Annotated in this window: 51 protein-coding genes (2 of these 51 cut by a window edge); 25 read left to right on the top strand and 26 right to left on the bottom strand. The window is 40.2% G+C overall.

All coding sequences use genetic code 11. The features are described from left to right. Positions 1 to 378 carry the 3' portion of a flavoprotein gene (locus FTU80_RS09180; protein WP_180084823.1) on the top strand. 195 nt of this gene lie to the left of the window's left edge, so the window shows 378 of its 573 coding nt (coding positions 196–573); its start codon lies beyond the left edge, outside the window; it ends in the stop codon at positions 376 to 378. Positions 379 to 1,378: 1,000 nt separating this feature from the next. Here the strand turns inward: FTU80_RS09180 and FTU80_RS09175 are convergent. Then, positions 1,379 to 2,215, bottom strand: a complete 837-nt coding sequence (locus FTU80_RS09175; protein ID WP_078193964.1) for a pyruvate, water dikinase regulatory protein — start codon at positions 2,213 to 2,215, stop codon at positions 1,379 to 1,381. Positions 2,216 to 2,368: 153 nt separating this feature from the next. Between FTU80_RS09175 and ppsA the strand changes: the two genes are divergently transcribed. The 12 genes from ppsA to alr all read left to right on the top strand — a co-directional run bounded on the left by ppsA (position 2,369) and on the right by alr (position 15,214). Next, complete coding sequence (gene ppsA, locus FTU80_RS09170; protein WP_111884281.1) at positions 2,369 to 4,747, top strand: phosphoenolpyruvate synthase; 2,379 nt, start codon at positions 2,369 to 2,371, stop codon at positions 4,745 to 4,747. An 82-nt stretch (positions 4,748 to 4,829) separates the two neighbouring features. Further along, the gene (locus FTU80_RS09165) at positions 4,830 to 5,612 is read left to right on the top strand and encodes an RDD family protein (protein WP_078193966.1); all 783 of its coding nucleotides are present in this window, start codon (positions 4,830 to 4,832) and stop codon (positions 5,610 to 5,612) included. A gap of 301 nt (positions 5,613 to 5,913) precedes the next feature. Then, positions 5,914 to 6,981: a ubiquinol oxidase subunit II gene (gene cyoA, locus FTU80_RS09160; RefSeq protein WP_180084822.1), complete on the top strand. Its 1,068-nt coding sequence runs from the start codon at positions 5,914 to 5,916 to the stop codon at positions 6,979 to 6,981. A 3-nt stretch (positions 6,982 to 6,984) separates the two neighbouring features. Continuing rightward, positions 6,985 to 8,973 carry a cytochrome o ubiquinol oxidase subunit I gene (cyoB, locus tag FTU80_RS09155; RefSeq protein ID WP_078193968.1) on the top strand — a complete coding sequence of 663 codons (1,989 nt, stop codon included), beginning with the start codon at positions 6,985 to 6,987 and terminating at the stop codon, positions 8,971 to 8,973. 4 nt (positions 8,974 to 8,977) lie between these two features. Beyond that, the gene (cyoC, locus tag FTU80_RS09150) at positions 8,978 to 9,598 is read left to right on the top strand and encodes a cytochrome o ubiquinol oxidase subunit III (RefSeq protein ID WP_078188581.1); all 621 of its coding nucleotides are present in this window, start codon (positions 8,978 to 8,980) and stop codon (positions 9,596 to 9,598) included. Beyond that, positions 9,598 to 9,924 carry a cytochrome o ubiquinol oxidase subunit IV gene (locus FTU80_RS09145; protein WP_078188582.1) on the top strand — a complete coding sequence of 109 codons (327 nt, stop codon included), beginning with the start codon at positions 9,598 to 9,600 and terminating at the stop codon, positions 9,922 to 9,924. The genes cyoC and FTU80_RS09145 overlap by 1 nt, the downstream gene beginning before the upstream one ends. 10 nt (positions 9,925 to 9,934) lie before the next feature. Continuing rightward, positions 9,935 to 10,813, top strand: coding sequence for a heme o synthase (gene cyoE, locus FTU80_RS09140; protein ID WP_180084821.1), 879 nt, complete (start codon positions 9,935 to 9,937; stop codon positions 10,811 to 10,813). A gap of 519 nt (positions 10,814 to 11,332) precedes the next feature. Beyond that, positions 11,333 to 11,719, top strand: coding sequence for a 30S ribosomal protein S6 (gene rpsF / locus FTU80_RS09135; protein WP_004696436.1), 387 nt, complete (start codon positions 11,333 to 11,335; stop codon positions 11,717 to 11,719). Positions 11,720 to 11,731: 12 nt separating this feature from the next. Continuing rightward, entirely contained in the window at positions 11,732 to 11,959 is a 228-nt protein-coding gene (gene rpsR / locus FTU80_RS09130) for a 30S ribosomal protein S18 (protein ID WP_004278792.1), read from the top strand. Positions 11,960 to 11,968: 9 nt separating this feature from the next. Continuing rightward, entirely contained in the window at positions 11,969 to 12,415 is a 447-nt protein-coding gene (gene rplI / locus FTU80_RS09125) for a 50S ribosomal protein L9 (RefSeq protein WP_078188585.1), read from the top strand. Positions 12,416 to 12,652: 237 nt separating this feature from the next. Next, on the top strand, positions 12,653 to 14,092 hold the full coding sequence (gene dnaB, locus FTU80_RS09120) for a replicative DNA helicase (RefSeq protein ID WP_111884293.1): 1,440 nt from the start codon (positions 12,653 to 12,655) through the stop codon (positions 14,090 to 14,092). Between the two features lie 48 nt (positions 14,093 to 14,140). After that, positions 14,141 to 15,214 carry an alanine racemase gene (gene alr / locus FTU80_RS09115; protein ID WP_180084820.1) on the top strand — a complete coding sequence of 358 codons (1,074 nt, stop codon included), beginning with the start codon at positions 14,141 to 14,143 and terminating at the stop codon, positions 15,212 to 15,214. 94 nt (positions 15,215 to 15,308) lie between these two features. Here the strand turns inward: alr and FTU80_RS09110 are convergent, their stop codons facing one another. The 4 genes from FTU80_RS09110 to FTU80_RS09095 are packed head-to-tail and all read right to left on the bottom strand — an operon-like array spanning position 15,309 to position 19,009. Further along, positions 15,309 to 16,043 carry a proteasome-type protease gene (locus tag FTU80_RS09110; RefSeq protein WP_180023501.1) on the bottom strand — a complete coding sequence of 245 codons (735 nt, stop codon included), beginning with the start codon at positions 16,041 to 16,043 and terminating at the stop codon, positions 15,309 to 15,311. A gap of 17 nt (positions 16,044 to 16,060) precedes the next feature. Next, the gene (locus FTU80_RS09105) at positions 16,061 to 16,840 is read right to left on the bottom strand and encodes a transglutaminase family protein (RefSeq protein WP_180084819.1); all 780 of its coding nucleotides are present in this window, start codon (positions 16,838 to 16,840) and stop codon (positions 16,061 to 16,063) included. After that, positions 16,837 to 17,439, bottom strand: coding sequence for an alpha-E domain-containing protein (locus FTU80_RS09100; RefSeq protein ID WP_180084818.1), 603 nt, complete (start codon positions 17,437 to 17,439; stop codon positions 16,837 to 16,839). Before FTU80_RS09100 ends, FTU80_RS09105 begins: the two co-directional genes overlap by 4 nt. Positions 17,440 to 17,461: 22 nt before the next feature. Further along, positions 17,462 to 19,009 (bottom strand): circularly permuted type 2 ATP-grasp protein, encoded by a 1,548-nt coding sequence (locus tag FTU80_RS09095; RefSeq protein WP_180084817.1) that lies wholly within the window; start codon positions 19,007 to 19,009, stop codon positions 17,462 to 17,464. Positions 19,010 to 19,269: 260 nt separating this feature from the next. On the opposite strand from FTU80_RS09095, the gene FTU80_RS09090 reads away from it, so the two are divergent. Beyond that, positions 19,270 to 20,268, top strand: a complete 999-nt coding sequence (locus FTU80_RS09090) for a YafY family protein (RefSeq protein WP_180035277.1) — start codon at positions 19,270 to 19,272, stop codon at positions 20,266 to 20,268. Between the two features lie 577 nt (positions 20,269 to 20,845). Continuing rightward, entirely contained in the window at positions 20,846 to 22,516 is a 1,671-nt protein-coding gene (locus tag FTU80_RS09085; protein ID WP_078188593.1) for an FMN-binding glutamate synthase family protein, read from the top strand. Positions 22,517 to 22,965: 449 nt separating this feature from the next. Here FTU80_RS09085 and FTU80_RS09080 read toward each other — a convergent pair whose 3' ends face one another. From FTU80_RS09080 to FTU80_RS09065, 4 genes are read right to left on the bottom strand one after another with little or no spacing between them, the layout of a single operon-like run. Then, on the bottom strand, positions 22,966 to 24,009 hold the full coding sequence (locus FTU80_RS09080) for an alpha/beta hydrolase (RefSeq protein ID WP_180007903.1): 1,044 nt from the start codon (positions 24,007 to 24,009) through the stop codon (positions 22,966 to 22,968). After that, positions 24,009 to 25,148 (bottom strand): YdcF family protein, encoded by a 1,140-nt coding sequence (locus tag FTU80_RS09075; RefSeq protein WP_180084816.1) that lies wholly within the window; start codon positions 25,146 to 25,148, stop codon positions 24,009 to 24,011. The genes FTU80_RS09080 and FTU80_RS09075 overlap by 1 nt, the downstream gene beginning before the upstream one ends. 21 nt (positions 25,149 to 25,169) lie before the next feature. Then, positions 25,170 to 26,207: a UDP-N-acetylmuramate dehydrogenase gene (murB, locus tag FTU80_RS09070; RefSeq protein WP_180084815.1), complete on the bottom strand. Its 1,038-nt coding sequence runs from the start codon at positions 26,205 to 26,207 to the stop codon at positions 25,170 to 25,172. A 9-nt stretch (positions 26,208 to 26,216) separates the two neighbouring features. Continuing rightward, positions 26,217 to 26,732, bottom strand: a complete 516-nt coding sequence (locus FTU80_RS09065; RefSeq protein WP_180084814.1) for a low molecular weight protein-tyrosine-phosphatase — start codon at positions 26,730 to 26,732, stop codon at positions 26,217 to 26,219. Between the two features lie 118 nt (positions 26,733 to 26,850). Here FTU80_RS09065 and FTU80_RS09060 point away from each other — a divergent pair, with 118 nt between their 5' ends. Both FTU80_RS09060 and FTU80_RS09055 read left to right on the top strand, forming a co-directional pair. After that, complete coding sequence (locus tag FTU80_RS09060) at positions 26,851 to 28,011, top strand: iron-containing alcohol dehydrogenase (RefSeq protein ID WP_180084813.1); 1,161 nt, start codon at positions 26,851 to 26,853, stop codon at positions 28,009 to 28,011. A gap of 35 nt (positions 28,012 to 28,046) precedes the next feature. Beyond that, positions 28,047 to 28,478, top strand: a complete 432-nt coding sequence (locus FTU80_RS09055; RefSeq protein ID WP_180084812.1) for a thioesterase family protein — start codon at positions 28,047 to 28,049, stop codon at positions 28,476 to 28,478. Positions 28,479 to 28,499: 21 nt separating this feature from the next. Here the strand turns inward: FTU80_RS09055 and dnaX are convergent, their stop codons facing one another. The 5 genes from dnaX to FTU80_RS09030 all read right to left on the bottom strand — a co-directional run bounded on the left by dnaX (position 28,500) and on the right by FTU80_RS09030 (position 35,129). Continuing rightward, complete coding sequence (dnaX, locus tag FTU80_RS09050; protein ID WP_180084811.1) at positions 28,500 to 30,719, bottom strand: DNA polymerase III subunit gamma/tau; 2,220 nt, start codon at positions 30,717 to 30,719, stop codon at positions 28,500 to 28,502. Between the two features lie 134 nt (positions 30,720 to 30,853). Continuing rightward, positions 30,854 to 31,303: a copper resistance protein NlpE N-terminal domain-containing protein gene (locus FTU80_RS09045; protein ID WP_180084810.1), complete on the bottom strand. Its 450-nt coding sequence runs from the start codon at positions 31,301 to 31,303 to the stop codon at positions 30,854 to 30,856. Between the two features lie 84 nt (positions 31,304 to 31,387). Then, the gene (locus FTU80_RS09040) at positions 31,388 to 32,674 is read right to left on the bottom strand and encodes a serine hydrolase (RefSeq protein ID WP_180084809.1); all 1,287 of its coding nucleotides are present in this window, start codon (positions 32,672 to 32,674) and stop codon (positions 31,388 to 31,390) included. Positions 32,675 to 32,749: 75 nt separating this feature from the next. Then, positions 32,750 to 33,604 (bottom strand): MaoC/PaaZ C-terminal domain-containing protein, encoded by an 855-nt coding sequence (locus tag FTU80_RS09035; RefSeq protein WP_078188603.1) that lies wholly within the window; start codon positions 33,602 to 33,604, stop codon positions 32,750 to 32,752. Positions 33,605 to 33,737: 133 nt separating this feature from the next. Next, the gene (locus tag FTU80_RS09030; protein WP_180007894.1) at positions 33,738 to 35,129 is read right to left on the bottom strand and encodes a 3-oxoacyl-ACP reductase; all 1,392 of its coding nucleotides are present in this window, start codon (positions 35,127 to 35,129) and stop codon (positions 33,738 to 33,740) included. A 241-nt stretch (positions 35,130 to 35,370) separates the two neighbouring features. On the opposite strand from FTU80_RS09030, the gene FTU80_RS09025 reads away from it, so the two are divergent. Beyond that, complete coding sequence (locus FTU80_RS09025; RefSeq protein WP_180084808.1) at positions 35,371 to 36,891, top strand: acetyl-CoA C-acetyltransferase; 1,521 nt, start codon at positions 35,371 to 35,373, stop codon at positions 36,889 to 36,891. A 63-nt stretch (positions 36,892 to 36,954) separates the two neighbouring features. Here FTU80_RS09025 and FTU80_RS09020 read toward each other — a convergent pair whose 3' ends face one another. The 3 genes from FTU80_RS09020 to aceI all read right to left on the bottom strand — a co-directional run bounded on the left by FTU80_RS09020 (position 36,955) and on the right by aceI (position 41,314). Next, positions 36,955 to 39,138 (bottom strand): hypothetical protein, encoded by a 2,184-nt coding sequence (locus FTU80_RS09020; protein ID WP_180084807.1) that lies wholly within the window; start codon positions 39,136 to 39,138, stop codon positions 36,955 to 36,957. Between the two features lie 445 nt (positions 39,139 to 39,583). Further along, positions 39,584 to 40,684, bottom strand: a complete 1,101-nt coding sequence (locus FTU80_RS09015; protein WP_180084806.1) for an OmpW family protein — start codon at positions 40,682 to 40,684, stop codon at positions 39,584 to 39,586. A gap of 204 nt (positions 40,685 to 40,888) precedes the next feature. Beyond that, complete coding sequence (gene aceI / locus FTU80_RS09010; RefSeq protein WP_168377760.1) at positions 40,889 to 41,314, bottom strand: chlorhexidine efflux PACE transporter AceI; 426 nt, start codon at positions 41,312 to 41,314, stop codon at positions 40,889 to 40,891. Between the two features lie 117 nt (positions 41,315 to 41,431). Here aceI and FTU80_RS09005 point away from each other — a divergent pair, with 117 nt between their 5' ends. From FTU80_RS09005 to FTU80_RS08990, 4 genes are all read left to right on the top strand, one after another. After that, the gene (locus tag FTU80_RS09005; RefSeq protein ID WP_180007891.1) at positions 41,432 to 42,322 is read left to right on the top strand and encodes a LysR family transcriptional regulator; all 891 of its coding nucleotides are present in this window, start codon (positions 41,432 to 41,434) and stop codon (positions 42,320 to 42,322) included. A gap of 89 nt (positions 42,323 to 42,411) precedes the next feature. Next, positions 42,412 to 43,401, top strand: coding sequence for a transaldolase (gene tal, locus FTU80_RS09000; protein WP_078191801.1), 990 nt, complete (start codon positions 42,412 to 42,414; stop codon positions 43,399 to 43,401). A 73-nt stretch (positions 43,402 to 43,474) separates the two neighbouring features. After that, the gene (gene leuE / locus FTU80_RS08995; protein WP_180026435.1) at positions 43,475 to 44,125 is read left to right on the top strand and encodes a leucine efflux protein LeuE; all 651 of its coding nucleotides are present in this window, start codon (positions 43,475 to 43,477) and stop codon (positions 44,123 to 44,125) included. A 254-nt stretch (positions 44,126 to 44,379) separates the two neighbouring features. Continuing rightward, positions 44,380 to 45,549: a benzoate/H(+) symporter BenE family transporter gene (locus FTU80_RS08990; protein ID WP_180084805.1), complete on the top strand. Its 1,170-nt coding sequence runs from the start codon at positions 44,380 to 44,382 to the stop codon at positions 45,547 to 45,549. Positions 45,550 to 45,895: 346 nt separating this feature from the next. On the opposite strand, the gene FTU80_RS08985 is transcribed toward FTU80_RS08990, so the two are convergent. The 3 genes from FTU80_RS08985 to FTU80_RS08975 all read right to left on the bottom strand — a co-directional run bounded on the left by FTU80_RS08985 (position 45,896) and on the right by FTU80_RS08975 (position 47,891). Beyond that, entirely contained in the window at positions 45,896 to 46,456 is a 561-nt protein-coding gene (locus tag FTU80_RS08985; RefSeq protein ID WP_180084804.1) for a TetR/AcrR family transcriptional regulator, read from the bottom strand. Position 46,457: 1 nt separating this feature from the next. Next, entirely contained in the window at positions 46,458 to 46,802 is a 345-nt protein-coding gene (locus tag FTU80_RS08980; RefSeq protein ID WP_078188613.1) for an SMR family transporter, read from the bottom strand. Between the two features lie 81 nt (positions 46,803 to 46,883). Then, positions 46,884 to 47,891 (bottom strand): alpha/beta hydrolase, encoded by a 1,008-nt coding sequence (locus FTU80_RS08975; protein ID WP_180084803.1) that lies wholly within the window; start codon positions 47,889 to 47,891, stop codon positions 46,884 to 46,886. A 311-nt stretch (positions 47,892 to 48,202) separates the two neighbouring features. On the opposite strand from FTU80_RS08975, the gene FTU80_RS08970 reads away from it, so the two are divergent. Beyond that, positions 48,203 to 48,646 carry a universal stress protein gene (locus FTU80_RS08970; protein WP_078191806.1) on the top strand — a complete coding sequence of 148 codons (444 nt, stop codon included), beginning with the start codon at positions 48,203 to 48,205 and terminating at the stop codon, positions 48,644 to 48,646. 142 nt (positions 48,647 to 48,788) lie between these two features. Beyond that, entirely contained in the window at positions 48,789 to 49,235 is a 447-nt protein-coding gene (locus FTU80_RS08965) for a universal stress protein (RefSeq protein WP_078188616.1), read from the top strand. Positions 49,236 to 49,284: 49 nt separating this feature from the next. Here the strand turns inward: FTU80_RS08965 and FTU80_RS08960 are convergent, their stop codons facing one another. From FTU80_RS08960 to FTU80_RS08940, 5 genes are all read right to left on the bottom strand, one after another. Then, positions 49,285 to 50,313 (bottom strand): DUF1311 domain-containing protein, encoded by a 1,029-nt coding sequence (locus tag FTU80_RS08960; RefSeq protein ID WP_180084802.1) that lies wholly within the window; start codon positions 50,311 to 50,313, stop codon positions 49,285 to 49,287. 121 nt (positions 50,314 to 50,434) lie between these two features. Continuing rightward, positions 50,435 to 51,910, bottom strand: a complete 1,476-nt coding sequence (locus FTU80_RS08955) for an OmpA family protein (RefSeq protein ID WP_180084801.1) — start codon at positions 51,908 to 51,910, stop codon at positions 50,435 to 50,437. Between the two features lie 221 nt (positions 51,911 to 52,131). Next, entirely contained in the window at positions 52,132 to 53,367 is a 1,236-nt protein-coding gene (locus tag FTU80_RS08950; RefSeq protein WP_180084800.1) for a dihydroorotase, read from the bottom strand. A gap of 9 nt (positions 53,368 to 53,376) precedes the next feature. Next, complete coding sequence (locus FTU80_RS08945) at positions 53,377 to 54,393, bottom strand: aspartate carbamoyltransferase catalytic subunit (protein WP_180084799.1); 1,017 nt, start codon at positions 54,391 to 54,393, stop codon at positions 53,377 to 53,379. Positions 54,394 to 54,763: 370 nt separating this feature from the next. Beyond that, entirely contained in the window at positions 54,764 to 55,120 is a 357-nt protein-coding gene (locus FTU80_RS08940; protein WP_180023478.1) for a hypothetical protein, read from the bottom strand. 221 nt (positions 55,121 to 55,341) lie between these two features. Between FTU80_RS08940 and rlmKL the strand changes: the two genes are divergently transcribed. Further along, entirely contained in the window at positions 55,342 to 57,546 is a 2,205-nt protein-coding gene (rlmKL, locus tag FTU80_RS08935) for a bifunctional 23S rRNA (guanine(2069)-N(7))-methyltransferase RlmK/23S rRNA (guanine(2445)-N(2))-methyltransferase RlmL (RefSeq protein WP_180084798.1), read from the top strand. Positions 57,547 to 57,587: 41 nt separating this feature from the next. Here the strand turns inward: rlmKL and FTU80_RS08930 are convergent, their stop codons facing one another. Then, positions 57,588 to 57,671 carry the end of a hypothetical protein gene (locus FTU80_RS08930; RefSeq protein ID WP_180084797.1) on the bottom strand. 384 nt of this gene lie beyond the right edge of the window, so 84 of the gene's 468 nt are visible here — the last part of the coding sequence; the start codon falls outside the window, past its right edge; it ends in the stop codon at positions 57,588 to 57,590.

The raw sequence follows: 57,671 nt of genomic DNA, 5'->3' as shown, positions 1-57,671 counted from the left end.
ATGGTCTATCAAATCAAACCGCAATTTGTCTTACCACGCACCGAACGTCTACTGAATAAATTAATCCAGCACCCACTGATTGCAAAAAATCGACGTTTATTTAGCAATCGTATTAAGAGTATTTTGGCGATTCGGTTTTTAGAAGATCAAGTGCCGAACCATTGGTTAAGACATTTACTCAGTCCAAATACCGCAATTCAGAACAAAACCTTCCTAAAATCTGATCATTATTATGCAGCATTACAGCAGCCAAACTGCATCTTAAACACTTGGCCAATTGCAAAAATTCAGAGTAATTCAATCACGGCTTTAGATGAGCATACGTTTGAGTGTGATGTCATTGTGCGCAGCGAATCTAACCAGCCTAAAGAAAAGTAATTACAATGAAATGATTTTCACATAACATTTACTATAATTTATCCGATTAATCAAAAATCACAATATCAAAAGCCATCTCTGGCGGCTTTTGGTAGCTCCCCTACTATATTGGATACTTTCATTCGATAAGGCTAAGGATTCTTAAAAATCCATAAATGAAAATAGCTTTAATCGTGCTACATGCTTTTTCAGCTCTCAGACTTAAATCATGCTTCCGACCTGCACCAGCAGCTACAGCGAGTTTATAGACGTGCAATTTTGAATAGTTATGATCAATTCTTCATGAAAATTTTATTTCAAACTAATAAATTTTCAGTCGCTTAATTTTGTCTTACACAACTCTTTTAATCCCTAACTATAAGTTGGAAAATTTATACCGATGCTCATGTTCAGCCAACATTTACTTATGCTCTAATCTATATTCAATAGGAAAATAACAGCTAAAAATCCAATTTTAATATTACTTCATATCAGCTTTTAAAGCCTAAATGTTATCAATTTGAATATTTTTCACTCACATCAATTAAATAAATGGTGCCATTTCTTTATATTTAGCACCCAAAAGCAACTGTTTGATTATTTTTTATTCTATTTTCTGCCTATTTTTTTAGCATTTAAATCAGTATTTTTGAAAAATTGATTAAATATTAAACCATATCAGCTAAATCTTGTATTTACACAACTCATATCAAGTGGATTATTCAGGCTTAATTCATAGATAAAAATACAGCAAAACACAGATTTTTATAAAAGATTTGTGCTGTCAATTTGGCCATATTTTATAAATTTTTAGGCAAAGAAATTTATCGAATTGGTACACAAATGAATGCAAAAATTGCTTAAAAATTTAAGTCTAAATATTGAGGAAAATTTTCATCAATATCTTAAATATTTATCATTCATTAAAAGTATAACAAACCAGAAATTAATACTATTTTTATATAATTTATACGGTAATTTATTATTATCAGAAGAGCCACCAAAGTGGCTCAATTTACACTTAACCAATGCGACGCTTCAGTCCGGTCATTTGTAAAACACGTGTTGAAATTTCTTCAATCGACATTTCAGACACGTTTAAGTATTTGATTCCTTCAGAAATATAAATACCTTCAATCGCACGTAGTTCCATCTGGCACTGACTAAAACTTGCATAACGACTATTGGCCTTACGCTCTGAACGAATTGCTACAAGGCGCTCTGCATCAATCATCAAGCCAAACAACTTATGTTTGTGCTCACGTAAAACTGCAGGTAAACGGTTGTCATCCAAATCTTCTTCTGTCAAAGGATAATTAGCTACACGAATACCAAATTGCAAAGAGAGGTAGATGGAAGTTGGTGTTTTACCCGAACGTGATACCCCGATTAAAATCAAATCAGCTTTATCATAATGACGAGTACGTGCCCCATCATCGTTATCTAAAGCAAAATGCACCGCATCAATACGTGCTTTATAAGACTCAGAATCTGTTACTGCATGGGTCTGACCGACTAAAGTCGTAGGAGCTGTACCCAACTCGTCCGACAATTTACTAATAAGCCCTTCAAAAACATCAAGATTTATTGCATTTGCAGTATTAATAATATCACGTACATACGGGTCTACAAGGGTATCAAACACCAAAGGCTTTTGACCGTCTTGCTGCGCTCTAAGATTGATCTCTGCAACCACATTTGTAGCTGCTTCTTCAGAGGTAATATATGGAATAATATGAATGTCAAAATCTACATGAGGGAACTGGGCTAACAGTGAGTGTCCAAGGGTTTCTGCAGTAATCGCGGTACCATCCGAAACAAAGAAAACACTACGCTGAATCTGTTTACCTTCTGACATTAAAATTCTCCTCCAAAATTTGTCTTAGTGCTATATAATCTTTATAGTAAACCATCTTACATGACTGTCACTTAGTAAATTTAGAATGCTAAGTAATTTGTTATAATTTCATGCCAAGATAGTGATTAATACTGCAAAAGTGGAGTAACAACTTTGGAAGCGCGCGTAATTGGTCTAGAAAAATTAGGGAAACACGACGTAGAACTCGTGGGTGGTAAAAACTCATCATTAGGTGAAATGATCAGCCATCTAGCAAATGCTGGTGTATCTGTTCCTGGTGGTTTTGCTACTACAGCTCAAGCATATCGTGAATTCCTCGAGCAAAGTGGCCTAAACGCTAAAATTAACGCTGAACTTGCTGCACTCAATGTTGACGATGTAAATGCACTTGCTGAAACTGGTGCAAAAATCCGTCAATGGATTGTAGACACTCCGCTTACAGCTGAACTTGAAACAGAAATTCGTGAGGCTTTCACAGCTCTTTCAAACGGCAACCCTGATATCGCGGTTGCCGTTCGCTCATCTGCAACAGCAGAAGACTTACCAGATGCTTCATTTGCTGGCCAACAAGAAACTTTCTTGAACATCCGTGGTATCGACAACGTCCTTATTGCGATTAAAGAAGTATTTGCTTCACTTTATAACGACCGCGCAATTTCTTACCGTGTACACCAAAACTTCGCACATGACGTCGTTGCGTTATCTGCAGGTGTTCAACGCATGGTTCGCTCTGAAACAGGTGCAGCTGGTGTAATGTTTACACTAGATACAGAATCTGGTTTCCGCGACGCAGTTTTCATCACAGCTTCTTATGGCTTGGGTGAAATGGTTGTACAAGGTGCTGTAAACCCTGACGAATTCTATGTATCTAAACCACTTTTAAATGCAGGCAAACACGCTGTATTACGTCGTAACCTTGGTTCTAAACACCAAAAAATGATTTATGGTGAAGAAGGTGCTGCAGGTAAGTCAGTGGTTGTTGTAGACGTTGAAAAAGCAGATCGTCAACAATTCGCTTTAAATGACCACGAACTTCAAGAACTTGCTAAACAAGCATTGATCATTGAAAACCATTACGGTTCAGCAATGGACATCGAATGGGCGAAAGATGGCGATGATGGCCAAATCTATATCGTTCAAGCACGTCCTGAAACTGTGAAGAGCCGCCAAAACGTGGGCACAATGGAGCGTTACCTGCTTAAGCAAAAAGGTAATGTGATTTGTGAAGGTCGTTCAATCGGTCAACGTATTGGTTCTGGTCGCGTTCGTATCGTGACTTCGATCAAAGAAATGGACAAAGTTCAAGACGGCGACGTACTTGTATCTGACATGACTGACCCAGATTGGGAACCAGTAATGAAACGTGCAGCTGCGATTGTCACTAACCGTGGTGGCCGTACTTGTCACGCTGCGATTATTGCACGCGAGCTTGGTGTTCCTGCAATCGTAGGTTGTGGTAATGCGACTGAAGTATTGACTGACGGTCAAGAAGTGACTGTTTCTTGTGCTGAAGGTGACACAGGCTTTATTTACGAAGGTGCTTTGGACTTTGAAATCCAACGCAATTCTATCGAATCTATGCCTAAACTTCCGTTCAAAATTATGATGAACGTAGGTAACCCTGACCGCGCATTTGACTTTGCTCAAATTCCTAACGAAGGTGTTGGTCTTGCTCGTCTTGAGTTCATCATCAACCGTATGATCGGCGTGCATCCTAAAGCATTGCTTAATATTGACAGCCTACCACGTGAAACTCGTGCTGCTGTAATGTCACGTACTGCGGGTTATGCATCTCCTATCGAATTCTATGTTGAAAAACTAGTTGAAGGTATTTCTACACTTGCTGCAGCGTTTGCTGACAAACCAGTGATTGTTCGTATGTCTGACTTTAAGTCAAACGAATATGCAAACTTAATCGGTGGTAAGTTATACGAACCTGAAGAAGAAAACCCAATGCTTGGCTTCCGTGGTGCAAGCCGTTATGTGTCTGACAATTTCCGTGACTGCTTCGAACTTGAATGCCGCGCACTGAAAAAAGCACGTGACGAAATGGGCTTAACTAACATTCAAATCATGATTCCTTTCGTACGTACTGTTGCTGAAGCGAAACGTGTTATTGAATTGTTAGCGCTTAACGGTCTTAAACGTGGTGAAAACGGTCTTAAAGTGATCATGATGTGTGAACTTCCAACTAACGCATTATTGGCTGAACAGTTCCTTGAACACTTCGACGGTTTCTCTATCGGTTCTAACGACTTAACTCAGTTAACACTCGGTCTAGACCGTGACTCTGGTATCGTTTCTCACCTATTTGATGAACGTGATCCAGCCGTTAAAGCACTTCTTTCTATGGCAATCCATGCTTGTCGTAAAGCTGGCAAATACGTAGGTATTTGTGGTCAAGGCCCTTCAGATCACCCTGACCTAGCTAAATGGTTAATGGAACAAGGTATTGAGTCTGTTTCGCTTAACCCAGACTCAGTATTAGACACTTGGTTCTTCCTTTCTGAAGAAAAAGCTCAACAAGCTTAATAAACTGTGTTAAAAAAAGACCCACATGTGGGTCTTTTTTTTTATTTATACTTTTACAGACGTTTTTTGAGATTTTAGTTTTATGCAGATTTACTTGGCACGAAATAACCAACAAGCTGGTCCCTATACCTTAGAACAACTTAACCAAATGCTCGCGAGCCAACAAGTGTTACTCACGGACTTGGTTTGGCACCAAGGTATGACCGAATGGAAAGCTTTGGGTGAACTCACTCAAGGTCAGTTGGTTTATATGCCTGCAGGTTATATAGCACCGACAGCATTCGAATCAAATCAAACTACAACTACGCCATCAAATACCTACACACAACCTCAGGCTGTACAATTGCAAACTAGCCTAGCAAGTATTCCTAAACGTGTTTTGGCTAAGATCGTTGATTTACTGCTTTGGATACCGGCAACTTTTATCTTAACGGCATTTTTTAATCCAAGTGAAAAGACACAATTTGCCAATCTAAATGAACAGTTTATGCAAGCTGTGATGACCCCAAATGCTGACCCTAATGTTTTACAAGCACTACAAACACAAATGGTTGAGATGTTTCCCAACCAAGCTTGGATTGCAATGTTTGCTTACCTCTTCATTATGCTTTTCATTCAAGCGTATTTGATTGCTAAATCTGGTCAAAGTATTGGTAAAAAAATCACCAAAATTAAAATCGTAGATGCCGAAACCAGCCAACCTGTAAACCTCATGCGTGGCTTCACTTTACGTAGTGTTTTATTTATTTTTTTGAACTTTTTATCGATGCCTTTAAGCGCAATCATTGATTCCGTTTTTATTTTCGGTAAAAAGCGTCAAACTTTGCATGACAAGTTAGCAAAAACCAAGGTAATAAACCAATAACTTTCACTTTTATTGAGGGATGAATTTCTCATCCCTTTTTTGTGCATTACATTGAAATTAAAATAAAATTCAGATAAAAAAAACACAATCCCGACCAACAAAATAGGGTTTTAATACAGTCATTTAAAGCATCTTTATGTATAGCTTAGTTTGCCGATATCAGGCATAATGCCCTACAACGTAGCGGTGTCACATCATTGTGAACTTTTTTTCATATCTGAAAAATCACAATCATGCGACACTTTATTCGCTATCCCAATTTTAAAAATTAGGGAATGGGACTCTTCACCGAGGTTGTAAAATGAGACAAACAATTTTAGCTGTATTGTCTTTATCTGCGATCGCTGCACTCTTAACTGGGTGTGGTGGTGATATGGTACTTCTAAACTCAAAAGGTCCAGTTGCTGAAGGTCAGTCAAACCTCATGCTTACTGCGATCTACCTAATGTTGTTGGTAGTTATTCCATCAGCACTTATGGCTCTTTGGTTTGGTTGGAAATATCGCGCGTCAAATAAAGATGCAGACTATGCACCTACTTGGGCACACTCGACTGCAATTGAAGTTGTAGTTTGGGGTATTCCCGTAATTATTATCGCTATTTTAGCTTGGTTAACTTGGTGGGGTTCCCACAAGTATGACCCTTACCGTCCACTCGAGTCAGATAAAGCTCCTTTAACTGTTCAAGTTATTGCTGAACAATTTAAATGGATCTTCATCTACCCTGAACAAGGCATCGCGACTGTAAACGAGATCCGCTTCCCTGAGAAAACTCCTGTAAGCCTTCGTTTAACATCTAACTTCACAATGAACTCATTTTTCATTCCGGCGTTAGGTGGTCAGATTTATGCTATGGCAGGTATGCAAACTCACTTGAACTTATTAGCTGATGAAACTAGTCCTGCTGAAGGCTTCCGTGGTTTCTCTTCTAACTATTCAGGTTATGGCTTCTCACAAATGCGCTTCCGTGCACATGCTGTGACTGATGCTCAGTTTGCTGAATGGGTTTCTGCTGTTAAAGCTGGTAATGGTTCTTCAGTTAATCCTGAAGCGGTTCAAAAAACTGTTTTAGACCAAGCTGAATTTGCAACCTTACGTGACGGCAACCGTTCTAAACACCAGATCGAAGTTTTAGTTGCCAAAGCAACTACTCCTGAAGAGAAGGCTCTAGCTGAAGCAATGAAGCCTTACCCTACTAAGCCACACCAAGTGACTTACTATTCTTCAGTTGAACCTAAATTGTTCGAATCAGTGATTAACAAATACATGAGCAACTACCACGGTGCTGATCATACAGCTACTGTTGGACACGAAGCTGCTGCTTCTGAAGCTCATGCAGGCGTTGAACATGCGACTGTTGCAGGGGAATAAGACATGAGCTTATTAGGTAAGTTAGGACCAGATGCAATTCCACACGACCCAATCGTGTTGGTTACTGTTGCAATGATGATCCTTGGCGGTATCGCAATTGTTGCTGGTATCACCTACTTTAAAAAATGGGGCTACTTGTGGAACGAATGGTTCACATCTGTAGACCATAAAAAAATTGGTATCATGTATATCCTCGTGTCAATTGTCATGCTTGTGCGTGGTTTTGCCGATGCGATTATGATGCGTCTTCAACTGTTCCTTGCAAAAGGTGGCGGTGAAGGTTACTTACACCCAGAACACTATGACCAGATCTTTACTGCCCATGGCGTAATCATGATCTTCTTCGTAGCAATGGGTCTAGTTGTTGGCTTAATGAACGTTGCTGTACCACTTCAAATTGGTGCACGTGACGTAGCATTCCCATTATTAAACTCTCTTAGCTTCTGGTTATTCGCCGGCGCTGCGGGCTTGATGATGGCTTCTCTTGCAATTGGTGAATTCGCTGCAACAGGTTGGATGGCTTACCCTCCACTTTCTGGCATCGAATACTCTCCAGGTGTAGGTGTAGACTACTATATCTGGGCACTTCAGGTTTCTGGTCTAGGTACGCTTCTTACTGGTGTTAACTTCTTCGTTACCATCATCAAAATGCGTGCGCCTGGCATGAAGCTTATGGACATGCCTATTTTTACTTGGACTGCATTAGTTACTGTAGTGCTTATCGTTGCAACATTCCCAGTTTTGACTGCGACTATTGCAATGCTTTCACTTGACCGTTACTTCGGCTTCCATTTCTTTACAAATGACATGGGTGGTAGCCCAATGTTGTATGTAAACTTGATTTGGACTTGGGGTCACCCAGAAGTTTACATCTTGGTATTACCTGCTTTTGGTATTTACTCAGAAGTTACTGCTGTGTTCTCACGCAAAGCGTTGTTCGGCTACAAATCTATGGTGTACGCAACTGTAGCAATTGGTGTTCTTTCACTAGTTGTATGGGTTCACCACTTCTTTACAATGGGTGCTGGTGCCAACGTTAACGCGTTCTTCGGTATCATGACCATGATCATTGCGATCCCTACTGGTGTGAAAATCTTCTCTTGGTTATTCACCATGTACAAGGGCCGCATCACCTATACAACTCCAATGCTTTGGACACTTGGCTTCCTTGTGACTTTCGGTATTGGTGGTTTAACAGGCGTATTAATGGCAGTTCCACCAGCGGACTTCTTAGTACACAACTCTTTATTCCTTATCGCTCACTTCCATAACGTAATTATTGGTGGTGTAGTGTTCGCGATGTTCGCGGGTATCATTTTCTACTGGCCAAAAATGTTTGGTTGGAAACTGAATGAAACTTGGGGTAAAGCAGCGTTCTGGTTCTGGTTCTTCGGTTTCTACTTTGCATTCATGCCACTTTATATCCTTGGTTTCATGGGTATGACTCGTCGTTTGAATACATATGACAACCCTGAATGGGATCCGTACTTAGCGATCGCTTTATTTGGTTCTGTATTGGTTGCTATCGGTATCTTCTGTTTTGTTATGCAAATCGTTGTTGGTTTCCTTCAACGCAAAGACAACATGGACGTTACTGGCGATATCTGGGATGGTCGTACTCTTGAGTGGGCTACTTCATCTCCTTCACCATTCTATAACTTTGCTTATCTTCCAAAGATCAATGGTATTGATACTTTCTGGACTGACAAAGAAAATGGTGTTGCTTACGCTAAGCCAACTACATACGAAGACATCCATATGCCTACAAACCGTGCGGCAGGTTTCGTAATTGCAATGTTTATTACAGTTATGGGCTTCGCATTAATCTGGCATATCTGGTGGTTAGTCGTTGTAACTTTCATTGCTTCAATTATCAGCTTCATCGTTTCTTCTTTCACAAAGAAAGTGGACTACTATGTTCCAGCTGCAGAAGTTGAACGTATTGAAAATGAACGCTACGCGCTTCTTGAAAAACATTTGAAGAAGGACTAAGACAATGGCTGAAGTACTTCATCACGACAACCACGGACATGACGAACATCATCATCACGATGATACTGACATCACTGTCTTTGGTTTTTGGACTTACTTGATGAGTGACTTGGTTCTTTTCGGGACACTCTTCATCGCGTTCGCTGTATTAAGTAGCCACGTTCCAGTGGGTACGCCAAGTGCACAAGAGCTGTTTGGTGAATCTTTAGGTTTCGTTTTAACTGAAACTTTCGCCCTTCTTATCTCTTCTGTAACTTTTGGTTTTGCTGTTCTTGCAGCATACAAGAAAAATGTTGGTCAAGTTTTAACTTGGTTAGCAGTTACTTGGGTATTTGGTGCAGCCTTCATTGGCATGGAGCTTTATGAGTTCAATCATTTAGTTCATGCTGGTCATGGCCCAAGCACAAGTGCGTTCTTATCTGCGTTCTTTACTTTAGTTGGTACGCACGGTATTCACGTAACTTCTGGTTTGGTATGGATGCTTGTGTTGATGTTCCAAATCAAGAAATATGGTTTGACACTTCCAAACACTCGTCGTCTTGCTTGCCTAAGCTTGTTCTGGCACTTCCTTGACATCGTTTGGATCTGCGTATTCAGCGTTGTTTACTTGATGGGAGTTATCTAATGAGTCACGATCATAACTCTGCTGGTGCAGCTCACGGTAACGTTAAACAATATACAATCGGTTTTATCCTTTCTGTTCTACTTACCGTAATTCCATTCGGTATGGTAATGGCAGGTGGTTTTAGCCGCGGTCTATTGGTTGCCGTAATCGCGATTACTGCGGTTGCTCAGGTTCTTATTCAGTTAGTTTACTTCCTGCATATGAACTCTTCTTCAGAGCAACGCTGGAACGTGATTGCATTTGTTTATACAATCCTCACAATTGCTATCCTTTTAGTAGGTTCTGTGTGGATTATGAACTACCTTCACTTCAACATGATGATCTAAACTGGTCGTCATGCTGAAAAAGTATTTATTCCTGACTAAACCAGGAATTCTCTTTGGTAACTTTGTTACCGCTTTGGGTGGCTACTTTGTAGCTGCCCAAGGTTCTGTAGATTTCCTTCTGTTGCTTCTTACCCTCTTAGGCACCCTCTTTGTGGTCGCTTCTGGATGTGTTGTCAATAACGTTATTGACCAAGACATCGACTCAAAAATGCAACGCACACAAAATCGTGCGATGGTAAAAAAATCAATCTCGATTCCTGTTGCTTTAGTTTTTGCTTTAGTTTTAGGTGTAATTGGTTTTAGCATTTTATGGTTCTGGGTAAATGCTTACGCTTTTCTTTTTGCTGTTATTGGTTTTGTCGTATACGTTGGTTTTTACAGCTTATGGACAAAACGAACAACAATTCATCAAACCATTATCGGCAGTCTTTCTGGCGCAGCGCCACCTGTAATCGGGTATACGGCTGTTGCAAACCAGTTTGATTTAGGTGCATTGCTGATTTTTATTGGTTATGCATTTTGGCAAATGCCTCATTCTTGGGGAATTGCAGTTTACCGATTTGATGACTACAAAAATGCAGGTATTCCAATTTTACCTGTAGCACGTTCAATTCATCGAACCAAGGTTGAATCTTTGGTTTACGTGATTTTGTTCTGCATCACCATGAATGGTTTATTCTTTTTTGGTTATGCAAATTTGATTTATATGATTGTCCTAAATGCCTTAAGTCTGTATTGGATTTATTTAACCATTCAAGGATTCAAAGCTGAAGATGATCAAATTTGGGCAAAACAATATTTCATGTTTTCAGTCAAATTGATCACAGTGATTAGTTTAATTTTTAGTTTCACTTCCACTGCCCCTCTAAAGCCAATTGTATTTTTTTAAAAAAGATAGAGTTTTACTCTATCTTTTTTTATTTCTAGGCATCTTCAATGCAAAGCAAAAATTTAAAACGAAATACTACTATACACACTAAAACTGTTTTAACGCTGATTCTCCCAATATCTACCCATGTACAATAGATTTCAGACAAGTACAAAAATATTTCATATTCGTATTAGCATTCAAATCGATATCTACAATCAAATATGACAAAAGATCTTTAATTTAAATCAAATTTATATCATTACAACGTCTATATGATCGTAACTCATCAAATACAAGATAAGCTCCCCGCAATTAAAAACATATCTCCTATTTTACAATCTGCATCCGATTCTAGCTGTGTATTAAAGATAGTCATTAAACCACAAAATAATTAAGCCTTTTTAGGTGTATGCCTTGTATTTCAAACCTAAACGCTCTAAAATTCACGCTTCGCAAACTTTGCGACACAACTTTAGTTGTGACTCCTTGCTTCAATCAATTAATGATTGGGGCTGCCTAAACCGTAAGGAGCTGACAATGCGTCACTACGAAATCGTACTATTGGTACATCCAGACCAAAGCGATCAAGTTGTGGGTATGGTAGAACGTTACCTAACTCACATCAAAGAAGCTGAAGGTCAAATCCACCGTCTTGAAGACTGGGGTCGTCGTCAATTGGCTTACCCAATCAACAAGATCCACAAAGCTCACTACATTCTTATGAATGTTGAGTGTGGTCAAACTACTCTTGATGAGCTAGAAGAATTGTTCCGTTACAACGATGCAATCATTCGTAGCCTTATCATCCGTCGTGAAAACGCTATCACTGAAGAGTCACTATTGGCTAAGAGTGCTGAAGAAAAACGTGCGCGTAAAGCTCAACGTGAAGAAGCACAACAAGCTCAAGACTCTGCTGAAGCATAAGGAGAACATAACATGGCACGTTTTTACCGTCGTCGCAAGTTCTGCCGCTTTACAGCTGAGAACGTTACGTACATCGACTACAAAGATATCGACACTTTAAAACAGTACATCACTGAAAACGGCAAGATTGTTCCTAGCCGTATTACAGGTACTAAAGCTCGTTACCAACGTCAATTAGCGCTTGCTATCAAACAAGCTCGCTACTTGTCTTTGATCCCTTACACTGACAATCATAAGTGAGGTTGAGCTGTGGATATTATCTTATTACAACGCATTAAAAACCTTGGTAAATTAGGCGATAAAGTTTCAGTTAAAGCTGGTTACGGCCGTAACTTCCTTATCCCTCAAGGTAAAGCAGTTGCTGCTACTGAAGCTAACACTGCTGCATTTGAAGCTCGTCGTGCTGAACTTGAGAAACAAGAAGCTGAAGTATTAGCTGCTGCTCAAGCACGTGCTGACCAATTGAACGAAGTTAACATCGTAATCACTGCTAAAGCTGGTGACGAAGGTAAACTATTCGGTTCTATCGGTACTCGTGACATCGCTGACGCGTTAACTAATGCTGGTCTTGTTGTAGACCGTGCAGAAGTTCGTTTACCAAATGGTGCGCTTCGCAACACTGGTGAATTCAACATCGCAATCCAATTGCATCATGATGTTGTTGCAGAAGTTCTAGTTACTATCGTAGCTGAGTAATTTCTTGCAAAGAAAAGAGCATGCTTACGCATGCTCTTTTTTTATCTGTAAAAAATAGTGCTCCAACTTTTTTATATTTTTAACTCTTCATTCAATTCAATGAATGACGAATTAATCGGAAATACTTGTTCGCATTTCTGTAGAAAGCGCCTATCATTTCAGTTAAATGAAGAGTTGAAAAACTGTCATTAGCACCCATTTCCATCACATTAAATGGTTTCAGCATCAGGGATTTTTATGTCACAGGCGAATGCCATCAAGCCAAACTCTACGCCAACAGCAAAAACCACAGAACAAAGTTCGTTGAAAGAGTTTCGTACCCCACCCCATAACCTTGCGATTGAACAAGCCGTGCTTGCTGCACTGATGACCGTTGCAGAATCTTTTGAGCAAGTGGGTGATGTACTGACTGAAGCTGATTTTTATGCGACCCGTCATAAATATATTTTCCGTGCCATCGACCAGCTATCAAAAGATAGCTCTCCTTATGATGCGGTCTTGGTCAATGACTGGTTGATTAAACAAAACTTGCTCGATGCTGCAGGTGGCGAAGAATATCTGATGCAACTGATGTCAGATTCACCTTCAAGTTTCTATAATCTTGAAACTTATGCTGCAAAAATTAAAGAATTTTCCACTTTACGCAGCATGATTAAAGTCAGCTCAGAAATTTTACAAAATGCCTATGACACCAAAGGTCGTACGGTCAGTGAAATTTTAGATCTCGCAGAAACCAATATTTTCTCGATTGCCGAGCAACACAACAACAACGCCAAAGCACAAGGCCCTAAAGCTATTAACTCTGTCGTTGCTAGTGTTTTTGATAAGTTGAATGAACTTTCACAAACTGAAGGCAGTATCACGGGTTTAACTACTGGATTTGTTGAACTTGATAATAAAACCTCAGGTATGCAAGCAGGCGATTTAATTATTGTAGCGGCCCGTCCATCGATGGGTAAAACCACTTTCGCCATGAACTTGGTTGAAAGTGTGCTGTTTAATAACAACCTGCCCGCTCTGGTTTATTCCATGGAGATGCCCGCGGATTCGATTGCGATGCGTTTGATTTCATCATTCGGTCGTGTACACCAAGGGCATTTGCGTGCAGGTAAAATGGATGCTGATGAATGGTCAAAAGTGACCAGTACCATTGTGCATCTCCAAGAAAAGAATTTGTATATCGATGACTCGTCTGCACTACCTCCAACTGAAGTACGTGCCCGTGCGCGCCGAATTGCCAAAATGCACGGCGGTAAACTTGGCTGTATCATGGTCGATTATTTGCAGCTTATGAAAGTACCCGGTATGGGTGATAACCGTGTTGGCGAGATCTCGGAAATTTCTCGAAGCTTAAAGGCACTGGCTAAAGAAATGCACTGCCCAGTAATTGCACTGTCTCAGTTGAATCGATCACTGGAAAACCGTCCTAATAAACGCCCAGTGATGTCCGACTTACGTGAATCGGGTGCAATCGAGCAGGATGCCGATTTGATCATGTTTATTTACCGCGACGAGGTTTATAACAAAGAATCTAAAGAAGCGGGTACTGCAGAAATTATTATTGGTAAACAGCGTAACGGTCCAATTGGTACTGTGCGTCTTGCCTTTGAAGGTCAATACACCAAATTTAGTAACCTCTCTCCTGAGTTTTATGCTCAGTATGATGATGAAGAGTAAAGACTCTTTATCATCCATTAATTCATCGACCCTGTAGGAGTATTTAGGGTGCGCCAAGCTACAGTTTATATTGATCAACAAGCACTTCAATATAATTTAAACCGTGTCAAACAACTTGCCCCAACCGCTAAAATTGTAAGTATGGTGAAAGCTAATGCTTATGGACATGGAGTTAAAGACTGCTTAGCAGCCTTAAAAGACAGCGATGCCTTCGGTGTTGCCTGCCTAGAGGAAGCCTTAGAAATTCGTGAACTGGGTTATGAACAACCCATTACCTTGATTGAAGGCATTTTCTCAGATGATGAAATGCAAATTATCATCGATAAAAAAATTGAATGTGTGGTGCATCATCAGCAACAACTAGATTGGTTACGTGCGCATAAAGATGCCTATATCGCTCAAGGTCTAAAAGTTTGGGTCAAACTCAACAGCGGTATGAACCGTTTAGGTTTTAAAGTGCCTGAAATTATTGATGTCATTAATGCTTTAAAGGCGGAAGGTTTTACTTGCGTACTGGCTATGCATTTTGCCAATGCTGACGCAGAAAATCATCCACTAAATGACCAACAACGTGAACAATTTTTACACGTAAAAGAAGCCTGTGCGCCAATCATGGGTTCGTGCTGTAACTCGGCTGCGATTTTCAAATGGCCAGAACTGAATTTTGATTTTGTTCGCCCAGGCATCATGCTATATGGCGCGACACCTTTCGCAGACCGTTCTGTAGAAGCCTTAGATCTTAAACCGGTGATGACCTTTACCGCTGAAGTGATTGCTTTAAATACCATTCAAGCTGGTGAATCTGTGGGTTATGGATCGACTTTCGTTGCAGAACAAGAAATGGATCTTGCGATTGTGTCGATTGGTTATGGTGACGGCTATCCACGTGCCTTCCCTAAACAAAACTATGTATCTATTCAAGGACAGAAAACACGTGTGATTGGTCGTGTTGCCATGGATATGATTGCGATTGATATCACTGGTATGAATGCACCAATAGGCACTGAAGTTGAGCTTTGGGGTAAAGACCGTTTAGTTGATGACGTTGCAGAAGCGAACGGAACCATTGGCTATGAATTATTATGCCGTATGAGCGCGCGCCCTGTACGTAAATTAGCTTAATTAGCCAAATCAAAAAGCCCAGATCAAATCTGGGCTTTTTTTATCTCGCTTTTTTTATTCGCTTTTTAAATTGATCTATTCGTTGATCAAATCGTTATTGAAAATAGTCAGCTGTTGGTTTTGCCAATTCTATTAAGCCCTGACGCAATGCTTCTGACCAGCCTTTACTGATCATGGTGAAGTATGGGTCTTCTTCATAAATGCGCTTACCATTTGGTATTTCTAAACTGTCCTTTTTATAAACCAAAGCATCTAAAGGCATACCTACAGACACATTCGAACGTATCGTTGAATCAAAAGAAATTAAGCTACAACGCATTGCTTCATCGAGTGGCATATCGTAACGCAAAGTTCGGTCAAGTATCGGCTTACCATATTTACTTTCTCCAATTTGAAAATATGGGGTATCCGGTGTCGCACAAATAAAATTACCTTGCGGATAGATATTATATAGCTGCATATCAGCGCTACCAATTTGACCACCTACTAATAAACTACAGTAATAATTACTTTGTTCTAAAATATCTGAGGTGACATCAGAGATAACTTTTTTTAAGGTATGCCCGACCAATTCAGCCACTTCGAACATCGTATTTACACTATATAAATTCGGCTCTTGTTTGACCTCTAGCTGATTTTGTAAATGCCCGATGACCGCTTGTGTAGTAGCTAAATTCCCAGAGGTTTGGATGGTAATAAATCGCTCACCCGCAATACCAAAGGTATAAAGTTTACGAAAAACTGAAATATGGTCAACTCCTGCATTTGTACGTGTATCACTGACAAACACCATGCCATCTTTTAATCGTAATGCACAACAATAGGTCATTTTTATCCCTCAAATGATTAACAACTCAACACTTGTACAATTGAGCTCATTGACTCAGTACCACCTTTATCACGAACACCTCGAACAGGAGCTACATCCCAATAATCCCGCCCAATCGCGATATAAATATGTGATTGTGGTGTAAATAACTGATTACTGACATCAAAACAAAACCATTTATTTTCGATATAGACTTCTACCCAAGCGTGACTGGCAAGGTGGCTAGAATTTGGCACAAATAAATACCCAGAAATATAACGTGCAGGAATACCCAAATAGCGACAAATTGCGATCATGACGTGACTATGATCCTGACATACCCCTTGCTGGTGATGAAAAGCATCAATCGCCGAGGTATGTACAGATGTTTGATTGGAAACATAGGGAATATGCACCAAGATCGCTTCAGCCAAACGAATCAGATTGGCACGATTGATACGAGGGACATAACAATCGGCAAAACTTTTCATGTGAATATCGCACTGCGTACTCGGCGTTGGCTGTAAAAAAAATTTCGGGTTTAAATCATCCGCATTTGAATCATTTGAACTCAAATTCATCTCTACGATGCCCTGCGCCATAATGGTCATTTGAAGATAAGGTTCGCTCTGCGTTGTGGTCAACCACACATTACCAAAAGTATCCAATTGCATATCACGTTGCCCCGGCACACTCACATCCCAATTTTGCACCTGTTGATGCGCATTAGTGGATGGGGTCATTTTGATATATTGAATGCTTCTGTTTACCACATCAGTGTAAACATAATGGGTCTGATGGTTGATCATAAGCCTCATACAGCCACCTCAAACATATTTTGGATATGATCACTGAAATGGTAGAAGTTTTGGCTATTCGGCTGCTGTTTAAGTGCCAACCATGCCTCTTGCACGCTTTCCCATCCAAACTGAACCAACGCCAATACGATATGTTCAATCTTCGCTAGGGTGTGTTGAATGTCCTGCTGCATACGTAACTGGCGATCAAGCTGCTCTATGGCTTGTCCTAAACTAAAAAATAAAAACACATCTTCAGATTCGGACTCTAAAACATCTTGGCAATCTGTTACCACATCACAGATATAACCCGGGTTATCACTCGCATTGCGAATTAAACGGCTAAGTTCTGCATAACTTTTTGCTGAAAGCACACCCCTTAAATCTTGAATATTACTTTGTGCATATTGAAATTGGCTCGAAAATGACGCCGGTTGCTCGGCATTTAAAACCAATTCATTCATTGAGTCGGCATCAAATGCTGGTAAACAAAAAGCATGTGCATAGTTCAATGCAGTATCGACATCTTGAAATGGAAAAATACTGCATAAATATTGAGTACGTGCTAAATAACGTCCCAACCAAAATATATGTTCTGCATTACTGTTTAATAAAATCATGTTTTGCTCCTTCACTGGAGTGCTATGAGCGTAAATCGTCTACTACCCACGTATCTTTAATACCGCCGCCTTGCGAAGAATTCACTACTAATGAACCGGCTTGCATCGCGACACGAGTTAAACCACCCGGTACAATTTCAGTTCGATATGGAGAACTCAGTACAAATGGACGCAAATCGATATGGCGCTCCGAAACACCGGCCTCACTCAAAGTTGGGCTAACAGATAAATTTAAAGTTGGCTGTGCAATATATAAATGTGGTGCTGTGGCCACCTTATCTTTAAAGCTATTTAATTCTTGTAAAGAGGCTTGTGGACCGATCAGCATGCCGTATCCACCTGAACCCTGCGCTTCTTTGACCACCAATTTTTCGATATTCGACAGCACATAGTCCAAGTCGTTCTGCTCACGACATTGATAGGTCGGCACATTTTTCAGGATCGCTTGTTCGCCTAAATAGAAATGAATCATTTTATCCACATATGGATAAATCGATTTATCATCTGCTACGCCTGTTCCCGGTGCATTTGCAATGACCACATTATGTTGCATATACGCTGACATGAGCCCTGCTACGCCCAAAGTACTGTCAGGTTTGAAACATAATGGATCGAGAAAAGCATCATCCACACGACGATAAATTACATCAACCTGTTGGCGACCTTTAATGGTTTTCACATAAACCTTATCGTTTTCTACATAAAGGTCACGCGATGTCACTAAGGGTACATCCATCTCCCTTGCCAAAAAGGCATGTTCATAATAAGCACTGTTAAAACGCCCAGGGGTTAAGACCACAATAAATGGGTTATCGACATAGGCATTTTCTGCAAGGATTTCACGTAAAAGCTGCGGATACTGCTCAATCCCCATGATGTTACTTTGCTGGCAAAGTTCAGGCATGAGCTTTTGACTGATCTTACGACTTTCCAACATATACGACACACCCGACGGTGTTCTAAGATTATCTTCAAGGACGTAAAATTCACCTGATTGATCTCGAATGATATCAATACCACTGATTTGGCTATAAATTTTACCTTTTAGCCCATGCATATACATTTGTGGCAAATAGGCTTCATGCGTTAAGACTTGCAGTTCAGGAATAATTCCTGCTTTTAAAATATCTTGTTGATGATAGACGTCATGTAAAAACAGATTGAGTGCTTTCACGCGCTGTGCGCAGCCTAGAGATAAATTATTCCATTCCTTTCGTGCAATCACACGGGGAATAAGATCATAAGGAATAGTGCGTTCAATGCCCTCATCTTCGCCATACACTGTAAAGGTAATACCCTCATAGAGAAAATGTTGTTTTGCTACCTGATTTAGTTGTTTTAATTCATCAAGTGTATGCTGTGATAACCACTGCTCTATCCGTTGGCATGATTTTTTAGCTACAGTTTTACTGTCGCGCATTTCATTAAAAAAATCCGAATTAAATTGATTAAACAGCGCATGTCCTCGAGCAAGAGGTAAATTTTTTAATGTAGAGACAGAAGTATTGACCAACTTTGCCTCATAACCCTCAATTCCATTTGAAGTTGTATTACGATTTTCTTTCAGCATAGCAACTCCATATTTTTCTCATGTTTTGTAAATCAGATAAAGCAATATATATGCCATCAATACATATGCTGCTTCTCTTTGATTATTTATGCATCATTTTTGCAAAGTGGTACAGCATCTAACTGCTCAAGTTGTGTCAAATTGCGTTATTAAAATCATCTTACTTTTTTCAGATGAAGACTTGCTTAACGCAGGAAGATTTCTTATTGTGTCCCACAGCATCATTTTATTCATTTAAGTCCAAGTTCAAGCACTAGATTATGTCTTCACAAGAAAAAGAAACGTCGAACAGCCTCTATCGTCAGTGGCAAATTCTTTCACGACTGTCCACAGGTAAGTGGATGGGTACGCGTGAATTACAAGAAATACTGAACCGTGAAGGCATTGATATCAGCCTACGCACCATTCAGCGTGACTTAAATCAAATTTCTCTGCGTTTCCCAATTGAGAGTAGTAAAACAACTCCACAAGGCTGGCGTTGGCGTTCTGATGCACCGATTCAAAGCTTGCCACATATGACCAGCTCGCAGGCGGTCACCTTTATGATGGTTGAGGAACACCTAAAACATTTGCTTCCACCAAGCTTAATTGAAGAAATGAATCCTTGGTTTGACCTCGCACGTCGGAGCCTGTCGTCGCAAAATAATGTCCGTCAGTGGATTAACCGCGTGCGAATCGTGCCAGCAACTCAGCCATTGATTCCTCCTGTGGTTGAAAAATCTGCACAGCAATCGATTTATGAAGGTTTACTACAAGACAAACAACTCGAATGTCTTTATCAAGGTCGTGGACAACAAAGTGAAGAAAAGACCTATATTTTAAATCCACTGGCTTTGGTCCAAAAAGGTGCAATTATCTATTTGGTTTGCACACGTCATGACAAAACAGACATCCAAACCTTTGCTTTACATCGTTTTAAATCTGCTACGGTCTTAAATTCACGTGCATTACACCCTGTCGATTTTGATATCGATGCCTATATTGACTCTGGAGCGCTTGGCTTCCGTGTGGACTTCAATAAGCCGACTGAAATGATTCAGCTCAAATTAACCATGTCTGAAGCAGAGGCTGTTTATTTTGAAGAAAGTCAGCTAAGTAAAGATCAAGTGATTCAAAAAACCGAAGATGGCTGGGTTGAAGTCAGTGCAACAGTACCATTTACCTCTCAGTTAACTTGGTGGCTGCGTAGTTTTGGTAAAAAGATTCAGAAAATCGAACCAGAAGAAGTCGCTGTCGTTGTACAACAACGTAATGACTAAACTATTCTAAGGTTTCCTGCTACCTGAAATGTTAAATTTGAGGTAACCACTTTTATTTCATAATCAATACTTAGCACATAATTTAGGCTATGATTTAAACCTTAAGATATCAACACATAAAAAAGTCCCAACGCTGGGACTGGATAATTTCTTAGAATATTTTTGTAATTTTAGTCGTTTAGGTCAAAGGAACTACTGCATAAGTATCTGCTGAATACCTTATGCCATAGCGCTAATTTCTCATGGCTATAATCAATTACTGACATAGGCAGGCTAGGTCGGCATTATTATAACGAATAGATTTCATAGTCATATTCAGCACCTCGTGTTTAGAAAGTAAAATCACTTTAACCTCCATTTTACGTACTGTGAAATAACAAGAACCGCGCTGCTTTTCACAAATTTTCTTAAAGAAGATTCCTGCTTTTCTTATCTGATTTGGCTTTAAATGAAAAATTCATCCAACTTCAATGTTGTTTTTTATAAATGCTACACTGAATCAACAAATTAAAGCTTGAGCATTGTGCATAAACTCGGCAAATTATGAGCAAATGAGCTGAATAAGATTTTTCAAAATATGGCCAGTCCAGCGCAAACTATTCGCCACAAGCTACTAAATACTTTTTTTTCTCGGCATTCCATTTGGTTTGCTTGTATTTTTATCTTCCTACTCATTTCGAGTTTTCATTTAGGTTATTCCCCTCGTTATATTCAATATTTTATTCCACAAACCTTATTGAATAGTATCTGGGTCATTACTGGGCTTTTAAGCTTATTGGGTTTGTATGACGTCATACAAAACAAACATTCGATTTTAAAAAATTACCCTATCATGGGGCACTTTCGTTTTCTATTTGAAGAATTTCGACCTGAAATTCGCCAATATTTTATTGAATCTGATCAAGATGCACTGCCCTTTTCTCGTATGCAACGTAGCTTGGTCTATCAACGTGCAAAAAACCAAAATGCAGATAAACCATTTGGTTCAATTGTTGATGTTTACCAAAATGATTACCGCTTTATCAATCACTCCTTGTCACCTTGCATTCCTGCCATTCCTGAAACATTCCGTATTAACATCGGCAATGAGCAATGTAAGCAACCGTATAGCGCATCGATATTAAACATCTCTGCGATGAGCTTTGGTAGCTTAAGTGCCAATGCCATTCGTGCCTTAAACCTAGGCGCAAAAATGGGCAATTTCTACCATGACACCGGTGAAGGCAGTATTAGTCCTTATCACTTGGAAAATGGTGGCGACATTGTTTGGGAACTCGGTAGTGGTTACTTTGGCTGCCGTACGATTGATGGTCAATTCGACCCTGTACGTTTTGCTGAACAAGCTAAGCACCCTCAAGTCAAAATGATTGAGATCAAATTATCTCAAGGTGCAAAACCAGGCCATGGCGGCATTTTGCCTAAAGACAAAATTTCCGAAGAGATTGCTCAAATCCGTGGTGTCAGCCGTGAACATGACTGTATCTCTCCATCCAGCCATCCTGCCTTTAGCACCCCTATTGAAATGATGCAATTTATTCAGCAATTGCGCGAGCTTTCCGAAGGTAAACCTGTAGGCTTTAAACTGTGTATCGGGCAACCATGGCAATTTATGAGTATCGTAAAAGCCATGTTACATACAGGGATTACACCCGATTTTATCGTGGTTGATGGTTCTGAAGGTGGGACTGGCGCAGCGCCAATTGAATTGATCGATAATATGGGTACGCCACTGCGGGAAGGCCTACTCTTTGTCAATAACACCCTAATTGGTGCAGGCTTACGTTCAAAAATTAAAGTCGGTGCCAGTGGTAAAATTATTAGTGCTTTTGATATTGCCAGTACCATGGCAATTGGCGCAGATTGGGTCAATTCGGCTCGTGGCTTTATGTTTGCAGTCGGGTGTATTCAGGCTCAAAGCTGTCACACCAACCAATGTCCTGTTGGCGTTGCAACGCAGGACAAAGACCGTCAAAAAGCCATTCATGTCCCAACTAAAGCAGAGCGTGTTTTTAATTTCCACAAAAATACCTTGCATGGTTTATCTGAACTTATTGCCTCAGCGGGTTTACAACATCCGTCGGATATCCGTGCACACCATCTAGCACAGCGTATTAACAACCGTGAAATTAAAAACTATGCACAGCTACATTTTTGGTTAAAAGATGGGGAGTTACTCAGTTGTGAAAATAAAGATGAAGAAAACTTCTATTTCCGTATGTGGAATATGGCACATCTAGAAAAGTTCTAATTCCTACCCCATAAAAAAAGAGGCGACTACGCCTCTTTTTTTCGTCTAGATCCATCACACCGATTAAGGTAGGCTGTGCTCAATCGTCAATTAGTAACTGATGTTACGCGCGTAAAAGTAATTACGCATTTTAAAATAATTTTTAAGCCTATTCGACGGAGTCTTACATCTAGGGCTTAAATAACGGGATTAGCCTTCGGCTGGAGGTACTCTTACGAAACGTTGTTTCTCATTTGGTAAAATGAGAAGCGTGCTTCGCAAGGAAACCATCTTGCGGTGCAATGCACCTCACCAACAAAACTCGTTCACTAGCGTCAAATTATTCAAAGTATTGCAAAAACATTTTTGATTAGGAGTAGTCCAGTCTCAAATACTTGCGGATGACCTTCCCGCGTATCGTACTTTTATTTGAATCAAATTACGCCCCTGATGTTAGTGCGTAACATCAGTTAGTAATAAGACTTACTGTTGGATTGAGCATGCAAGAATGCCGGGATCAAACCTGTTAATGCAGCACGAATATCGGCACGTTCATTAATCAGCTGATGCGAACCTTCTTCAAGCATGAGAAGCGTCTGTAAACGAAATTTACGACGTATAAACTCAATGTTATAACGCCAATCTACAGTTTGATCCTGTGCGCCTTGCGCTAACCACACTGGAATACGACATGCAGGTCGCTCTTCCATTTCCTGCATCCATTTTGACATGGCCAAAATCCAGTCCATCCCCATCATTCGAGGTTGTAGAGGATCTTTTAAACGTACAAAACGCAAAAACTCAGGGTTATGATTATTCCGTCTAAAATGACGTGGCACTTCACGTTTAATACGACGAATAATGCCTAATCCAACCGAGTTATGCCACCATGCCGTTTTTGCAGGGCGAATCAGCGGAGATAATAATAAAACTCGTTCGACATAAGGGTTTTTGCGATGTTCAGCAAAATCTAACAGATGATGCAGCCAAATCGCCCCACCCGTACTCTGCCCAATCCCTAACCATGGGGTTGGTAGTTGAGCCGCATGTTTCACATAACGATATACCGCTTCCAAAACTTGTTGGTAATGATCAAAGTTTTGAATACTGGCTGGCGATCCATTACTTAGACCATGCCCCGGTAAATCATAGGTTAAAACACTAAAACCTTGATCTAAGAGTTCACGAATAATCGGCTGATATATTCCACTATGCTCTAAATAACCATGCAATAAAAATACAGTGCCTTTAATGACATCCGTTTCAGTTTTCAGTTTCGGTTGAAATACTTGTACATGTAATTTGAACAAAGGCATTTCTACATAGCCTTGCCAATGTTCACAGTTCAAGGCATCTAAACCATAAAGTCGTCTATAAGACTGTATTTCAACACTAGGCTCAAAAGGTCGATTTAAATTTAGAGGTTCTAATACTTGTGGGGTTAATTCTCGACTTGGAATAGGAAGATCTAATTGTTTAAGGATTGAAGGATTAAGAAATGGGATATCTGACATTATGGGACCTCCCGACAGTCACTTGAGCCAAACCAAACGTCACGTAAGGTGGCTAATAATTCATAATTGGCACGACGACTATGGTCATAATTTTTTTCACTTGGTCGCCATGTGGTTAGTGTCGTTGGCATAGGTGCAACAACAGGAATGGTTTCGATACCATTTAATGCAAATAAACGACGTGTTCGAGGCATATGATATTGGTCAGTGATTAAAATCACCGTCGGTGCTCCGCCTTTTTTCTGCAAAAGCAACGAACTAAACCGTGAGTTTTCGCAAGTATTCATACTGCGGTCTTCTAGCAATTTCGCATCGACATCATATTGCTTTAACCATGCTTGCATATACGGTGCTTCTACACCACTCAGTACAATCGGTAACTTATTTGCACGTTCGACATCGAGTGTTTTTTCCAGTCGAAGTCGAGTGTAGTCATTCACTACGATATCTTTATCATTTTTATCTAAGGTTAAACCACCACCTAACACCACGATCGCATACGGCTCTGCGGTTGGCTGCTTCAGGGTTTTATCTTTCATTTTGGCAAGATCAAGATATGTTTCATCATCGATCGGTTCCGCTTCTGAAGCCGCTTGCTCAATTTCATGGGTTTTTAAGAACTCGGTATATTGAGTCATCAGTCCTTTATTTTCCGCACTATTGAGCTCAAGCAGCTCTTTCATTTTTTGAGCAGGATTTTCCGCCAATGCTTCAGAAGAAGCCGCCTCGGACGCAGAAAGATTCAGCAGAGGTACTTTCGGTATGTCCTTTTGACTATCATTCTTTTCTTTTTCATGTTCTTCTTCAATGAGCTGCTGTAACGCCTTATAACGTGCTTGTATAAGGGTTAAATCTTGAGGCTCATCAGACTGTATGGCTTGCTCCATGAGTTTTAAATACGCTTGGCGCGCTATCCATAAGTCAGAACCCGGCTCATAGTTATCATCATCACTCAAGGCGCCGAGTTTTTGACTTTGCGCTGCGAGCTGATTGACTTCTACAGGAACGAAATAATTTAAACTTTTAACGATCAATTTAGAATAAAACGGCGTATAGATAAAAATCATTAGACAGCCCAAAAGTACAAATAGCACTGCAGCAATTTTTACTAAGCGAACCATCCAATGTGTTTTATGCATAAATCTAAAACCTATGTGTTTTTATTGATCTGCGTGAGATCGAATCAAGCCATTTGTATCAAATAATACAGGCTCAGGATGTAGTTCAATATTAAATTTTTCAAAAACATCATGTTGTACAGCTTTGTAAGTTGTACGTACATCTTGCAGCGTGGCGTCCTGATAATTGACCAACACCAAAGCTTGCTTATGGAACATACCCACTGAACCCACAGATTTCCCTTTCCAACCTGCTTGGTCAATCAACCAGCCCGCTGCCAGTTTTACCGCATTATTCGGTTGTGGGTAATGGGGTAAATTGGGAAATTGCAGCGCAATTTGGTCAAAGGCTTGCTGGCTAATCACAGGATTTTTAAAGAAACTTCCGACATTTGGAAATTCTTTCGGATCTGGGAGTTTGGTTTGACGAATATGAATGACTTGCTGTTGTAGGTTTTCTGCACTTAAGTTTTCACCTACCGCCTGCTTTAAATCACCATAATTTAATTTTAAATCTGCATGTTTTAAAAGTTTAAACGTGACATGCGTAATAATAAAACGCTCTGGCTCATCTTTAAAAATACTATGGCGATATGAAAAATGACAATCGGCAGCGCTAATACTACTTTGCTGTTCTGTTACTCGGTCATAGACCTGTACAGATTCAATAAACTCACCCGCTTCAACACCATAAGCTCCAATATTTTGCACAGGTGAAGCACCGACTAAACCGGGTATCAATGCTAAATTTTGTAAACCATAAAACTGGTGTGCCGTCGTCCAAAGCACAAAGTCATGCCACACTTGCCCTGCACCCACTTTTAAAGTTTGGGTTGCCGCATCGTCTTGTACATATTCAATACCTTGAATATCCATGTGCATCACCAAAGCATGTATTTGCTCAGGCAACAGCATATTACTGCCCCCTGAAAGCACCAATACATTTAATTGCTCAGCTTTGGCAAAGTCGAGCGCTGCTTGAATATCTTCTACAGATTGAACACGTACATAATGAGATGCTACAGCATCGAGGCTTAATGTATTAAATGGCTTAAGCTGAACCTGTGTTTGAATTTGCATTCTTAAACCTTAATTTTTTTGCTGTGCTTGTAACTGAGTTTTTAAATAATTGACCCAAGCCTGACTGCTAGATTCGCATTGATCTAATACATGTTCAAACCCTGCATCACCACCATAGTACGGATCTGGTACTTCTTGTTGCGGATATTGGTGGTCATGTTGACTCATCAAAGACACTTGGGCACGTAGTTGACCCAATTGTTGCTGCGCCTTTTGCATGAGGTTTTGAATATTGTCTAAATTTTCGTAGTCCATGGCCAAGATCAAATCAAATTCAATAAAATCATGAACCGTTAACTGACGTGCACGTAATGCAGATAAATTATAGCCACGTAATTTTGCATGCTGTTGGCTACGTAGATCAGGCGCTTTGCCCGGATGATAATTGCTCGTACCCGCAGAATCGACGTGAATATTGAGTTGCGCTTCATCACAAAAATGTCTGAGAACCACTTCAGCCGTAGGTGAACGGCAAATATTTCCTAAACAAACACACAACACCTTATATGGCGTGCTGGATGACATAACAACCTCAAGACTACTTTTATTTCAAGCGTCTTATGTTAAGTTATTTATAGGATGAATCCTATATCAACACTCAAGAATAATGTTTATTTGGATATAAAAAATTAGGGATAAGCCAATGAGTCAATTTCAGTTTCAAACCGTCAGCAATATTATTTCAGGCTTAGGCTCTATTTCCCAACTGAGAGAGATCCTAGGCGACTTTCAAGCCAAACGTGTCATGCTTGTGACCGACCCCGGTATGTTGCAACAACAATTACATTTACCCATTTTGGATATTTTAGAAAGTATCCATCAAGACTATGTAATTTATTCCAGTATTCAAGCTGACCCTGCAGAACATATAGTTTTGGATGCAGTTCAATTTGCCAAGAATGAAAAAGTAGATTTGATTATTGGTTTTGGCGGAGGCAGTTCAATGGATGTGGCTAAAATTATTGCGATTTTGGCTCATCCTAAGCAAACACAGCAGATCAGTGATTTATATGGTGTAGCTAATGCAAAACGACCACGCTTACCGCTCATTTTGATTCCGACAACGGCAGGGACCGGCTCTGAAGTCACACCAATCTCTATCGTCACTACAGGTGAAACCACCAAAACAGGTATCGTCTCCCCTGTACTGTATGCCGATGTCTGTATCCTCGATGCGAACTTTACATTAAATCTTCCCGCACACATTACCGCAGCAACCGGTATCGATGCCATGGTGCATGCCATTGAAGCCTATACATCAAAAATTAAAAAAAATCCGTATGCGGATATGCTTGCTAAACAAGCTTTGCGTTTATTAAATAAAAATTTAGCGCTGGTTTTACAAGATGGACATAACCTCGAAGCGCGTCAGCACATGCTAGTCGGTTCAATGCTTGCAGGTCAGGCCTTTGCTAATGCACCAGTTGCAGCGGTGCATGCACTCGCCTATCCACTCGGTGGACACTTTCATCTCTCGCATGGTCATACCAATGCACTGGTTCTCGCTGAAGTGTTAAAGTTTAATGCACCTCAGGCCAAGCAGCATTATGCAGAACTTATGAGTTGGCTAGACCCATACAGTACGGGCTGTACCGATGGTTTATGTGATTTATTTATTGATCATATGCAAAATCATTTAGATCAGAGCGGTTTGGTGCTAAAACTCAGCCAACTCAATGTGCCTGAAAATATGCTCGATCGTTTAGCAGAAGACGCGTTATTACAAACGCGACTATTACAAAATAATCCGCGAGAACTGCAGTTTGAAGATGCTCGCCAGATTTACCAATCGATCTATGCCTAAAGTTTACTCATTTTGAAATAAAGAAAATACCAACGATGAAACCTAAAACTAAACGCCGCCAAAACTATCGATTTTTATTTCCAATCCAAACGCGTTGGGCAGACAACGATATGTATGGCCATGTCAATAATGTCACTTATTACAGCTATTTTGATACCGCTGCAAATGCGCTATTGATTCAACATGCCGGTTTTGATTTGCGAAATACCCCGATCATTGGTTTAGTGGTCGATTCAGCCTGCAGTTTTTTACAAGAACTGTCCTATCCAGAAATCATTGAAGTTGGGGTTGCGATTGAAAAAATTGGTAATTCTTCACTGCGCTATGACTTGGCTATTTTTAAACAAGGACAAAATGAGGCTGCAGCCCAAGGACATTTCGTACATGTGTTTGTCGACCGCCAAACACGAAAAAGCACCTCGATACCCGATGAAATGCGAGATGCTTTAACTCAGTTTTTACTTTAATTTTTATATCCAGCTTAAAACTTATTTGAGCTGGATATTTTGCAACTCACCATCAAAGCTTTTGAGTAAGTCTTTCACAACAGGCTCTGCATGTAATAACTCATTTGCACGTGCAAAGGCCTTTTCCTTGCGGACATGTTGTAAAGCATATGGTGTGGTTTCTTCGACATCTTCAAAGCTGATATGGAAACGACATTTTGACCATTGCGTATGAATCGCTTGTTCCAATACATGCTGTAATTGAGTCACTAAAGCTTCGTACCGCTTTGGAATATGGAAAGTCGATTCACCGTCAATCGTACCGCGCATAATTCCATGCTGCGCCAACTCTTGTACCGCAGGTGAAAGTTGACTATTACGGAACCAATACTCCCACTTTTCGACCGTCCACTCACCTTCTAGGTTTTGAGGCTGTAAAGTCAAAATATCTTGTGGCATCAAGGTAGAGGATGAACCCGTTTGAACAGCATCCGAAGAAACGGAACTTTGCGTAACTTGTGGTGATGCTAGATCAAAACCATTGTCGCCTTGAGCACCCGAAACTGATTCATTCACCACATGTTGTGGTTCAATGGCATTGATCAAATGTGGCTGAGCTGTTTCAGGCTCTACACTTTTTGACTCTAAAGCTGTTGGTTCTAAAGGTGCAATATCTTCAAAATTTATAGCGCTCACATCAACTTCTTCAGTTTCAGTACTCGGCGTCGGATCTAAATCAAATAATGTATCTTCTGCCACGGCATCCATAACAAGCGTGTCATTTTGCTGTGTCGATACAGACTCAACCGGTGCAACCTCTTGCGTATCTAGAGTGCCATTTGCTGTAGATGCTGTAGAAGTTTGGCTAATCACATCCTCTTCAGGATCATCTAAAAAATCATCAGATGAAGGTTCATCGACTGCAGGTGCAGAAACATAGCCATCATCGTCATCATAATGTGAATCATCAAAATCATCGAAAGCTGGCGATGTGTCTACAGCGGGTACAGCTTCAGGCTGCTCAACAGTGGCAACCTGTGCAGCAGACTCAACAACGGTATTGGGTTGCTGCAAAGACTGTGTTTGAGTCGGCTGAACTGTTTCGGCCTGATTTTGAGCAAGCTGTGGCTGTGCGGCTGACTCTTGCTGTACGGCAGAGACCAACATTTCGTTTGGCTGTAATGGTCGGAATGCTAATAGACGCAGCACACACATCTCAAAACCTTGCTCTTGCGTGACTGCCAACTGCAAGTCTGCCCGACCTTTGCATGCGACTTGATAATACAACTGCAAATCTTGAGCTGAAATCAACTGCGACAATTGCATAATTTTTTGATTGATCTCAGCGCTATATTTCAACGCTAAGTCTGGCAAGTATTGTAATAATGCCAGTTCATGTAACGTTGAAATCAACTGATCTAATACCAGCGAAACATCCAGCGCTTGTTGACGGAATTGCATGAGTAAAGCACTCACGCGTTCACGCTGATTTTGATGAATGGCTAAAATCAAATCATAAATGATCGTACGGTCAATTAGGCCCAACATGTCTTTAACATCTTGGTGCTGGATTGAACCCTGACCATAGGCAATCGCTTGATCAGTTAGTGACAATGCATCACGCAGTGAACCTTGAGCCGATTCAGCAATTTGCCAAATCGCATCTTGCTCCGCTTGAATTTGTTCTTTTTGTAAGATATCTGTCAAATGCGATGTGATTTCATCCACCGCTAAAGGACGCAAAGTAAATTGCAAGCAACGTGAAATTACAGTAATCGGTAATTTTTGTGGATCTGTAGTTGCAAATAAGAATTTCACATGCTCTGGCGGTTCTTCGAGAGTCTTTAATAACGCGTTAAATGAATGCGTAGAGAGCATATGCACTTCATCGATCAGATAAACCTTGAAGCGACCTTGGGTTGGTGCATAAGGAACGTTGTCGAGAAGTTCTCGGGTATCTTCAACTTTGGTCCGTGATGCCGCATCGATTTCAATTAAATCAATAAAACGGCCTTCATTTACTGCTTTACACGTTGGGCAGACTTCACACGGCGTTGATGTTACACCCGTTTCACAGTTCAGACATTTTGCCAAAATACGGGCAATGGTAGTTTTACCCACGCCACGAGTACCTGTAAATAAATACGCATGATGTAACCGACCACGTTCTAAGGCACTGGTAAGTGCGCGTGACACATGGTTTTGCCCCACGAGTTCAATAAAATTTCGTGGACGGTATTTTCGTGCAAGTACTTGATACATGTATGCTCCTTTTTACAGGTGTAAGCATACTGTTTTTTTGTCTAATAGTGAAATAAATGGCAGAGTTTGGACAATAAAAATCCGATCTTGAGCTATCACAATGATCAGGCAAATTTAATATAAATTACGAATGCTTAAACTGCTTTATTTAAAAGGAAATCACTCTGCATTTGATAGCGTTTCGCCGTCTGGTCTTCACGAATTTCAATTAATTGCTGATCCAAATCAACATACAAAAGATTGCGCGTTTGCACATTCATAAGTTCTAGCTGCTGCTTTGATTCATCTTTAAAACGAATTACACCTTTTAGCACTTCTACTTCGTTATGACCACTTAGACTTTCACGAGTGAGTGTATAGGTTTGGTCTTCATGTAGCTCAAGAGCCACAGCCATGCCGGGACAATCTTCACAACGAGAAAGACAGCCCATACAAGGTGTTGTGCCTTTAAAATTACCGACCCATGCTGCATGCTGTTTTTCAGCAGTAATTGCTTCTATCTCCTTTGATTTCGTTTGAGTTGAATCCTGACAACCCAACATTGCCGACGTTGCGACTAAGGGAATCAAAACAACTTTTTTCATAGGGATATCACAGCAGTCTAAAACAGCGAGGGAAAATAGCATATTTTTCACATTTCCCCAATTTCTGTTCTATTCCAAAGTATATTAAATCCAGCCTTTACGCCCTTTTAATACTTTATCTGCACAGCGTAAGGTTTCTTGAGTTAGGCCCCATAAGCGATAATCGCCGGTGATTGAACCCGTCGCAAAGTTATGTGTATAAGCAAAACTTAAATCACGCTGCGGATCACACCAGGCCCCAGAACCATTAAAACCAATATGTCCAAAACCTTGACTCGATTTACCTAAAGTTAAAATTCGATGATATCCCAAACGCCAATTCATCGGTAAAGGCATAATACGATCACGTTTTTTATATTGAATTTCACTTAAAGATTCAAAAACTTGTGGTGTGATTAAGGTCTGTCCTTGCCACTGGCCATGATTGGCTAGCATTGCATAGATTTTCGCTAAACTATTAGCACTAAATACGCCTGTTGCCGCAGGAATAATGGCTTGCAAACCCTCATCACTAAAAAATGAAAACTTGCGCATTCCTTTTGGAATCATACCATCTTGAAAGTCTTGCAAATTTTGTCCTGAAATTTGCAGGAGCTGATCAAAGATTGACGGTTTTCGTGTCTCGGTCTTTTTTTTCGTTGTCTGCGCTTGGGTATTTTCTTGAACAGAAGCATCTATAGTGCGTTCTTCTTTTTTCTTTTTCGGAATCAAGCGTGCAACCTTACCAAGTTGATGCTCTGGTACACCAAAAAAAGCATGATCCAACTCTAAAGGTTCAACCAAATACTGTTGCATCAATTCTGTAAGCGGTCGACCTGTGGCCTTTTCAAGTACACCACCTACTTGCCAACCGAAGGTTAATGGTTGATATGCCGCATCAGTTGTCGGCTCAAAACGTGGTTTGGCTTGCTCGATGACGTTGAGCATATGTGGCCAATCAGCCATTTCAGATGCCGTTTCAATGATATTTCGGATATCGTATAAACCACTTTGATGACTCAGCATGTGCCTTAATGTGATATCCGACTTACCATTTTGAGCAAACTCCGGCCAATATACGGCAACGGGAGTATCGTAATCTAGAAAGCCTTCGCTCACTAAGATATGTGCAAGCGTTGCAAGTACACCTTTACCCGTGGAATAACAGACCGAGGGCGTATTGGACTGCCAAGCTTCTTCGGCTGACTTTTTACCGGTCCAAATATCCACGACTTTTTGACCTTTAAAATACACCACTAAGGCGGCTCCGCCTAAGTGGGTTCGAGCATCCTGCATACGGCTAAATTGCGCCGCCAAATCTTGAAACGCCTCGTCAACCGTACCTTGATAATTATTCTTCTGTGCAAATAGATATTCTTTGAGCGCCTGCATCATCATTCCTTTGAATATGAATCGCTTGAGATTAAAACAAAAAAGCCTAAACCGATATCGATTTAGGCTTAAATCTTACAGTGCTTTCACACTTCCCGCGACATGCGGTTTTTTGTTTTTGCTATTTCGAATTGCAAACTCTGTATCTTTACCCGTTTGTGCAGTTAGGAACTCAACTTGAGAAGGTAAATACATTGGTAATTTAAACCATACATCTGCTTCATAGGCATCTGGTAAAGTTAAGCTCGACAAAGCTTTGGCTTTACTCCACATACCATGTGCAATGGCTTGTTTAAAACCAAACGCTTTAGCTGTCACAGCATGAATATGAATTAAGTTAAAGTCACCAGAAGTCAACGCATAACGGCGACCGGTATTTTCAGAAACATTCCATTCAGCTTGAACTTGCAACTCAGCTGACTTTGTTTCGGTAGATTTTGCCGCAGCTTTGTTCTCTGTTTTTTGACGTGCTAAATACGTGGTTAATGATTCTACAACCACTTCATCGCCCACTTTTGCAGTGGTAATAAAGTCAAATTGCACGCCTTTATCATGTGGCTGTAATTCACCAAATTTGCATGACAATGACAGTGTTTCATTTACACCAACTTTGCGATATTGCTTCACTTGGTTACGAATATGTACCAAACCTAAGATCGCAAATGGAAAAGCTTCCGTAGTCATCATATGCATTTGCAAACTTTGAGAAAGCACCGCCAAATAAATCGCTGGGATATAACCATTGTTTTTAAAGCCACAGACTTCGTTATAAGCTTTTAAATGTTTTTGATCGACCTTAAATGAATCCACCACATATTCAACTTGCGGCAGCACTTTTTCAGCTTTAGGCTTTTTAAAAATCAAGCCTTGAATCACTTTTGGATAGGCTAAATAAGGTTTTGGAAGTTGACTAAAATGGCGAGTATTCATACTAAACCTTTGGAAGTTTTATCTTTATAAAGTTCCCTTCCTTTTAAAGAAGGATATTTTAAATCCCCCTCATCCCCCTTTGATAAAGGGGGACTTCTCCTCTCTTTTTCAAAGGGAGGTCGGGAGGGATTAATTAAGCCCCTAACAAGCTTTGACCACACACACGTACCACGTTACCGTTCAAGCCAGTCGACGCAGTTGAAGCAAACATCGCAATCGTTTCTGCAACGTCTACAGGTAAACCACCTTGACTCATCGAGTTCATACGACGACCTGCTTCACGGATTGCAAATGGAATCGCAGCAGTCATTTGCGTTTCAATAAAGCCTGGAGCAACAGCATTAATGGTTACGCCATTTTTCAATAATGGAGCAGTAAATTTAACCACACCAATTACACCAGCTTTAGAAGCAGCATAGTTGGTTTGACCTAAGTTACCTGCAATACCTGAAATAGAAGATACGCAAACAATACGACCATTTGCATTGAAGCCATCATTTTCAAGAAGGTAATCATTTACACGCTCAATCGCAGACAAGTTAATGTTAATCACCAAATCCCAAAGCTCAGGCTTCATATTGGCCAAAGTTTTGTCACGGGTAATCCCTGCGTTGTGCACGATGATATCCAAACCACCTTGGGCAGCTGCCGCAGCTTTGATTTTTTCACCTGCATCGCTTGCAGTAATATCAATCGCGAGCGTAGAACCACCAATTTCACCTGCTACGCGGTCAAGGTCAGCTTGCTGCTGTGGAACGTCCAAACAAATGACATGCGCGCCATCACGTGACAATACATGCGCAATTGCTTCACCAATACCACGGCTTGCACCTGTTACAACAGCTGTTTTGCCTGCAAGCGGCTTATTCCAATCAACATCCACAACATCTGCTTTAGATACACGAATCACTTGACCCGATACATAAGCTGAACGTGGTGAAATCACAAAACGTAATGCAGATTCTAAGTTTGCTTCAGCACCTTCATCCACATAGACTAACTGTGCAGCAATCCCTTTCTTAAACTCTTTACCCACTGATTTTACAAAACCTTCTAATGCACGTTGTGCAATGGCTTGTTTCACAGTTTTCGCAGTTTCTGGTGTTGTACCAACAACGACAACGCGACCAGACGCCTGAATTTGACGTGCGATTGGGTTAAAAAAGGCATATAAGGCATGCAATTGTTCTGAGTTTTGAATACCTGAAGCATCAAACACCACAACTTTAAACTTAGACTCTTTATCGCCTTCGTTGAATGCGCTTAAGTTTAGACCTGATTTTGCCGCAGCTTGTTGTAATTCAGCATTATTGCCTGCATAGCTATTGGCATGAATATTTGCCAAGACTTGCGCAATAGCACCAGATAATGTTGAAGCAGGCGCTGCACCGAATAAAACCGCACCTTTAACTACAGGTGTTGCAGACTCAAAACGCTCTAAAAAAGTCGGTGATGGTAAACCTAAATTTTTGATGACAAATTTACCAATAGGAGATTTTGCAAATGTTTGGTATTGATCAGTCATGTTTATTATCTCTCATACAGATTAATTTTTGATGGATCTGAAGATATCCCTTTAACTTCAAGATGATGTCAGATACTTATATTTCAATAGTTCCATCAGTTTCCATGGAATCATACTTGAGTTAAACCGCAGATGGCTTGACCTGAATGCTTTAGCGAATGTCATTTTAGTCAATTTACCCCTTTGGTGAATATGCTAATGTAGCCGTCAAGAAGATCATCAACATGCTTGGAAAAGCCTTATGAGCAAAACAACTCAAGAAAATCCAGCAGTCGAAATTCCGACTACGGAAACTGTGTCAAATACATCAAAGAGTACGCCACGTACCGCTAAAAGTACGGGCACAGCAACCAAGTCTACAAGTGATGTCGCTAAAACGAGCCGTCCTCGTCGTGCATCTACACGTACTAAGACACCCGCTTCAAACCCTAAAACAGCTTTAAAATCAACAACTCAAACGTCTGTTCAACAGGATAATACCATGAGTCAAAACACAGTTCGCCGCGTTGCTATTATCGGTGGTAATCGTATTCCTTTCGCTCGTTCTAACGGCGCTTACTTCACTGCATCGAACAGCGATATGTTCACAGCTGCATTAAATGGTCTTGTTGAACGCTTCAACCTTCAAGGTCAACGCCTTGGTGAAGTTGTTGCTGGCGCTGTGTTAAAACATAGTCGTGACTTTAACATGACCCGTGAGTGTGTACTCAATACCGAACTTGCTCCTGAAACACCTGCTTACGATATTCAACAAGCATGTGGTACAGGTTTACAAGCAGCTTTCTTGGTTGCTAATAAAATCGCATTGGGTCAAATCGAAGTGGGTGTTGCTGGTGGTGTAGACACAACCTCTGATGCACCGATCGCTTTTGGTGATGGTTTACGTAAAGCACTACTTGAACTGAACATCGCAAAAACAGGTAAAGATCGCCTTAAAGCATTAACTAAAATTAATGTTAAAGATTTGATGGATGCACCGAAGAACGGTGAACCACGTACAGGTCTTTCTATGGGTGACCATCAAGCAATTACGACACTTGAATGGGGTATTTCACGTGAAGCGCAAGATGAACTTGCGGCATCTTCACATCAAAAAATGGCAGCTGCTTACGAAGAAGGTTTCTTTGATGACCTGATTACGCCATTCCTTGGTTTAGAGCGTGACAACAACTTACGTGCAGACTCATCAGTAGAAAAACTTGCGAAGTTAAAACCAGCGTTTGGTAAAGGCGATGCGCGTACGATGACTGCGGGTAACTCGACTCCACTGACTGATGGTGCGTCATGTGTCCTTCTTGCCTCTGAAGAATGGGCAAAAGCAAACGGTCACGAAGTTCTTGCTTATTTAACTTTCCAAGAAACTGCGGCAGTTGACTTTGTCGAGAAAAAAGAAGGCTTATTGATGGCGCCTGCGTATGCAGTGCCTCGTATGCTTGAACGTGCAGGTATTACGCTACAAGATTTCGATTACTATGAAATTCATGAAGCGTTTGCATCTCAAGTATTATCTACACTAAAAGCATGGGAAGATCCTAAATTCTGTAAAGAACGTTTAGGTTTAGATGCACCATTGGGTTCAATTGATCGTTCTAAATTGAACGTGAAAGGCTCATCACTTGCTGCAGGTCACCCATTTGCTGCAACTGGCGGTCGTATTATCGCAACTGCTGCAAAATTGCTGAACCAAAAAGGTTCAGGCCGTGTACTTGTATCGATTTGTGCTGCTGGCGGTCAAGGTGTAACCGCAATTATTGAAAAATAATTTTCTCAGATTTAAAAAAAGCACCTCAAATGAGGTGCTTTTTTAATGCTTCAATGCTAAACATTATTTCGGTAATGGATTATTTTTAAAGTATTCATCCACTTTATTCCAAGGTGTTTTTGAAGCTACACCATTCAAAATGTTTTGGCTAATCCCTTGGCATAACTCTGAATCTGGACGTGTATGGAAGCTGTTTAAATTCGGATCCATATAAGGTAAAGAACCTGGCTGACGCTGGAAATAGAAATTTAAATTATCCATCATTGCTTCAAAGCCCCAGCCTTCCATTGCCCAAGCGCTATTATGACCGCCCCAATGATGCCCGAATTCATGTGCAACAATTCGATAGCCAGATTGTCTATAATGACCGTAGTAAATCCATCCATCTACACCAAGTACCTGACCGCCGCCAAGCCCACCACCCATGTTGGTAACACCGAGACTAATCTGCCCACGGTTTAAAATACTATTATAAATATTTTTATAATCTTCAGCTTTGAAGTAACCATTAGTTCCCTCTACACGCCCTGCATTACCAAAAAAGTCGTGTCCCATTGCAGCCTTATGATTAAACCACAGTGTTTCAAACTCAGGCGTACTGATCATATAGGCAAAGTTAGTCATCATAATGACCCATTCACGCGCATACAACGGGGTAATACGGCACCATTTCGAATCGCTTTCAGGATTGTACGTACCAAAGGTCAGTTTCCACTGCGCTTTAATCGTATTTAACTTCTGAACGTGCGTATCTGAATCTGAGGTGATTTTAACCTCTTCAAAGAGTTCAATAGGCACTTCACTAAAATTGCTTAGGCCTTCAATACGTGCCGAACCAATTTTATTAACCAAATTAAATCCAGCATTTTTATCAATGGTCAAATTGAGCTTGCTTGTAGAAAACGGTGTTAAACGATCCAGTGTCGCAATTTCAACCCATTGCTCACTTTGACGCAGCTTGCCAACAATTTTTAAATTATTCACTTCTGCTGCACTGTAGCTTTGCAAATTAATACCGCTGCCGGTAAAGGAAGCCGATAATATTTTATTGACAGAGATATTACGCAACGTGGTATTGGTTAATGTTGCCCAGCTTTCTCCATCTTGCAGCATACGGGTTTGTTCAGTCGCTTTCGACTCGAGCAAGTTAGTTGATGCGACTGGTGTATCTGAAATTACTTGCTTAATTTTACGCAGCGGCAATGCAATAATTTTTTGATTTGACAGTGTATAAATAACATCGCCATATACCGTTAAATCTAAAGACTTAGGCAAAGTCTGAGCATTCTGTCCTGCCAAACGGAACTGCTGCACAGCATCTACTACGCTACTTGGCAACGCAGTCGTCAGGCTTGCTAGATTATTTTTTGAATAGCTGACAATTTTTCCACTCGGCTGCGCTGCATAGAGCAAGTTGTCCGTTGCACTGTGTACCACGGTTGCGACGGAGTTTTGCGTTTTATCTGGCTGAACAAGTGATTCTGTATCTAGGGCTTCATGAATATTTTTAATATTATAGACATAGGTATGACCATTCGTTGTTGTGGCATATAACTGATCACCAATAATTTCTAAACGCGGTACACAACCTGAGCCACAGCTTGGCAATGCAAGGCGGCTAAACTTTCTTAAAGCAGCACTGGAATTGCCATTCACCGTTTCCTGAGTCCAGACATTGATACGGTTTAAGTTATCCGCGACAAAAACATATTGATCATTTGCGATGACTGCACTTGGATTAGTCATCGCATAAAACGGCTGCCCCCCGTTTGTAGACCCAGTACCTAAAGACCCAAAATAGGCAGGTGCAGTTCCTGAAATATCAAAAATATCTGCGCGATGGCTGCCTGATGACGATACATAAAGACGATTGCCTGCGATGTATATATCGCTAATATCCGCCCATAATTTTCCTGTATTGCCAAAAGCACTTGCTGCGGAAATTGAACTGAGAACTGTCTTATTTTTTAAATCATAACGCAGAATTTCTACTGTCGGCTGATTGTTTGCAATATATAAAATGTCGCCGCCGCGCTGAATGGCTGTTGGACTCCATGATGCTAAAGAAAATGTTGAAGCATTTAACTCTGAAGCCACATCAGCTAAACGGATGCCGTTAGCTAAATTAATTTGACCTTGATTCTGTGTAGATTCTGTTAGAGCAGTTGATTGTCCAGACTCACCACCACCTCCACCACACCCCGTCATTATGAGTGCAACCACTACTGCTAATGCACGTAATTTCATCCAAACACCGCTAAAAAATAAAATACAAATAATCAATATCTTATAATTCAAAAAAGGATATTCACCTAATCATTAAACTGGAATCAGCATCAATATTAAGTGATGTTATTAGTATATTTTTCACATTAACAACGCAGAGATGGTCATGTAATACATTTTTTATAGGTAAAATTCTATTTATTTTCCCGATAATTAAACTTAAATAGAAATAATTCCTCAATGGAAGTAATACACCCACTGAAAAACAAAGACTAAAAGATTTTTTTAACCTTTCCGACATAGGTTGCTGTACCTCAGTCCAAAGCAGAACTTATAAAAGGTTCTGGCCGTATACACATCTTGATCTGTATTGCTGATGGTCATGGACGAACAAGGATGATTAAATAATAAATACTTAAAGAAAAAAACCGCTCTTAAGAGCGGGTTTTTACGATTCAATCATTTTTTAGAAACGATACCCTACGCCTAAGTAAGTAATGATAGGATCAATATCGATCTTGGTCGTTGCATGAATTAATTGTTCACCCGTCGTTTGATTAATCACATCAATCTTGGTTTTATTATTTAACTTTGCATAAGACACCGAAGCAACCGTAAACCAACTTGGGTTGAAGTCATAAGTAAATCCGAGTGTGACTATTGGAGCAATCGCATCATCCGCATCGACATCGACCACCATTTTTCCAGATGATTCTTTACCATCGAGTGCTGCACCCGCATTATTATCTTTAATGTTTTGAATCATATGTCCTGCAGCAATTAAGTCAGATTCAATTCCTTTATTTAGCTCAATATCATTAAAATAAGCATACATGATCCCTGCACCCACATAAGGTCTAAACTTATTTACACCCGACTGACCAAATTGGTACTGTGCCTGAAATACCGGCGTCCAAGCTCTCGCACTCGCCGCCTTACCATAAGATGATAGATCCGTAATGGGTACTGCGTAATCTAGTGGTAAACCATCTGGGAATAACATACCGCCCAGACCACCTGGCTCTGCAAGACCAGATAATGGCGCGGTAATCATACCCTTACCTTTAATATCTACCTCAGGTGGGATACCGCCAATCACTTGCAAAGAAACATTATCATTAATATGGTAGTTAAATGTTAAACCTAATGTATCGACATCTTCTGCTTCAAGCCCCGTCCCTTCAGCTGACCAATTATCTAGTCCATTGATCGTTGCGATCCCTGCAATCTCTGACTTGATGTTGCCATCCTTATCTTTAATTAATCCTCCCAAAGGGCCATTCACAAGGTCGGTTAAAGTGTCCTTAAGATTCGCAGAATTACTCCCTTCATTATAAATTGCATTCGGATCAATCGCTTTTAAAAAACCTTCAGTACTAATTGTGCCTACTTCAGCCTGTGTGCCATTTGCTACCGCAGTATTAATATTAAATGGATTTGCCTTTCCTTGCGGCATCACATGCATCCAACCCGCAGATACAGAAAAACGTTTAAAGTTACCATCTGCAAATGTAAATTGTGTAAGCCCAAGTAAAACAACAGGTGTGACAATTTTTATCAATTTCATATGCTAACTCCTTGTCTTGCATATTTTTTTAATCCACTTATAAAAACATTCTTTGTTCTTATGTTTAAAAGTTATGTAATTAGTATAATTTTTTATATTTATATTATGTTTTTATATATTGTTATTTGTAAACTTTTGCACTATTTTAATGCAAAAAAGGCCTGTACTTATCAATACAGGCCAATGTGATTTTCTTGTTGAAATTTAACGATATTGTGGTTGGTAACCTAAGTGCGCCTCGATCTGGTCATAGCACCACTGGAAAATAAATGTGTAGACTAAAATACACATGGTCATACTAAAATCGAGCAAAATCGCCTGCCATAAGGTCATATGCATGGCATAAGCCACCATTGGGATGGTTGCAAGCATTAAACCGCCCTCAAATCCAATTGCATGTAAAACACGTACACCAAAGGTTCTTTTTAACTTTCTTTTTGCTTCAAATTTTTCAAAATAATGATTAAAAATCATGTTCCAAATCACAGAAGTGACCGCCATTGCAATACCGAGCGTACCTGTCACCTCCATCGGAACTTTAAAAATAAAACTTAAAGCAATAGCAATGATCACCAATAGGATGATCTCATAGCTTAGCGCATGAATAATCCTTCTCTTGGAAATCGTCATTTTGAAACACTCTATTATTTGTAAAAAACTTATTTTATTTTTATATTATTGATTAATCGAGTCAGATTCTTTCAATATTATTGAAAGGTTGTATTCCTTTATTTTTTCTGTATGCACATGAATATTAATCAAGAACAACTGATGATTTTTAAAACAGTCATGGAAACAGGATCATTTTCCGCAGCCGCCAGACAACTCGGCAAAGTGCCATCAGCAGTCAGCATGTCCATTGCGAATTTCGAAATTGATCTCAACCTTAAACTGTTTGAGCGCGTTGGTCGTGAGCCTGTGCCCACCGCTCAAGCGCTTAACCTGTATGAAAAAACTGAACAATTATTGATAGAAATCAATCAGTGGAAACAGCATGCGATTGCGCTGAGTCATGGTTTAGAGTCTTCACTGAATATCGTGGTGGTATCAGAACTGCTTCATACGCAGTGGACCGACTATATCTCTTTGCTAGAAACTCATTTTCCATCTTTGCAAATCAATATTTTTTCTGCGCCTCAAGAAGATGCTCAAAAGATGTTATTACAGGGTCAAGCGCAGCTTGCTCTAATGTTTGAACGTGAACAGCTTGAGAGTTATGAACAATTTGTCGAATTGAAGCGTGAAGCATTGGTTCCTGTTGCTGCGACAAAACATGCCCTGTCGAAATTTAAGCAAGTCAGTTTTGAGCAAATTTTGCAAAGTCGGCAAATCGTGGTTGCAAGTCGTGATAAAAGCATCAAACCAGAGTTGTTATTTTCCAAACACAATTGGCGTACAGATAACCACCACTCAGCCTGTTCTATGATTATTCAAGGTCTGGGTTGGGGTGTGCTTCCATTAGAGATGTTTAATGAAAATCCGACTCTCAAAGATCAACTCAAAATCTTAAGCTTTCAAGATTTCACACCCAAATTTGAATATTTCGTCGACTTGGTCTGGAACCGTGAAAAACCTCTCGGCTCGGCTGCTCATTTTTTGATTAATCACATCCGAAATTCACGAAAAACTACGATTTAGACTGCCTAATTAGGCGTTTTTTGGTTGGGTTCTAAACAGATTGTGTTATAAAAGTATGTACACCAAGAACATTAAGAACTAGATTTCAAATGACTCAAAATGCGTTAAACCAATTAAAAAGCCTAACAACGATTGTTGCTGACAGCAGTGATTTAGCTGCGATTAATACATTCCGTCCATTGGATGCGACCACAAATCCATCTTTAATTACAGCAGCGGCAAATCAACCTGAAAATAAAGAACTGATTGAAAGTGCTTTTGAACAAGCGCGTAAAGAAGGTTATCAAAATGATGAGCTGGTTGAGCGCACCATCGATATTCTTACGGTCAAATTTGGTGTAGAAATTTTAAAATTGATCGAAGGACGTGTCTCTACAGAAGTCGATGCAGCCTTGTCCTATGATACTGATGCCACCATTGCAAAAGCTAAAGAGTTATTGGCTTTATATGCACAGTATGGTATCGATCAAAACCGTATCTTAATTAAAATTGCCTCAACGTGGGAAGGCATTCAAGCCGCTAAAGCCCTTGAAGCTGAAGGCATTCACTGTAATCTGACTCTGTTGTTTGGTTTGCATCAAGCTCAAGCCTGTGCAGATGCTCAAGTCACGCTGATTTCGCCATTTGTCGGCCGTATTTTAGATTGGTACAAAAAAGCTGAAAATGTGGATAGCTACCCGATTGAGAAAGATCCGGGCGTGTTATCAGTGAAGCAGATTTACCACTACTACAAACAACATGACATCAAAACTGAAATTATGGGTGCTAGCTTCCGTAGTATTGATCAAGTGCTTGGTTTAGCAGGTTGTGATTTATTGACAGTTTCACCAAATTTATTGGCAGAACTGGAAAAAGATCAGCGTACCGTTGAAGTGCAATTGTCTAATCATCATGCGCATGCACACTGTCAACACGATGTACAAGTGCTCGACAAGCAAACTTTCAAAGCTGAAGTTGAAAAAGACTTAATGTCTTTCCAACTATTACAAGGCGGTATTGATGGTTTTATTAAAGCCCGTGAGCAATTAAGTAGCTTACTGCGTCAAACTTTTGGCTTAGATGCTGAAATAAAAGCATAAATTAGAAATTTTCAGTTTCATCTAGAACCGAAGTTGTATACTACAGCTTCGGTTTTTTATTTGAGTGTCTTCAGTGTTTGGAATCACAGACTTAACGACCTTTATTATTGGTACGATATTAATTGTGATTTTACCCGGGCCAAATTCACTTTATGTCATGTCTGTTGCTTCTCGCTATGGCATTAAGGTCGGCTATTTAGGTGCTTTTGGCGTTTATACTGGCGATTTGATCTTAATCTTACTCACTGCTCTCGGCGCTGCATCCTTACTTCATGCCTTCCCTTGGTTATTCTTATTATTAAAAATTGTGGGTGCGCTGTATTTAAGTTATTTAGGTATCAAACTTTTCAAGGCTGCCTACCAAACTTGGAATGCCGTTCAAACGCCAGAACAACTCGACACCAAACAACTGAGTTTGAGCGAACTGAAACCGTTTAAGACTGCATTAACCATCAGTATTTTAAACCCTAAAGCCATTCTTTTTTACTTATCGTTCTTTGTACAATTCGTCGATCCTGCATATCCATATCCTGCGATTACATTCACCGTACTCGCGATCGTATTGCAAATTATCAGTATGAGCTATTTAACGATTTTGATCTTTTCGGGTGCAAAACTGGCTACCTATTTTAGCCATCGCTATAAATTTACGGCATGCTGTGTAGCAGCAGTTGGTCTTCTATTTTGTGGATTTGGTCTAAAGCTTGCGACATCTACCATGTAACCGACATGGGCAAAGTATTTCTGTTTTTTTACTTAAAAATCTATATGCCTTTAAACTTTTGAATGGTTGAAACATCCTCAATGTAGGTTGTCGATTCGTTCTATTAAAGTGCCTTTTATTAAAGTGTCGTTCTTGAATAAATAAAGTATTTCCCTAACATCTTGTTAAGCACTTTTACTGTACAGGACTTGAGCGTATCATCCTGAAAAATGACATCCTAAATCTGCGCCAACAATAGTCATAGCTCGATCATTATGCAAAAACTACTCCAAGACTTCTCCATTCCAGCTGCTTTTGCAGGTTTTATTACGTTCTTAGTCGGGATCAGTGTCTCGGCTGTTTTGGTGATCCAATCTGCACAACTGCTCGGTGCCAACACAGCAGAAATAACCTCTTGGTTTTGGGCTCTAGGTTTGGGTATCGGCTTAAGCGGGCTGATTCTGTCTTGGAAATTTAAATATCCCGTTGCGACTTCATGGTCCACTGCAGGACTGGCACTGATTTTAGCGACTGCAAATGGTTACAGCATGAATGCCGCCCTAGGTGCTTTCTTGGTCTGTGGCTTATTGACAGCAATACTTGGATTTTTAGGCATTTTTGAAAAAATACTGCGCTATATCCCGCAATGTCTAACTAGTGCAATGTTGGCGGGTGTACTCCTTAAATTTGGTATTGAGCTATTTGTCAATTTACAAAATGAATGGGCATTCGTTCTTGGTTTACTGGCTGCCTATGTCCTCAGTAAACGGCTGTTACCACGTTATAGCATTGTCATTACGGTGATCATTGGCATCATGCTTTGCCCATTATTACTTGGCTTTCAATTACCGGCGCTTAATTTAGAACTCGCACAGCCGGTTTGGGTCACACCTGAATTTTCGATCTCAGCAATACTGGGTTTGGCGCTGCCCCTCTTTGTAATCAATATGGCATCTCAATATTTACCTGGTTTAGCCATGATTAAAAGTTATGGCTATCAACCCCACGTTAATCAACTGATCGGTTGGACTGGGACAGCCCAAACGCTACTCGCGCCATTTGGATGTTTTAGTGTCAATATTGCTGCGATTAGTGCTGCCATCAGTCTAGATGACCAAGCCCACCCCGATGAGAAAAAGCGCTATATCGCAGGTATGACCTGTGGCTTCTTTTATATTTTGATGGGCCTGTTTGCAGCCACTTTAGTGAGTTTCTTAACCGCTTTCCCATTGGTATTTATTACCGCTTTAGCAGGCATTGCCCTACTAGGCACCATTGGACACAACATCGTCATTGCTTTCCAAGAAGCGAGTGAACGTGACGCTGCTCTACTCACCTTCTTGTTTAGTGCATCGGGCGTACAATTTTTTGGTATTGGTTCCGCGTTTTGGGGGTTGGTCTTTGGTTTAGTCGTACATGCTATTTTCAAATATAAGAGAAATTAAGCCCTCAGTTAAATAATTTGCTTCAAATAAAAGAATGATACGCGGTAACGTCATCCGCAAGTGTTTGATATAGGACTATTTCTAATCAAAAATATTTTTGCGGTACTTTGAATAATTAAACACTAGTGAACAAGTTTTGCGGTGAGGAGCAATGCTCCGCAAGATGGTTTCCTTACGTAGCACGCTTCTCATTTTGCCGAATGAGAAACAACGTTTCGTAAGAGTACCTCCAGCCGAAGGCTAATCCCTTTATTCAATCCCTAGATGTAAGCCTCCGTCGAATAGACTTAAAAATCATTTTAAAAATGCGTAATTACTTTTACGTGTGTAACATCAGTTATTTAATCTATTTCGCTTGATACGTTCGGGCGATCAGTTCTTGTTTTAATAATTGGGTTTCGCTCTCATCTTCCACTTCTGTAAAAGCGGTGAGCCAAATACCATCGGCTGCATAACGAACAATTTTCAGTTCTATATCCGAATCTGTCTGATGATGACGCTCTAAACGTGAGTTCATCCATTCGATCCAATATTCATTAAATGTTTTATCTGTCAGCATGGTCATCGAAATCGCGGACCAAGACTGTTGCAAACCCATGATTTGTTTCTCTAAGGTAATTTCAATATAGGCTCGGGTAAAACGACCGTATGGCTCAGGGTCTTCGTCAATTAATCGATCTACGACTTCGTCTAATTGAGCCAAAAGCATGACGATCATGGACTCTAAGAGCTTTTGTTTGTTTGAAAAATGATGAAATACACCGCCTTTTGTGACCCCAACTAAATCCGCAACGGCTTGAATCGACACCCCGTTGACACCTTTATCTGCAGCAAGACGGATTGCATGCTGCAAAATACTCTGGCGTATCAGTTGAGGTTCTTTCTTGCGCTGATGCGGATTATCCATACTAGTGTCCAGCAGAAGTTGAAAACAGGTTAATTACGACCACACCTGAAACAATCAGGCCTATCCCTAACATGGCTGGGAGGTCTAAACTTTGACGAAAGATAAAGTAGCCAATTAGTGCAGTTAAAACAATACCAACACCCGCCCAAATGGCATAAGCAATACCAAGTGGTATGACTTTAATCACCTGAGACAATAAATAAAATGCCAAACAGAATAAAACTGCGACAGCCAATGAAGGCGCAAGTTTGGTAAAGCCTTCTGACTTCACCAAAAATGTCGAACCAATTACTTCTGAGATAATCGCTAATGACAGTAAGCCATAAGCTAAAGTGACCGAATTCATTAATCATTCCAAAACAAACATACCAACTGGTAGGTATGTTATTAAGTTAAAGATTATTCTGCAAGCCTTTTAAATCTGTTTTTAATTTTTGACGGTCTGTGTGTGTTGTTGCAAAAATTCTAAAGTACGATCAAAGGTCTGCTGACTGGCCTTTTTACTCATCATAAATTGATATTCATGTACCAAAAATTCTTTCGAATCTGGATAAAATACCGCTGTCACAGATACATTATTTGCCTTCAATTTTTCTACAAAAGGCTCAGATTGAGTTTTGGTTAAAAAATCTTTATTACCACCGCTGATAAATACAGGCGGATAATTTGCATTAATATTTGAGGCCGTTGAAATACGCGTTAAAAACTCGGCATCATCTTTTTTGTCTCCGGTATACGCCTGAACTAAGTTATAGACGCCCCACTCGATCAGTCCAATCTCTGCGGGTGCAGTATTTACAAAGCTGTTTAAATCATAAATACCACAATGCAAAATCAGCCCTTTAAGCTGTGAAGGCTTTAATACAGGTTGAATCTTTGACGCTTTCGCAAAATCTGGATTCGTAACCAAGGCGGCATAATGACTGGCCATATTTGCACCTGCAGAATCCCCTGCCAAATACATATTTTGCGAATCAATGCCATATTGTGCTGCATGTAGATTTAAAAACATCAATGCAGCATCAATTTGGTTGAGCTGTGCAGGATAAATGGCTTCAGGTGCAAACTGATATTGAACAGAAACTACATTATAGCCTTGGGCTGCGAGTCGTTTAAAATATCCACCTGCATGTTCTTTTGAGCCAGAGACCCAACCGCCCCCGTGGATCCAAACAATCGTTGGTCTTGGTGCAATCGCCATACTTGTTTCAGGTTGATAGATATCCAAGTTTAAATTTGGATTTTGTAGATATTGAATATTTGACTGCACAATAACATTGTCAGGAGCATGTAGGTTGATGAAGGTCTTTTGAACTTGTGTCGATAAGTTAAATGCGCCTGCAATCACTTTGGTACTGCTTTGCGTGTTTTGACAACCAGACAAATGCAACACTGAACACATGCTGAGTACAACCAACCCTGCTTTATATGACATATCAAACTATCCAATCACATCAATTCTGTTATAAATCTTAGATTTAAAATTGTATATAGTTTAGGCTTATTTTCATAAAGTTCAAATTGATCTTTTAAGCTCAAAATCCGAGAAAATTGGTCGATTTTATTTTAATATTTTTTGAGCAAAGCCCGAGTTTTCCGCTCAGATTTATTTGACGACTTATCGACATTAATTTATGTAATTTTATGAATTTACAATATTTTTTAGATTAATAAATTGAACCATGCACGACAATGTGTTATCAATAATCTATAGGGTTTAAAAGCAAAATTACAGGAGATTGTTCCATGTCATATCAAAACATTTTAGTACCTGTCGATGGTTCAGAAATCTCGTTTTCTGCAGTTAAAAAAGCTGCAATTATTGCCAAGGCGTTTAACAGCCAACTCACTTTAATCAGCCTTGTTGCTGAAGACCCATTTACCGATGCAGACTTTTATTATTCTTCATCAATCATGAAAGAATATTTCGTACAAGCTTATGCAAATGCAGAATCTGCATTAAAAGAAGCTGTACAAATTACAACTGAAGTGGGTGTAGAAGCACAAAGTAAGATTATTAAAGGTCAAGTTTCTGCTGAAGGTGTCGTAGAAGCAGCCAATGAAGTCAAAGCCGATTTGATCGTGATGGGTTCACATGGTCGCAAAGGATTTAAGAAAATGCTACTCGGCAGCTTCGCACAAGATGTACTCAGCAATACTGAATTACCCGTGTTGGTTGTAAAAGCTTAAAAATGACTAAGCCCACATGATGTGGGCTTTTTTGTATTCAGCACACCCTTCACCAAAAAGCTTACCCTTTTGTCTAATTCATACAATATCGTGAATAGAGCAAGATTAGATTGATAACATTTAAAATATTAAGGAAGCAGATATGAGTCAATATCAACAAATTTTAGTCCCTGTGGATGAATCTCCAATTTCATATTCTGCTGTTGAACATGCCCTCAGCTTGGCTAAAAGTCAAAATGCACAAGTGACCATTGTTAGTGTTGTTGCTGTTGATCCATTCGTTGGTGTCGATTTCTATGCTGTTGCACCTGCAATCACTGAATATTTTATGCAGGCTGAAAAAAGTGCTCAGCTGCGTTTAGAAGATATCAAACAAACCTTTGTACGTGATGGTATCGAAGTTAAAACTCGTTTGATTCATGGTGTATCGCCAACTGAAGGGATTTTACAAGTGGCTGATGAAATCTCTGCGGATTTAATCATCATGGGTTCACATGGACGCACAGGTTTGAAAAAAGCCATGCTAGGCAGCGTGGCACAAAATATTTTAACGCAGTGCCCAATTCCTGTTTTGATCATCAAGCAATAAACTAAGATTCAAAGAAAAGCCCTCAATTGAGGGCTTTTCTTCTTTTAGATCAATTAAACACGTTATTTAAATACACAATTCGTTCTGTAGTTTTCTGATTAAAACATTTGGTATATTGCAACTCTTGATTTTGCGTATTCATCGCATCATCCCAGTATTGCGAATGCTTTTGATAAGTCTCTTTTTCACTTTCATTTAATGAATAAACACTTTTTTGTGCAAGCACTTTACAGTCGATATCACGCTTTTCAAACCAGTCTGCTTGATCTTGCTGTAACTGCGCCTTTTGTTCATCACTAAAACGATCCCAAGTCTGATTGAGACGGTCCACCACTTTGGCATTATCCTGATCTAGCTCTTTCTTACGAATATCCATCGCCTTTTGTGCAAGGCTCATTTGTTGAGATTGACTCTCCATCCCTTGCTGATAGGATTCTTCGTCTCGCTTATTTTGAGCACTATATGCCGCATATAGCACCGCATGACGTGTCACTGTTACAACGCTATCAATTACGTCATTTTGACTTGGGACACTTAAACTTAAACCATCTTTGTCCGTTTTAGTGATGCTATAGCTAAAGTTCCCTTTAAGCTGATCATTGTCCATGCTTAAGCCTGACTCACCATCTTCGAGTGAATCATTCAAAGTATAATTACCACGTTCTTCACAGCCTTCGTCACATGGTCGTTCAGCATAGGCGTTTTCAGCACGCTTTTGTAATCCTTTCGGGAAAACCACCAACAATTGACTGCTACATTCCAATGTTTTGGCTTTATTAGGGTCTTCAGTTAAAGTCGTGACATTTTGAATGTTAAATTTTAGATTTTTTACAATCAGATCCATAAGTTGCTGATCGGCTTCATAATCGGACTGACGTATTTCTTTGTTTAATTCTTTGAGATATTCGTTTTTTAAATGATCTTGCAATTGGTCGATATTGGCTTGTGCCGTACAACTCCAATCTTCCAAAGCAGGCGCTTCCGTTTTGGCCTCAGCATCTTTTTTATTTTTAAAATTATCACAGCCGGATATCAATGCCGCAGACAACATGAGGCTCGTGATGACTATTTTTTTCATTGTATAATTACCATTATGATTTTATTCTTCGCGCGTATTTTACTCAAAACTACAGCGCTTTGACGAGAAAAATCCCCGCATGTGCAGGGATTTTTTATATATCATCTAATTTAGTACGGTTTTAATTGGTCTTTTCAGTTACGCCTTCGCTGGTGACATCTCGTACTTTGCCATTCTCAGTATTTAAAACTTCAAACTCAATACGACGGTTTTTGAATTGACCTTCTTTGGTGCTGTTTTCTGCTACCGGTTTTTCTTGACCATAACCCACCGCTTGAAGCTGTGCAGGATCAACGCCTTTCGACACCAAGTAATCCACCACAGCTTGTGCACGCTCTTGCGATAAAGCTTTATTCGCTTCCGCATTACCCACAGCATCGGTATGACCTTGTACAGTCAGATGTACTTCTGTAGCGCGCTGCAGCAATGCTGCCGCCTGATCCAAAATCGATTTATTTACGTCAGGAATATCAGATGAACCTGTCGCAAAATTAATAATTTGTAAGTTCAGCGCAGTCGCAACATCTAGCGCACGAACTTGTTCAGGGTTAATGCTTGCTAATGCTTTTTGTGCATCAGTAATACTGTTATCTACTGCTGTTTGTTCGCTCACGCCTTCTTGAACCAATACCGTCATATTTTTTGCTAAAGGTTTAATTTGATTGGCAAGGCTTTGAGCATCCGCAGGATTTTGCGACAAAATCGATAACTGATTTTCTGTCCAGGTTAAAGTGGTATTTGGCACACCTTTAAGTTTTTGCAGAACCGTTGGAATGGTATCTTGATCAATAAATTGAGTATGGTAACTGGCATCAGATGAAGCACCACAGCCCGTATTAAAGTTAAAGATCTGTTTGACTTGTTGCTGCAAAATTTCAAGATAGTTTGAATCGCCTGTTTGAATTTGACAGTTGGTTAACTGCCCATCTGTACCGGTGCTAAATTGCAAATGTGCTGGCTGAGATGCAGCAGGCTGTGCAACCGTTGTTGCAGAGATGGTTGGTTCTTCTTTATTAGTACAAGACTTAAACCAAAATGCGATCAGACCCAATAATATAAGCAGCGCAATAATTGGCAATAACCAATTCGAGCGTTTTTCTTCAACGATAACAGGTGTTGGTTCAACAACAGGCGCTTGGTGTAATGTACGGCCAGCTGCAGTGTTTACCCCTAAACCTGCGAGTAAAGGCACTGCCCATTGTGGTAGTGCCACCAAAATGCTATCTGCATGATTATCAAGTAAATGCGTGATTGCGACGGGATCAGATGAACCCGCTTCATTTTCAAGTGCCCCTAAAGTCGGAGCTATAGAGTGGTTTAAGGTTTGCTCTATTTCTGACGTTGGGGCCGTACCGCCACCGAGATGTTGCAAAAATTGATCTTTTAATGTGGGATTTGCTGAAAATATATCACTAATACGAGGGTTTAACTGTTTTTGAAAGGTATCAATAAATTCAGGTTTGGATCGAAAAATATTTAACAGGAATGGAATAAACTGGCTAATGGCTGAATTTTTTTCAGTTAAGTGTTGTGTATCACCGTCCAGCACAATCGAGGAGACGTGCTGCTTAATCAGCGCTAATAAGTCTATATTCATATTTGTACTCCATGCGGTTGTCATTATTTTCATGTGTACTTTAGTTTATATGCTTATTTTTTGATCAAATGTAATAATTTGTTCGGACTTGTCAGCGCGTTAATTTCTTTTCTATTTTCAATCTATTAATTTCAATCCTAATAAAAAAAGCCAGCCGAAGCTGACTTTTAGATATCAAATTAAAATGCTAGGACTCAACGTTTTCCATGTTGAGCTTCAGCTTAAACGGCATAAAAAGCTTGAAGCACTTTACCTTTAACGGTGTGCTGAATTAATGGTGTGTTCTTACCATTTGACACAATCGTGTCTTTATTGATGGTCCATTCAAGCTCTGGGTCGACTAGTACCCAACCCGCTTCATCTGCCCAACGTTGTTGCATATTGGCTACTTTAGCAGGTGCGAGTGTGACTTTCTCAACCCATTCCAGTGGGCTTAATAGGCCTTCTTGAATCAATTGAATACCAAAAGGTACATAGGTATCAAATGCAGTAAAACCGGGCTGTGTTTCAGCAAATGGCGCCATTTTCGCTGAGCTGCTCAGCGGCTCATGATGCGTACAAATTGCATCAATCACACCGTCTTTCACTGCTTGGCGGAGCAAGTCTTTATCTTGCTCAGAACGCAGCGGCGGACGAACATGTGCAAGTGAGTTAAAGCCATCAATCAACTGATCAGTTAAATGTAATTGGTGCATGGCTACATCGCAAGTCACAGGCAAGCCTTTCGCTTTAGCATGTTTAATTAATTCGACAGATGCGCCTGATGACAACAGACCAAAGTGTGCACGCACTTTAGTAGCTTCAATCATCAATAAATATTTTGCAATGGCTACGGTTTCCGCTAATGCAGGGATCATCGGTAAACCTTGACGAGATGCGACAAAGCCTTCATGCACACAACCATCTTTGGCAATTTGCGGTTCTTCGGCATAGAACACAACGGTCATGTTCAGACCCGCTGCATATTCCAAGGTGCGAATCACCACATCATCGTCCATAAATGGCGCATTAGCATTCGATACTGCTGTACAGCCGCCTTTTTTCAAACCTGCCATATTCGCCGGCTGCTTGCCTAACAAGCCTTGAGTTTGCGCACCAATCACCTGCAGATAAATGCCACCATCAATCATGGCTTTTTCCACCAGGCCATGAATCAATGCGCCATTGTCCTGCACAATCGGTTTTGAGTCAGGCGGGGTAAACACATGCAAAATACCATTCGCACGCGCAGCCTTACCTTCTGACTTTAAAGTGCCGTGCTGCTGTTGACCCGGTTCACGCAACCGCGCGCAAAGGTCAACCATACTTGGCATCAGCCATTTGCCTTGACCATCAATGGTTTCAGCGGCATTGCTTTCGGCAACCAATCGGCCATTTTCAATATAAACCGTCTGTACGCTGTCAGTTTGATTGATTGGATCTAAGACACGTACATTTTCAACTTTAACAATACTCATGACTATCCCTTAAACCGCAATCGCTTCAATTAAACCTTTTTCTTGCAACTGACCTTGCATTGCCAAAGCCAGTACCGCCATACGCACCGCAATACCGTTGGTCACCTGATGTAAAATCACGGACTGAGCACCATCGGCAATACTCGAGTCAATTTCAACACCGCGGTTCATTGGTCCCGGATGCATCACGATGCAGTCAGGTTTTGCCAAAGCCAAGCGTTCTTTATTCAAACCGTACATTTTGTAGAATTCAGCTTGAGATGACAGCGCAGGAGAATCAATACGTTCATTTTGAATACGTAAAGTAATAATCACGTCGCAGTCTTGAATGCCGTCTTCCATATTGTTGAACAAACGAATGCCTTCGCCATAATCATCAAAACCGTAAGGCAGCAAAGTATTTGGCGCAATGACACGAATATCTTTACAGCCCAATGTTTGCAATGCAGCGACATCTGAACGGGCAACACGCGAATGCTTAATATCGCCAATAATGGCAATGGAAATGTCTTCAAAATTCTTTTTGGTTTCACGGCGAATCGTCAACATATCCAACATGGCTTGCGTTGGATGCGCATGACGGCCATCGCCTGCATTGATGATTGCCACATGCGGACAAACATCTTTGGCAATAAAATGCGGCGCGCCTGACGATGAATGACGAACCACAAAAATGTCGGTCGCCATCGCCTCTAAATTCCACAAGGTATCACGCAGTGTCTCGCCTTTTGATGTACTTGAACGTGCAATATCAATGTTCAATACGTTTGCAGACAGGCGTTTTGCTGCCGCTTCAAAAGTGGTACGGGTACGTGTTGAATTTTCAAAAAACAGGTTCATCACCGTACGACCTTCTAAAAGGTTGTTGGTAATCAGCTGATTTTGGTCATTAAAAAAGGACTGTGCAGTGTCCAATATTTTTGTGAGAGTTTCTTTAGAAAGGCCTTCGATGGTGAGGAAATGTTTTAAGTTACCATCTTTGTTGAGTTGAATCTGGCTCGGTGTATGCAATGCCGCCAAGTGCATGAGAGATTCCTTATCGTTAAGTTAACGCATTATACAGAGAATCTTGACAAATGGCAGTTGAAGTTTTCAACGTTCAATGCAAACGCATGATGTTATTCAAAATGAATTTTCAAATTCCTATCTATCATTTCAATTAGATAAATTAAACGTTTTAAATTAAACTTCACCTTTCCCCTTTCAAAAAGCCTTCAAACAGGACTTCTATCTGTCCTTATTTTTGATTGATTTGAATACTTTCAAACAGATAAAGTTCAGCTATAAACAGCCGCCTTCTGCGCAGTTCAACAACTATTGAAACATAGAAAGATGGTTGATACATCAGGCTGTGCGCAGCAAGAAAAATATACCTACTGCTCACAGCAGGATTGAATTAACGCAAGGCGCCGATATAACGATGTGCAACCTGTGCTTTATAGATATCTTCCGCAGTCGGTTCGCTCATTAAAATTTCTGCTGTTTCAGATTGAACTGAGCTAACTATTGGTTCTTCTGGTGCTGAAACTGCAACTTCATGCAAATTCAACTCACTATATAAACGTGCAACTAAACGAGATAATTCAGGATCAGCCGTTTCCAAAGCTAAGTTAGAAACAAAGCGTGCATATTCGACATTCTCAACCACATATAATGCGTCAATAACCCGACCAGACACACGACGTAAACGTGCATAGATTAAAGTGGCGATTGAAAATGCGTTTGATTGACTATTGATTGCCAGCCCTGTCATAAATACCCCTAATGATATCAATATTATAAAGATCGAATTTTGATCAGGGTTATAGCAATTTTTGTACCATTAAGTGATATTTCTCACAATGTACACAGAATAAATTTGATAAAGTCATTCAAATCTACCGATATTTCTCCAGTTTCAGCGCAATATCGTCCGCCCAAATCCCCGAAAATACGTTAAAATATGCGATTGCTTTTTTGCCTTTGGAAATTTACATGAATTCGAAACCGCGTCTTTCTACATATTGGGTTACCTGTGCAGATGGACTGGAAACCTTACTCCGCGAGGAAATTGAAGGTTTAGGTGTTCAAAATATTGAACAGTTCCCGGGTCGTCTTGTATTCAAAGGCACACTTGAAGATGCGTACCGTATTTGCATGTGGTCACGTTTGGCTTCACGTGTACTCACCCCCATTCATACACATGAATTAGAGTTCACACATGATGCACGTGATGTAGCGGAAGAGCTCTATGAAGGTGCAATAAACTTTGACTGGTCACTTATTTTTGCACCACAAAGTACATTTGCCGTTCGTTTACATATTGAACGTGACATCAAAGTCAATTCTCAGTTCGCAACTTTACGTGTCAAAGATGGTGTGGTCGATTCCTTTATGGAAGCTGTGGGCAAACGTCCAAGCATTGACATTAAGCAACCTGAAATTACGTTGTATGTATTAGCTGGCAAAACTGAACATACTTATTGCTTAGATTTATCAGGTGATTCTCTGCATAAACGCGGCTACCGTCGCTACATGACAGATGCGCCGATTAAAGAAAATCTAGCGGCTGCCATCTTACAGAAAGCAAAACTTAAACAGCATCAACCCGATATTATTTTGGACCCAATGTGTGGTTCAGGGACATTTATCATTGAATCATTAATGATTTTGACTGACCGCGCGCCAGGCCTTGTTCGTCGTTTTGGTTTTAATGGTTGGAATGGTCATGACCATGAACTTTGGATGTCAATTAAAGGCGAAGCGGCTGAGCGTCATAAAGCTGCACTTGAAAACCCTCTCCCACAATTCTATGCATTTGATGCAGACTGGGAAGCGGTAAAAGCGACCAAACAAAATATTATTGCTGCAGGTTTCGAATCTGTACTTGATCAAATTAAAATTGAAGAACGTACACTTGCAGACTGGCCAGATTTCCAAGCAACAGGTAAGAAATGCTTTGTTGTCACTAATCCTCCATACGGCGAGCGTTTAGGTGATAAAGCCTCTAACCGCGCACTATATTTAGGTCTATCGGCATTATTACAAAAGAACTTCCCAAATCAGCCTGCTGCAATTATTGCAGCACAAGTTGAACAGGCCGATGTCCTTGCCTTTAATGATCCACAAATTTTGCGTTTAATGAATGGTAAGCTACCAATTTACGTCCGTTTTGGTACAGTCAAACCTGCGGCAGTTCAAAAGCCTTTCCTAGAGCATTGGGAACCGCAACAATTTGAAAAAATTGAAGGTGCAGAAGACTTTACTAACCGTCTGCAAAAAAACATGCAGAATCTTAAAAAATGGGCAGTCAAAGAAAATATTTTCTGCCTACGTTTATATGATGCCGATTTGCCTGACTTTAATGTCGCGGTAGATTTGTATGGTGATCGTTTACACGTACAAGAATATGCACCACCGAAAAAAATTGACCCTGAAAAAGCCAAAAAACGCTTTAACTTAGCACTTCAAGCGATTCGTGCAGTGACAGGCTTAGGTCGTGATGCGATTTTCATTAAAACACGTGCGCGCCAAGAAGGTAAAAATCAGTACACCAAACAAAGTACTGCGTCTAAACGTTTTATCGTTCAAGAAGGCAAAGCTAAGATTTTGGTGAACTTAACAGATTACCTCGATACAGGTTTGTTCCTTGACCATCGTCAAATGCGTCTACGTATTGCCAAGGAAGCCAAAGGTAAACACTTCCTCAACTTATATAGCTACACCTCTACAGCGAGCTTACATGCAGCGCTAGGCGGTGCAGCAAGTACGACCAGTGTCGATTTGTCAAATACATACCTAAACTGGTCTAAAGAGAACTTTGTACTGAATGGTTTGACTGTAGATCATGCAGATGAACAACATCAGTTCTTCTCTAGTGACTGTTTTGAATGGTTAAAAGAAGGTCACGAGCAATATGACCTGATCTTTATTGACCCACCAACCTTCTCAAACTCTAAAAAGTTCTATGGTACTTTTGATGTCCAACGCGACCATATGTCTTTACTTAAACGTGCCATGAACCGTTTAACCACTGACGGTACGCTTTACTTCTCAAACAACTACCGTGGTTTTGAGATGGACGATGTGATCATGGCAATGTTTGATGTTGAAGAAATCAGCAATGAAACCATTGGTCTAGACTTTAAACGTAACAGCAAAATTCATCGTGCATGGAAAATCACCCATCCACAAATCTAATGTTTAACTTTAGCAATTCCTGATCTATGAAATGAAGCACGTCAGTGCTTCATTTCAACCACAACGCCATCTGGATACGTTACTCGAATATTTTCGTGGCGCTCTTGCAGCACAATACGGTTAAT

It is taken from the genome of Acinetobacter sp. YH12145 (assembly GCF_013418335.1).
In the GTDB taxonomy this organism is placed as follows: domain Bacteria; phylum Pseudomonadota; class Gammaproteobacteria; order Pseudomonadales; family Moraxellaceae; genus Acinetobacter; species Acinetobacter amyesii.
The sequence above is the reverse complement of the archived record's forward strand: the minus strand, read 5'-3'. Positions and strand labels throughout refer to the sequence as shown.

What these genes read in the sequence shown, in the direction of transcription:
- FTU80_RS09035 (WP_078188603.1), bottom strand. Translation starts at nt 33,604, where the DNA reads ATGAATACTCGCCATTTTAGTCAACTTCCAAAACCTTATTTAGCCTAT.
- FTU80_RS09025 (WP_180084808.1), top strand. Translation starts at nt 35,371, where the DNA reads ATGAGCAAAACAACTCAAGAAAATCCAGCAGTCGAAATTCCGACTACG.
- rpsF (WP_004696436.1), top strand. Translation starts at nt 11,333, where the DNA reads ATGCGTCACTACGAAATCGTACTATTGGTACATCCAGACCAAAGCGAT.
- FTU80_RS09055 (WP_180084812.1), top strand. Translation starts at nt 28,047, where the DNA reads ATGAAACCTAAAACTAAACGCCGCCAAAACTATCGATTTTTATTTCCA.
- FTU80_RS09110 (WP_180023501.1), bottom strand. Translation starts at nt 16,043, where the DNA reads ATGACCTATTGTTGTGCATTACGATTAAAAGATGGCATGGTGTTTGTC.
- FTU80_RS09105 (WP_180084819.1), bottom strand. Translation starts at nt 16,840, where the DNA reads ATGAGGCTTATGATCAACCATCAGACCCATTATGTTTACACTGATGTG.
- cyoE (WP_180084821.1), top strand. Translation starts at nt 9,935, where the DNA reads ATGCTGAAAAAGTATTTATTCCTGACTAAACCAGGAATTCTCTTTGGT.
- FTU80_RS08980 (WP_078188613.1), bottom strand. Translation starts at nt 46,802, where the DNA reads ATGAATTCGGTCACTTTAGCTTATGGCTTACTGTCATTAGCGATTATC.
- FTU80_RS09075 (WP_180084816.1), bottom strand. Translation starts at nt 25,148, where the DNA reads ATGCATAAAACACATTGGATGGTTCGCTTAGTAAAAATTGCTGCAGTG.
- FTU80_RS09060 (WP_180084813.1), top strand. Translation starts at nt 26,851, where the DNA reads ATGAGTCAATTTCAGTTTCAAACCGTCAGCAATATTATTTCAGGCTTA.
- FTU80_RS08965 (WP_078188616.1), top strand. Translation starts at nt 48,789, where the DNA reads ATGAGTCAATATCAACAAATTTTAGTCCCTGTGGATGAATCTCCAATT.
- FTU80_RS08985 (WP_180084804.1), bottom strand. Translation starts at nt 46,456, where the DNA reads ATGGATAATCCGCATCAGCGCAAGAAAGAACCTCAACTGATACGCCAG.
- FTU80_RS09015 (WP_180084806.1), bottom strand. Translation starts at nt 40,684, where the DNA reads ATGAAATTGATAAAAATTGTCACACCTGTTGTTTTACTTGGGCTTACA.
- dnaX (WP_180084811.1), bottom strand. Translation starts at nt 30,719, where the DNA reads ATGTATCAAGTACTTGCACGAAAATACCGTCCACGAAATTTTATTGAA.
- FTU80_RS09030 (WP_180007894.1), bottom strand. Translation starts at nt 35,129, where the DNA reads ATGACTGATCAATACCAAACATTTGCAAAATCTCCTATTGGTAAATTT.
- tal (WP_078191801.1), top strand. Translation starts at nt 42,412, where the DNA reads ATGACTCAAAATGCGTTAAACCAATTAAAAAGCCTAACAACGATTGTT.
- FTU80_RS09090 (WP_180035277.1), top strand. Translation starts at nt 19,270, where the DNA reads ATGTCTTCACAAGAAAAAGAAACGTCGAACAGCCTCTATCGTCAGTGG.
- FTU80_RS09095 (WP_180084817.1), bottom strand. Translation starts at nt 19,009, where the DNA reads ATGCTGAAAGAAAATCGTAATACAACTTCAAATGGAATTGAGGGTTAT.
- FTU80_RS09005 (WP_180007891.1), top strand. Translation starts at nt 41,432, where the DNA reads ATGAATATTAATCAAGAACAACTGATGATTTTTAAAACAGTCATGGAA.
- FTU80_RS08990 (WP_180084805.1), top strand. Translation starts at nt 44,380, where the DNA reads ATGCAAAAACTACTCCAAGACTTCTCCATTCCAGCTGCTTTTGCAGGT.
- murB (WP_180084815.1), bottom strand. Translation starts at nt 26,207, where the DNA reads ATGCAAATTCAAACACAGGTTCAGCTTAAGCCATTTAATACATTAAGC.
- aceI (WP_168377760.1), bottom strand. Translation starts at nt 41,314, where the DNA reads ATGACGATTTCCAAGAGAAGGATTATTCATGCGCTAAGCTATGAGATC.
- FTU80_RS08940 (WP_180023478.1), bottom strand. Translation starts at nt 55,120, where the DNA reads ATGACAGGGCTGGCAATCAATAGTCAATCAAACGCATTTTCAATCGCC.
- FTU80_RS08955 (WP_180084801.1), bottom strand. Translation starts at nt 51,910, where the DNA reads ATGAATATAGACTTATTAGCGCTGATTAAGCAGCACGTCTCCTCGATT.
- FTU80_RS09020 (WP_180084807.1), bottom strand. Translation starts at nt 39,138, where the DNA reads ATGAAATTACGTGCATTAGCAGTAGTGGTTGCACTCATAATGACGGGG.
- cyoB (WP_078193968.1), top strand. Translation starts at nt 6,985, where the DNA reads ATGAGCTTATTAGGTAAGTTAGGACCAGATGCAATTCCACACGACCCA.
- FTU80_RS08975 (WP_180084803.1), bottom strand. Translation starts at nt 47,891, where the DNA reads ATGTCATATAAAGCAGGGTTGGTTGTACTCAGCATGTGTTCAGTGTTG.
- FTU80_RS09165 (WP_078193966.1), top strand. Translation starts at nt 4,830, where the DNA reads ATGCAGATTTACTTGGCACGAAATAACCAACAAGCTGGTCCCTATACC.
- FTU80_RS09175 (WP_078193964.1), bottom strand. Translation starts at nt 2,215, where the DNA reads ATGTCAGAAGGTAAACAGATTCAGCGTAGTGTTTTCTTTGTTTCGGAT.
- FTU80_RS09065 (WP_180084814.1), bottom strand. Translation starts at nt 26,732, where the DNA reads ATGTCATCCAGCACGCCATATAAGGTGTTGTGTGTTTGTTTAGGAAAT.
- cyoC (WP_078188581.1), top strand. Translation starts at nt 8,978, where the DNA reads ATGGCTGAAGTACTTCATCACGACAACCACGGACATGACGAACATCAT.
- cyoA (WP_180084822.1), top strand. Translation starts at nt 5,914, where the DNA reads ATGAGACAAACAATTTTAGCTGTATTGTCTTTATCTGCGATCGCTGCA.
- FTU80_RS09080 (WP_180007903.1), bottom strand. Translation starts at nt 24,009, where the DNA reads ATGTCAGATATCCCATTTCTTAATCCTTCAATCCTTAAACAATTAGAT.
- rpsR (WP_004278792.1), top strand. Translation starts at nt 11,732, where the DNA reads ATGGCACGTTTTTACCGTCGTCGCAAGTTCTGCCGCTTTACAGCTGAG.
- FTU80_RS08950 (WP_180084800.1), bottom strand. Translation starts at nt 53,367, where the DNA reads ATGAGTATTGTTAAAGTTGAAAATGTACGTGTCTTAGATCCAATCAAT.
- FTU80_RS09100 (WP_180084818.1), bottom strand. Translation starts at nt 17,439, where the DNA reads ATGATTTTATTAAACAGTAATGCAGAACATATATTTTGGTTGGGACGT.
- FTU80_RS09040 (WP_180084809.1), bottom strand. Translation starts at nt 32,674, where the DNA reads ATGCAGGCGCTCAAAGAATATCTATTTGCACAGAAGAATAATTATCAA.
- FTU80_RS08970 (WP_078191806.1), top strand. Translation starts at nt 48,203, where the DNA reads ATGTCATATCAAAACATTTTAGTACCTGTCGATGGTTCAGAAATCTCG.
- dnaB (WP_111884293.1), top strand. Translation starts at nt 12,653, where the DNA reads ATGTCACAGGCGAATGCCATCAAGCCAAACTCTACGCCAACAGCAAAA.
- FTU80_RS09045 (WP_180084810.1), bottom strand. Translation starts at nt 31,303, where the DNA reads ATGAAAAAAGTTGTTTTGATTCCCTTAGTCGCAACGTCGGCAATGTTG.
- FTU80_RS09085 (WP_078188593.1), top strand. Translation starts at nt 20,846, where the DNA reads ATGGCCAGTCCAGCGCAAACTATTCGCCACAAGCTACTAAATACTTTT.
- rlmKL (WP_180084798.1), top strand. Translation starts at nt 55,342, where the DNA reads ATGAATTCGAAACCGCGTCTTTCTACATATTGGGTTACCTGTGCAGAT.
- FTU80_RS08945 (WP_180084799.1), bottom strand. Translation starts at nt 54,393, where the DNA reads ATGCACTTGGCGGCATTGCATACACCGAGCCAGATTCAACTCAACAAA.
- FTU80_RS08960 (WP_180084802.1), bottom strand. Translation starts at nt 50,313, where the DNA reads ATGAAAAAAATAGTCATCACGAGCCTCATGTTGTCTGCGGCATTGATA.
- FTU80_RS09145 (WP_078188582.1), top strand. Translation starts at nt 9,598, where the DNA reads ATGAGTCACGATCATAACTCTGCTGGTGCAGCTCACGGTAACGTTAAA.